Consider the following 57,445-nt stretch of genomic DNA (forward strand, 5'->3'; position numbering starts at 1 on the left):
TCCCGCTCTTCCTCTGTCCCCCGTCACGGTGGGGCCAGGTCCACCGGGAGCCGGGGTGACACGGGTACCCGGAAGCGGGGGAGCGGGCCAGTGCCCGGGAGGGGGCCGCGTCCGTAGGTTCTCCAGGGACATCCCGCGCCGCCTGCGGCCACACGACCCCCTGGACACCCCGTGAACGCTCTCTCCCCAGCCCCGCCCGCCCTCCGTGCGGGCGGTACCGCCCGTCGGATCGCGACGGCGTCGGCGGTCGTGCTCGCCGCCGTCTCGGCGCTGCTGCTGACACCCCGGCCCTACGAACTGTCCGCCGCGACCAGCGGGGACGCGGAGCTCGCCGCGCTGGTGCGGCAGGGGATCGACGACACCACCGGCTTCCACGGGCTGTCCGTGGCCGTCGTCGAACCCGGCCCCGAGGGGGACCTCCGGGTACGCTCCGCCGGGCTCGGAGAACAGGGGGACCGGGGTGAGACGGTGGACGGGCGCACCCCGTTCGGCTCCGCCTCGGTCGCCAAGGTCCTGCCCGGGATGCTGCTGGCCGACATGGTCGACCGCGACGAGGTCGGCCTGGACACCACGGTCGGGGAGCTGCTGCCCGACCTCGGTTTCACGGACCCGGCGGTCGCCGCCCTCACCGTGGAGGAGCTGGCCACCCACACCTCGGGGCTGTCCCGCGAGGACACGACCCCGCCGCAGACTCTCTGGCAGTTCGCCGCCAAACGGCACCCCTCCCCGCCCACGTCGGTCGACGGGTTCCTGCGGACCACGGCGGAGGACGCCGTGGTCGACCCCGCGCTGAGGGGTGCCAACCACTACTCCAACACCGGCTTCTCCCTGCTCGGGCACGCACTGGCGGAACACCTGGAGACCACCTACGCGGACCTCGTCCGGGAGCGGATCCTCGACCCACTGGGCATGGCGGACACCGAGGTGTGGACCCGGGTGGGCGGAGAGGTGCCCGACCCCCGTGTGCACGACGCGGACCGGGGGCGCCCGATCGAGCTGGACCGCTGGTCGGCCCACGGGCCTCAGGGCGGGGTGACCACGACCGCGCACGACCTCGGCCTCCTCCTGGCCGCCATGATGGACGGCTCGGCGCCCGGAGCGTGGTCGGCCGAGCCGATCGCGCCCGGCGACGTCGACCGCCGCGAGCAGGGACTCGGGTGGTACGTGGAGACCCTCGGCGGCCGGGCGATCACCTCCCACGGCGGCAACGCCACCACCAACGGGCACACCGCCTGGATCGGCTGGTCCGGTGACCGGGGCGCCGTCGTCCTGTCCAACACCCACCGGTTCAGCGAGGACGTCGGGATCCGGCTCCTGGGGGTGGACCAACCGAGTCCCGACAACGCGGCGGGGGAGCGGGTGTACTCGGCGGCCACGGTGGCGTTGACCCTGCTCCCGGTGCTGGCATGGCTGGGCTTCGCGGCACGCCGCCGCCCGGGACGCTGGGTGCGCCGTCCCGCGGACCGCCTCGGTGCGGTGTCCCACGGGACCGTGGCGGTCGCCCTGCTCGCCTACGCCCACGCGGCGGGCTTCTGGCACCTGGTCTCGCCGTGGGTGTGGACCACGGGCGCGGGCCTGGCCGTGGCGGCGGTGCTGGTGAGCGTCCACCGGTGGGAGCGGCTGCCGGTCGCACGCGGGCCACGGCCCTGGGCGCGCTGGCTGTCCACGGCCCCGCCCGCGCTGGCCGGGTTGGTCCTGCTGGTGGCCCTGGCCCTCGTGTGAGCGCCCGGGGCCCTCACAGCAGTTCGGCGGGGGAGCCGAACTCCTCGGTGAGCAGGGCGAAGGCCGTGCGCAGGTCAGCCAGGGCGGCGTCCGGGGTGTCCCCCTCGCCGTGGGCGGAGACCCCCGCGCGGAGCACGGCGCGGGCGCACCAGATCCCGTCCTCGTCCTGCTCGATCGTGTACGGAACCAACACGGGGTTCCTCCTCCTTCGCCGACCCGCGTGCACGGAGGGGCCCGGAGGACCACGCCCCCGCGCGGTCCTCCGGGCCCCGTGCCGGGCCGGTCTCGGTCAGTCCTTCTTCTGGTCGTCCTCGCCGGTGGCGGTGGACCAGGGGTCCCCGCCGGAGGGCGGCATCGGTCGGGCCTCCGGTTCCGGCCCGGGGTCGGGCGCGGTCTCCGGTTCGGCCTCGGGCCGGTCAGCGGCCCCGGACCCGTCGGAGGACGCGGGGCCCTCCTCGCGGTCGGGCGGCCCCCAACGGCCCATGTCGCGTCGGATCACCTCGACGGTGTCGTCGAGGATGCGGCGCAGGTCGTTGCTGGCGGACTCGCCCACCTGTCCGGCCCCGCGCACCATGTCACGGACCTTCACGGAGAAGTCCCGCAGGGCGTGCTCGAACTCGGAGCGGTCCGGCCCGCCGGGCTTCGGCCCGTCGTCGGAGTCGGTGCCGGAGCAGGAACGCTCCGAGCCCCCGGACTCTCCGCGGCCTCCCCAGGCCGCGCCGAAGGCCCCGAACCCCTGGGCGAACCGCTCCCACTCACGGGCCCAGACACCGTTGTCGTCCCGGTCCCGGTCCCGGTCCCGGTCCTCGGACTCCGTCCGCCGCTCACCGCCGGAACCCTCACGGCGTCCCTCACCCGAGGCGAACTTGAGTTCGTCGCGCAGCGAGCTGATCGTCTCGCGGACGTCCTGCTTCACGGCGCGGGCGATGTCGCGGACCGAGTCGGTGATCTCCCTCTCCAGGTCGTCCAGGTCGCTCTCGCGGGCCCGCAGCTCCTCGCGCCCCTTGTCGGTGAGGCTGTAGACCTTGCGGCCGCCCTTCTCGGTGTGCGTGACCAGCCCCTCCTCCTCCAGCCGCGCGAGCCGGGGGTAGATGGTGCCGGGAGAGGGCGAGTACACGCCGAGGAAGCGGTCCCGGAGCAGACTGATGATCTCGTAGCCGTGGCGCGGGCTCTCGTCCAGCAGTTTGAGCAGGTAGAGCCGGAGTCTGCCGTGGCCGAAGACGGTGCTCATTCGGAGGCCCCCTCGGGGATCGCGGCCGGGGCCTCGGGCGCGCGCCGCAGCAGCGCGGTCCGCCCGGACACGGTGTTGACACTGATGGAGGCCGGGTCGACGCCCACGCCGATCTTGCCGGTCAGGGCGGTGCGGGCCGGGGCGCTGCGGCGGTCCAGACCGAAGTCCGAGTCCACCTTGCCGGTGACGGTGCGCAGCTCGACGGAGGCCGAGGTCTCCGAGGGCACCCGCAGGGCCACCTCGCCGGAGACCGTGGTCACCCGGACCCGGGCGGAGGCCGCGAGGTCGGTGTCCACGAGTACGTGGCCGGAGGCGGTCTTGGCGCGGAGCTCGGCCAGGCGGCCACCGGCCACGGCCAGCTGTCCGCTGGCACTGTTGAAGGAGAGGGTGCCGCCCGGGGTGCGTACGGAGGCGTTGGCGGAGGCCGTGTTGACCTCGGTCTCCCCGGAGACGCCGTCCAGCGTGACCTCGCCGGTGGCGGTGCGCACACGGGTGCGGGAGGTCAGGCCCGCCACGACCACCGGGGCCCCGGCCGTGGTGACCTCGACCGGGCAGTCACGGGGGACCCGGAGGTCGACCGTGGCCCGTCGCGAGGCGATGTTGCGGTACCGCCCCAGCTGGATGGGCTTGAGCCGGTCCAGCAGCCCCTGACCGGTGAGGTCCTGGTAGTGGATGGTGAGGATGCCCGCCTCCTGGGTGACCTCCAGGGGCTCGCCCTCGATCTCGGAGATCTCGAAGGTGACCGGGTCGTCCGTCGGGATGATGTTGACCTGTCCGCTGACGATGCGCACCTTGAGGGCGACGATGCCGTCCAGGGTGTGGGTCGTCGGACTGTCGATGGACCAACGTGCCATCGTGGATCCCTTCCGCTCGCTCTCGATGACTTCACGATATGTCGCGAGTCGGCCGAACTCAAGATATGTCGCGGATTTCAGGGTCGTGTCAGGGACGGTTCGGGGTCGGACCCCGGGAACGGCCGAGGGGCCCGGGTCGGTGAAGACCCGGGCCCCTCGGCCGGATGACGCCGCTCGGCGCGGCTCCGCGTGACTACTCCTCGTCCTCGTCGTCCAACCGGGCCAACCAGGTGGCCAGGCGTTCGACGGGGGTCTCGAACTCGGGGTTGACGTCGGTGAACACCCGCAGCTGCTCGGCGAGCCAGGCGAAGCTGACCTCCTCCTCGCCGCGGCGGTTCTCCAACTCCTCGATCCCGCGATCGGTGTAGTACATGGAACCGGTCCTATTCCGCGGGCGGGAACACCGTGTCCACCAGGGCACGCTGCTCGGCCTCGTGGCGCTTGGCCGAACCGGCCGCGGGCGCGGAGGAGGCCGGACGCGAGATCCGGGTGAACGGGCGGTCGAGCTGCTCGGAGAAGACCAGCGCGACGAAGGGCCACGGACCCATGTTCGCGGGCTCCTCCTGGACCCACAGGACCTCGCCCGCGTTCGGGTAGGCCTTGAGCTGCTCGCGGATCTCCTCGATCGGCAGCGGGTAGAGCCGCTCCGCCCGGATGATGGCGGTGTGCTTGTCACCGCTCTTGCGGCGGGCCGCGTCCAGGTCGTAGTAGATCTTGCCCGAGCAGATGACCACGCGACGGACCTTGTCCGCCGAGATCGAGTCGTCCCCGATCAGCGGCTGGAAGTGGCCCGACGTGAAGTCGTCGGTGGCCGAGGTCGCGGCCTTCAGGCGCAGCAGCGACTTGGGCGTGAACACCACGAGCGGACGCTCGAACGGCGACTTCGCCTGCCAGCGCAGCAGGTGGAAGTAACTCGCCGGGGTGCTCGGCATCGCGACGGTCATGTTCTCCTGAGCGCACTGCTGCAGGAACCGCTCGATGCGGGCCGAGGAGTGGTCCGGGCCCTGGCCCTCGTAGCCGTGCGGGAGCAGCATGGTGACGCTGGAGCGCTGGCCCCACTTCTGCTCGCCCGCGCTGATGTACTCGTCGATGACGGTCTGCGCGCCGTTGACGAAGTCACCGAACTGCGCCTCCCACATGACCAGCGCGTTCGGCCGGGTCAGCGAGTAGCCGTACTCGAAGCCCAGCGCCGCGTACTCGCTGAGCAGCGAGTCGTGCACGAGGAACTTCGTGGTCCCGTTGTCGAACTGCTTGAGCGGCGTGTACGTCTCGCCGGTCTCGCGGTCCATGAGCGAGGCGTGGCGCTGACCGAAGGTGCCGCGACGGCTGTCCTGGCCGATCAGACGGACCGGGTGGTCGTCCAGCAGCAGGGAGCCGAAGGCCAGCAGCTCACCGGTGGCCCAGTCGATGGCGTCGGTCTCGACCATCGTCGCGCGACGGGTCAGCTGGGGCGCCAGGCGCGGGTGCGGCGTGAAGCCCTCGGGCATCGTCACCTGGGTGTCGATCACCCGCTTGACCGTCTCGGTGCTGATGGCGGTCTCGACCTTGGAGTGGTCCAGACGCGCCTCGGTGAACACCTCGGGCTTGACCACGGCGCCCGGCTCGATCGGCTTCTTCTCGACCTCGCGGGTCTCGGTGAAGGCCCTCTCCAGCTCGGACTGGTAGTCGCGCAGGGCCTGCTCGGCCTCCTCCACCGTGATGTCGCCGCGCCCGATGAGGGACTCGGTGAACAGCTTGCGGGTGGAGCGCTTGGCGTCGATGACGTCGTACATGAGGGGCTGGGTGAACGCGGGGTTGTCGCCCTCGTTGTGCCCACGGCGCCGGTAGCAGACGAGGTCGATGACGACGTCCTTGTTGAACGCCTGACGGTAGGCGAAGGCCAGGTGGGCGACCCGGACCACGGCCTCGGGGTCGTCCCCGTTGACGTGGAAGATCGGCGCCTGGACCATCCGCGCGACGTCGGTGGCGTACACGCTGGAGCGGCTGTCGGTCGGCGAGGTGGTGAAGCCGACCTGGTTGTTCACGATGACGTGGACCGTGCCACCGGTGCGGTAACCCCGCAGCTGGGACAGGTTCAGCGTCTCGGCCACCACGCCCTGACCGGCGAAGGCCGCGTCACCGTGGATGAGGATGGGCAGCACGGTGAAGCCGTGCGGGCCCTTGTCCAGCACGTCCTGCTTGGCGCGGACGATGCCCTCGGCGACCGGGTTGACCGTCTCCAGGTGGGACGGGTTGGCGGCCAGCGAGATCTCGATGGACTCGCCGTCACGGGTCTGGAAGGTGCCCGCGGTGCCCAGGTGGTACTTGACGTCACCGGAGCCGTGCGCGCTGCGCGGGTCGAGGTTGCCCTCGAACTCACCGAAGATCTGCCCGTAGGACTTGCCGCAGATGTTGGCGAGGACGTTCAGGCGACCGCGGTGGGCCATGCCGATGACGGCCTCGTCCAGCTCGGCCTTGGCGGCCTTGGAGATCACGCCGTCCAGCAGCGGGATCAGCGACTCGCCGCCCTCCAGGGAGAAGCGCTTCTGACCGACGTACTTGGTCTGGAGGAAGGTCTCGAACGCCTCGGCGCTGTTGAGGCGGTGCAGGATGTGCAGCTGCTCGTCACGGTCGAGCTTCTCGTGCTCGCGCTCGACGTGCGACTGGATCCACTCCCGCTCCTCCGGGCTCTGGATGTGCATGTACTCGATACCCACCGTGCGGCAGTAGGTGTCGCGCAGCACGCCCAGCACGTCGCGCAGCTTCATGACCTGCTTGCCGCCGAAGCCCCCGGTGGGGAACTCGCGGTCCAGGTCCCAGAGGGTCAGGCCGTGCTCCAGCACGTCCAGGTCCGGGTGCTTGCGCTGCTCGTGGTCGAGCGGGTTGGTGTCGGCCATGAGGTGGCCGCGCACGCGGTAGGCGTGGATCAGCTCCTGGACCCGGGTGGTCTTGTCGAGCTGGGTCGCCTTGTTGACGTGGATGTCCTGGACCCAGCGGACCGGCTCGTACGGGATCCGCAGCGAGTTGAAGATCTCGTCGTAGAAACCGTCCTCGCCCAGCAGCAGCTGGTGGATGCGTCGCAGGAACTCGCCCGACTGGGCGCCCTGGATGATCCGGTGGTCATACGTCGAGGTGAGCGTCATGACCTTGCTGATGCCGAGCTCGCTCAGGGTGTCCTGGGAGGCGCCCTGGAACTCGGCCGGGTACTCCATGGCCCCGACACCGAGGATGGTGCCCTGACCGGGCATCAGGCGCGGCACGGAGTGCACGGTGCCGATCCCGCCCGGGTTGGTCAGGCTGATCGTGGTGCCCTGGAAGTCCGGAACGCCCAGCTTGTTGTTGCGGGCCTTGCGGACCAGGTCCTCGTAGCCGCTCCAGAACTCGTTGAAGTCCATCTCGTCGGACTTCTTGATGGAGGGCACGACCAGCTGACGGGAGCCGTCGGGCTTCTGGAGGTCGATCGCCAGGCCGAAGTTCACGTGTTCGGGCTTGGCGACGCCGGGCTTGCCGTCGATCTCCGTGTAGGAGTGGTTCATCGAGGGCAGGGCCTTGAGGGCCTTGACCATGGCGTAGCCGATGAGGTGGGTGAAGGAGACCTTCCCACCGCGGCCGCGCCGGAGATGGTTGTTGATGACGATGCGGTTGTCGAACAGCAGCTTGACCGGCACCGCGCGAACGCTCGTCGCGGTGGGCAGGGTCAGGCTCGACTCCATGTTGGTCGCGGTGCGGGCGGGTGCGCCACGCAGCCGCTCCTCGTTGACCTGGAGAGCATCGTCGGTGTTCTTGGGTGCAGGGGTCGCGGTGGCCTTCTTCTTCGGCGCGGGTGCGGCGGGGGCCTTCTCGGTCTGCGCCTTTGCGGTCGCAGTGCCCCCACCCTTCCCGTTGGCCGAGTCCGCGGGCTTGTAGTCCGCGAAGAAGTTCCACCAAGCCTTGTCAACCGAATTCGGGTCGGTGAGGTACTTCTGGTAAAGCTCCTCGACCAGCCACTCGTTCGGGCCGAAATCTGTCAGGGGTTGAGACGCCTCAGACGACACGGCGGAGATCGCCCACTTCCGCAGCTCGCTTGTGAATGATTAGGAAAGACGGGTGGCTGCTGGCAAGGCGGGCTCGAAGAAGCACGGAGTCGCTCCCCTTCGCAGGGAAGAATCTGTCCTGGCCAGCACTCGTCGGGTACAAGGCTACTTGTACCGACCTCCCTGACGGGAACATCGGTGTAGTTGAAACTGGGAGATACCTAACAATCTTTCACACGAACCTTGTCTCTACGTGCCGGTTACTTTGCGTTGCGTGGTCAACGTGATGCGTTTACTCCTGTTTGTCGGGGTTCTCGGTGGGCATTCCTGTGACCGCCTCCGGCCAGGGCCCCTGTGGCGCGCACCACGTTTCCCGTCGGCGCCCGTGAGCGCGGCCACCGGACAGCAACCGACGGCGACCGGACGGCGTCCGACGGTGAAACGCCGGTGACCGGCGGCGGGGATGCCCGGATCTGCGCGCTCTTCCCAGTTCTCCCCCATGGCGGAGCCCCCCGAGCCTACGATCGGCCTACGAACGCGACATGTCGGGTGGGAGGACCATGAAGGGACTCGGAGAACTGGAGGCCGCCATCATGGGAGCCCTGTGGAGCTCGGAGGGTCCGCTCTCCGTGCGCGAGGTCCGGGACCACATGGTCTACGACCGCGAGGTCGCCTACACGACCGTCATGACGGTCGCCAACATCCTCTTCCACAAGGGCCTGGTGGACCGTGAGAAGGACGGCCGGGCCTGGGTCTACTGGGCCCGGGAGACCCACGCCGAGTACACGGCCCGCGTGATGGGCGAGGTCCTGGAGACGGGGCCCGACCCCGGAGCCACCCTGCTGCGCTTCGTGGAGCGCTTCAGCGACGAGGAGATGGCCCGGCTGCACCACGTCTTCCGCCAGGTGCGCGACCGGCGCGGCCCCGGTCGCACCCGCACCTCACCGACGGCGTAGCGAACGCACGCTCGGGGTGGCGACCGCCGCGAGCGTCGCCGCCAGGGTCAGCCCCGCCACGATCAACAGGGACCGTTCCGGTCCGATGGCCTCCGCCACCGGACCGATCGCGATCTGTCCCACCGGCATCGCCACGAAGGAGCCCAGGGCGTCGTAGGAGTACACGCGGGAGAGCCGCTCGGGCGGGACGTTCTCCTGCACCGACACCTCCCAGGCCACGGTGAACTGCTCCACGGCGACCCCGCCCGCGAACATCGCCGCGAACAGCAGCGGGACCAGCGGGGACGGCCCGGCCAGTACGAAGAACGGCAGGGTCTGGAGCGTGACCAGCGCCGTTCCGTAGAGCAGCGCCCGCTGCGGCTGCCAGCGAGCCGCGAGCACACCGCCGACCAGCAGCCCCAGGCTGTTGGCGGCCATGAGCAGACCCCACGTGGTCCGCCCGAACGTGTCGTCGGCGATCCCCGGCCCCAACACCGCCGTGACCGACGACCACCCGGCGTTGACCACCATGAACTGCAGCACGATGATCCACACCCACGGCCGGGCCACGAACTCGCCCCACCCGTCCAGGAGGTCGCGGAGCACCCCACGGCTTCGCGCCGCCGTGGACGGGACCCGCAGGAACAGGAAGACCACCCCGGCGGCGGCGAACAGCAGCGCGTCCACACCGATCGCCCAGCCCGGTCCGACCAGGCCCACGAGCACGCCGCCCGCCGACATCCCGGCGAACATGCCGACCTGTTTGGCGACCCCGGCCACCGCGTTGGCCTGGCGCAGAAGCGACCCGGGGACGGTCTGCGGGGTCAGCGCGGCGATCGCGGGCAGGTTGGCGGCGGCAGCGGCCCCGTTGAGCACGCTCAGCGCCACCATCAGTCCGAGGGTGGCCGCTCCGCTGATCAGGGACAGCGCCAGGAGCCCCTGGGAGAGCGCGGCCAGGAGACAGGCGCCCTGGATCACGACGGTGCGCGGGAGCCGGTCCGCGAGGACCCCGCCGAACAGCAGGAGCGCCACGTTGGCGAGGGACCGCGCGCCCACCACCAGGCCCACCTGGGCCAGGGAACCGGTCACGTCCAGGACGGCGAAGGCCAGCGCCACGTGCGCCATGCCGTTGCCGAAGAGCATCAGCACCCGGCCGGTCACCAGGAGGCGGAAGGGCGCGTGCACCAGGGGCGCCGTGAATCCGGGGCCCGACGTGCGCGGCCCGGTCATCCGTGCCTCTGGTTCATCAGGGTCCGCCCTCCGGTTCACCGTGTCGACCGGGGAACCCTCTCCGACGCGCGGGCGCGGGTCAACCGGTTTTTCCGGGCCGACCGCTCAGCGGCCGAGGACCCAGCTGCGGCCCTCGGCGGCCAGCTTCTCCACCAGGGTGGCGCTGTCGTGCTCCTTGGCGAAGAGGTGCTCGGGGCGGGTGATCGGCACGATCCACAGCCACCGCACGGGGTCGCCCTGGAAGGACAGGCCGGAGGTGTCCGGCGGGATCCTGGTGGGATCGGTCACCAGCGGGGTCGGGTCCTCCAGGAGCAGGACCGCGCCCGCGCCGCCGCGCATGGAGCGGTCCTCGGCGTTGTCCAGCCACTTGATGGTGTGCCCGGTCCCGAACCACGTGACCGCACGCCAGGGGAACGCCCCGATCCACCGGAAGATCCGGGCCGCGTGGTGCGCGGGCAGCGTCGTGGCCAGCGCCAGCTCCACTCGCGCGTGGTTGGAGGTGTCGGCCATGTACCGGTCCAGGGTGGGCATCCGCTGCCCGCACATGCCCACGGTGGAGAGCACCGTGAAGGGCCGGTCGTGCGAGGGCGGCCGCTCCGAGACCCGCAGCAGGGGCGGGTGGCCGTCGGACACGTCCCAGTAGTGTCCGGGCTCGCCCACCCGGCGGTTCAGGTGGCTCAGCACGGTCCGCTGGACGCTGCGCCACGCCCCGGAGGCGCGCCGCCAGTCCCAGTAGGCCTCGGCGTGCACCACACGCGGCCACAGCTGGTCGCGCACCGCGTCCAGTTCCCACGCGTAGGCGCTGCGCCCGATCGCCTCACGGGCGTAGCCGGGCAGGCCGCTGTCGGCCTCCGCCCAGCCCGGGATCACCGCGAGCAGACCCTCCTCGTCCACCAGGGCCACCCCGTCGCCCTCCTCGAACCACACCGCGCGCAGTGTGGCCGGGTCGAAGCGCGGACGCCCCTGCGGGTGCTTGGTGTGGGCCTCCGGCATGAGCGGCGCCTGCCCCCGGTGGAGGCCGCCCGACCCGCTCTCGCGGGGGGCCGCCTCGTGGTTGGCCAGCCACACCGGGACCCGGATGCGCTCACGGGCGTCGAGCAGGTAGGCGGCCGTGGTGTGGGAGTCGCACTCGACGACGACGCGGCGGCTCTGGTAGGGGCTGATCTCGTCCAGCAGGACGTCGATCTCGGTCACCGGCCCTCCCACGCGCCGACGGGCTGTCATGTCGTCGTGTCCGCCGGAAGCGGGCGGAGCCGTCCGGCCTGTCCACGAGCTAAGTAGAATCGACGGTAGTGCCCTGACAGTCGGAGCAGCACCGCAGTCGCGTATAGGTCGTATAACGACCCGTGCCGCCACTTCCCTCCCGCACCGGGCGCAGACCACCGACTCCACTCCTTACGGATCCTTATGCCCGCCGAGCTCACATTCGTCGCCCCCCGCCGCGCCAAGCCGCCCCGGCACCTGGCCGACCTCAGCCCCGAAGAGCGGCTGGAGGTCGTCAGGGAGCTGGGGGAGAAGCCCTTCCGGGCCAAGCAGATCGCCAAGCACTACTACGGCGGGCTGGAGTCGGACACCGCGAAGATGACCGACCTCCCCGAGGCCTCCCGGGAACGGCTCGGCGAGGCGCTGCTGCCCACCCTGCTCACCCCCGTCCGGCACATCACCTGTGACAACGGGATGACCCGCAAGACCCTGTGGAAGGCCTTCGACGGGGTGATGTTCGAGTCGGTGCTCATGCGCTACCCGGACCGCGTCACCCTGTGCATCTCCTCCCAGGCCGGGTGCGGGATGAACTGCCCCTTCTGCGCCACCGGCCAGGCGGGTCTCACCCGTAACCTGTCCACCGGCGAGATCGTCGACCAGGTCGTGGCCAGCGCCCGCGACCTGGCGCGCGGCGAGGTCGCCGGCGGCCCGGGGCGGATCAGCAACATCGTGTTCATGGGCATGGGTGAGCCCATGGCCAACTACAAGCGGGTGCTCCAGACCGTCCGCCAGATCACCGACCCGGTCCCCGACGGGCTGGGCATCTCCCAGCGCGGCGTCACCGTCTCCACGGTGGGTCTGGTCCCGGCGATCAACAAGCTCATCGACGAGAGGATGCAGGTCCGCCTGGCGATCTCCCTGCACGCCCCCGACGACGAGCTCCGCGACGAGCTGGTGCCGATCAACACCCGCTGGAAGGTCGACGAGGTCCTGGACGCCGCCTGGCGCTACGCCGGGACCACCGGACGCCGCGTGTCCATCGAGTACGCGCTGATCAAGGACATCAACGACCAGGCGTGGCGGGCCGACCTCCTCGGCAAACTCCTCAAGGGCCACCTGGTGCACGTCAACCTCATCCCGCTCAACCCCACCCCGGGGTCGAAGTGGACCGCCTCGCGCCCCGAGGACGAGCGCGAGTTCGTCCGGCGCCTCCAGTCCCACGGCGTCTCGGTGACCGTCCGCGACACCCGCGGCCAGGAGATCGACGGGGCCTGCGGGCAGCTCGCCGCCGCCGAGAAGTAGACCGACGTGGTCGAGACCGCCCTGGCCTTCGTGGTGGCCACCGCGGCCGGGTTGGTCCCGCTCATCAACATCGAGCTGTACCTGCTGGGCGCCGTCGCCCTCGTGGACGACGGCGCCCTGGTGGCGATGGCCCTGGCCGCCGCGCTGGGCCAGACCCTCGGCAAGATCCCGTACTACTACGTGGGCTACGGGACGCTCTCCACGCCGTGGCTCCGGCGCCGCGCCGCCACGCCCGGCCGGTGGACGGCGCGGATGTCCCGCTGGCGGACCAGGGCGGAGGAGCGCCCGGCCTGGGGCGCGGGCCTGCTCGCCCTGAGCTCCTTCGCCAGCGTCCCGCCGTTCATGGTCGTCTCCGTCCTCGCCGGGGTGCTGCGCATGAACCTCGTGCTCTTCTGCGCGGTCACCCTCGTCACCCGCTTCGCGCGCTTCCTGATCCTGGTCCTGGCCCCCGCCTGGGCGCTGTCCTTCCTGCCCTGACGGCCCCGCCGGGAAATCGGCCCCCTCCGTCCCGGAACCGGACCGCGTCGGTCGGCGTCTCTTCCTGTGCCTGATCACCGAGCACCAAGGAGGCCGCGATGCGGGCCGGACGTAGTGGGATCGCCGTCGGAACGGCGCTGGGAGCGTTGCTCCTGGCCACCGGATGTTCCTTCGAGTGGAGCATCGGGAACACCGAGCCCGTGGGCGGAGGCGACGCCACGGAGGCCTCCGACGCCGGGTCCGGTGAGGAGACCGCCGGGGGCGACGCCGCCGCCGTGGACGTCGCGGAGGTCGAACGCCAGTCGAGCGAGCGGCTCGCCGAGCAGGTCGGGCAGGCGCCGGACGACTTCACCTGCCCCGGCGACCTCCCCGCCGAGGAGGGCGCGGAGATGCGCTGCGAGCTCACCCACGGGGGGCAGTCGCTCGGCGTGACCCTCACCGTGACCTCGGTCGACGGTGGCGACGTCAACTGGGACGTCCTGGTCGACGAGTAGCTCTGGAAGGCCGGAGGCCGGGCGTACACTCGGGGCACGTTCGGGGTCGGCCTCCGGTTCGGCTCCCAGGTCACGAGGGGGAAGTTCGATGGTGCAGGTCGCGGTCGCCCAGTTCGCGCCGGGTCAGGACAAGGCCGAGAACCAGCGGTCGGTCGCGGAGCTGACCGCCAGGGCCGCCGCCCGGGGCGCGCGGGTGGTCCTGTTCCCCGAGTACACGATGTTCACCGCGCCGCGCACCGACCACCGCTTCGTGGAAGCCGCCGAACCCCTGGACGGGCCGTTCCTGGCCGACGCCGCCGACACCGCCCGCCGGGAGGGCGTGTACCTGGTGCTCGGCGTCAACGAGGCCGGTGGGGAGGGCGCCACCCACTTCACGAACACCCTTGTGGCGCTCTCGCCCGAGGGGAAGCGGGTCGCGCTCTACCGCAAGGTCCATCTCTACGACGCCTTCGGCGCGAGGGAGTCGGACGTGGTCGCCCCCGGGCCGATCGACGATCCGGAGACCTTCACCGTCGACGACGTGGTCTTCGGTCTCCAGACCTGCTATGACCTGCGCTTCCCGGAGGTGACCCGAAGGATCGCCGACGCCGGGGCGCACGTGGTGCTGCTGGCCGCGCAGTGGGTTCCGGGACCGCTGAAGGAGGACCACTGGCGCACCCTCGCCCGGGCCCGCGCCATCGAGAACACGGTGTACGTGGCCGCCTCCGGGCAGTCGGCGCCCGGCGGAGCGGGCAACAGCGTGGTGGTCGACCCGATGGGGACCGCGCTGGCGTCCCTGGGGGAGCAGACCTTCGAGGTGACGTCGGCGGAGGTTTCGGCCGCGCGCGTGGAGGCGGTTCGTGTCACGAACCCGGCGCTGTCCCTGCGCCGATTCTCGGTGATTCCGCACGACCGGGACTGAGCCCCAGCCCCGTACGGGGCAGGACATGTCCGGTACTTCCCAGGAAAGACCATCTATGAACTGGGGTCTTCCCAGGGTTCGTCACTTAGGGTTATGATCTCCCTGCACGGAGTGATTTAGATCGGTCCGGACCCTTCCAGGTGCCGAGAGCTTCTGATTCAATTAAGAGCCGGTAACTATCGGCCCGCCAGACTGTCCTAAACCACGGGGGGAGCAAGGACATTGCGCGGAACGAGCATGATGTGCGAACGGGACACGAGGCCTGACACCGCATCCGAGATCCACGTCTACGACCCGAGCTGGCTCAGCGGGGCGCAGTGCATGGGGGATGCCTGCGTCGTCTGCCACGTCAAGTGGCCGCGGCCCCGCCGAGTCCTGGGTGAACTGCCGGACGGCAGCCACGTGTACGGATGCGACGAGTGCGCGGGGATCATCGGTCACCAGCCGGTCTCCGCGGGTGGGTCGCTGATCGCGGCACGCTAGGCGATGGCGGCCGGTGACGACGGTCGCGCTCCGGGTCCAGGGGGAGTCATGAGGACCCGGAGCGCTTCCGTTGACGCACCCGCTTCCATGGGGAGGAGGGGAATTGAGTGCGTCTATCCAGGATGGTCTCTCGTGGCGCGCTCGGCGCGCGGTCGCGCCCGGTGAAGGGCGTCGCTGCACCACGATACTCCGTGTGGCCCGCCCTCGACCGTCAGTGAGAGACATCCGTCCGTTAATTCGACCGGCGCGGAGCTAGCCGTTGGTCGGGAACCCCAGGTCGACGCCGCCCTCGGGGCGCTGTCCCGGGTCGGTCCAGCGGGCCGTGACCGCCTTCGTGCGGGTGTAGAAGTGGACGCCCTCGGTGCCGTGGGCGTGCGAGTCCCCGAACAGCGACTGCTTCCAACCGCCGAAGGAGTAGTACGCCATCGGCACCGGGATGGGCACGTTGATGCCGACCATCCCCACCTCGATCTCGTTCTGGAACCGCCGCGCGGCCCCGCCGTCGTTGGTGAAGATCGCCGTCCCGTTGCCGTACGGGTTGCCGTTGACCAGCCGGACCGCCTCGTCGTAGTCGCGCACGCGGACCACGCTCAGCACCGGGCCGAAGATCTCCTCGCGGTAGCAGGACATCCCGGGGGCGACGTGGTCGAGGACCGAGGGGCCCAGCCAGAAGCCGTCCGCCTTCCCGCCCAGCACCGGGTGGACCCGGCCGTCGATCGCCAGCGTCGCCCCCTCACGGACCCCCGACTCCAGGTAGGAGGCCACCTTGTCCCGGTGCTCCCGGGTGACCAGCGGTCCCATCTCGCTGCGGTCGTCGTCCCCGGGACCGACCCGCAGCCGCGAGACCCGCTCGCGGATCCGTTCCAGCAGGTCGTCGGCGACCGAGTCCACCACCGCCACCGCCGAGATGGCCATGCAGCGCTCGCCCGCCGAACCGAACCCCGCCGAGACCGCCGAGTCCGCCGCCAGGTCGAGGTCGGCGTCGGGCAGCACCACCATGTGGTTCTTGGCGCCGCCCAGTGCCTGGACGCGTTTGCCGTGCTCGGCGGCGTTGCGGTACACGTACCTGGCGATCGGCGTCGAACCCACGAAGCTCACCGCCGCCACGTCGGGGTGCTCCAGGAGCGCGTCCACGGCGACCCTGTCCCCGTGCACCACGTTGAAGACGCCGTCGGGCAGGCCCGCCTCGGCCCACAGCTCGGCCAGGATCAGGGACGCGGACGGGTCCTTCTCGCTGGGCTTGAGCACGAACGTGTTGCCGCAGGCGATCGCCACCGGGAACATCCACATCGGGACCATCGCCGGGAAGTTGAACGGCGTGACACCGCTGACCACGCCCAACGGCTGAAGGATCGAGTAGGCGTCCACCCCGGTGGACACGTTCTCGGAGTACCCGCCCTTGAGCAGGTGGGGGATGCCGCAGGCGAAGTCCACGACCTCCAGGCCACGGGCCACCTCGCCCTGGGCGTCGGAGAACACCTTGCCGTGCTCCGAGCTGACGGCCGCCGCAAGCCGGTCGCTGTTGGCGCGCAGCAGCTCCCGGAACCGGAACAGGACCTGGACCCGCCTGGACAGCGAGGTGTCCCGCCAGCCGGGGAAGGCCGCCTTCGCCGTCGCCACGGCGAGCCCGACCTCCTCGGCCCCGGCGAGGGCCACCGTCCCGGTGACCGTGCCGGACGCCGGATCGTAGATGTCACCGGTCCGTTCGGCGGGCCCCTCGTGGGCACCGCCGCCGATCCAGTGGGTGACGTGCTTGCTCATGCTTCCTCTTCCTGGTGGGGGGCGGGCTCAGGCCTGGTCGGCGACGGCGCGGACGGCGTCCAGCAGGATGTCGCGGCCCTCGGCGGCCTCCTCGGTCGACAGGGTCAGCGGCGGGGCCATGCGCAGCACGTTGCCGTGCACGCCGCCCTTGCCGACCAGCAGCCCGCGCTCACGGGCGGCCTCCAGCACCTGCCCCGCCAGCGGGGAGGACGGCGCTCCCGTGGCGGGGTCGACCATCTCGATCGCGAACATCAGGCCCTTGCCGCGCACGTCCCGCACGCAGGCGAGCTCGCGCAGCGCGCGCAGCCCCTCGACGACGGTGGCTCCCTGACGGAGCGCGTTGCCCTGGAGGTCGTTCTCCAGCACGTGGTCGAGGGTGGCCCCGGCCGCCGCCATGGACACCGGGTTGCCGCCGAAGGTGGCCACGCCGAGCGCGGTCAGGCCGTCCATGAGGTCGCCGCGCGCCACCACGCCGCCCACCGCGAAGCCGTTGCCGAGCCCCTTGGCGAAGGTCATGGCGTCCGGGGTGACCCCGTGGTTGCCGATCCCGAAGAAGCTGGTCCCGGTCCGGCCCCACCCGGTCTGCACCTCGTCGGAGACGAAGAGGATGCCGTGCTCGTCCAGGACCTCCTTGTAGGCGGCGTACAGGCCGTCCGGGGGCATCGCGAAGCCGCCCACGCCCTGGACCGGCTCCGCGATCAGGCAGGCCACGTTGGGCGCCGCGGTGTCCAGGACCTCGCGCAGGTCGGCCACGCAGACGTCGACGTACTCCTGCTCCGTGAGGTTCCGGAACGCGGGGGAGGCGTGGTCGGTGCCGTGCAGGTAGTGCACGTTGAGGGGGGAGAGCGAGGAGTTCTTCCAGGCGCGGTTGCCGGTGACCGCGACGGTGCCGAAGGAGCGCCCGTGGTAGCTGCCGCGCATGGCCAGGACCTCGTCGCTGCCGCGCGCGTGCGTGGCCAGCAGCAGCGCGGTCTCGTTGGCCTCCGTGCCGGAGTTGGTGAAGAAGACCTTGGCGTCGGGGATGCCGGACAGTCCGGCGATCCGCTCCGCCAGCTCCACCTGGGAGCGGATGAGGTAGAGGGTGGAGGTGTGGACGACGCCCTTGGCGAGCTGGCGTTCCACGGCCTCGCGGACCTCCGCGACGTCGTAGCCGAGCATGTTGGTCACGATGCCGGTGAAGAAGTCGAGGTAGGTACGGCCTTCGGCGTCCGTGACACGGGCGCCCTTCCCGCTCACGATCTCCAGCGGGGACTCGTAGTAGAGGGGCAACCAGGAGGGCATGACCGCGCGGTGGCGCGCAAGGAGTTCCGACATGCCCTCAGTCTCCCCAGCGCCGAGGGGCTTATCCAGAATCACCATGTTGACAACATGCTGGGTGGCCTTACAGGTTGTAAAGCACCCGAGGAGGCGTCTCCTCGGAGCTCACGGGAGAGGACGGCTCAGCACGGTGTAAAGCGAAACGCTCTCGAATCTGACAGAGCGTCCTAGACTGTCGCCTGTGCTTCCCACTCTCGCCGAGGTCCTCCAGCTGCCCGCGCTCCAGAAGGCCAGGCCCCGAGTGGTGGCCGGTTCCGAGTACCTGGACGTGGCCGTCCGCTGGGTCCACATCGCCGAGGTCACCGACCTCGCCCACCTGCTGCGCGGCGGTGAGCTGGTGCTCAGCACCGGTATCGCCATGCCCGACGACCCCGACGCCCTTCGCCGCTACATCGAGGACATCGCCGACGCCGGGGTCAGCGGGATCGCCGTCGAGCTCGGCCGCAAGTACCACGCCGAACTCCCCGCGGCCTTCCTCGACGCCGCCCGCGAGGCCCGTGTCCCGGTCATCCTGCTCGACCGCGAGGCCCGCTTCGTCGAGATCACCGAGGCCGTGCACATCCGGGTGGTCAACGAGCAGCTGGAGGAGCTGCGCGAGTCCGAGAAGCTCCACTCGGTCTTCACCCAGCTGTCCGTGGAGGGCGCCGACGTCGCGCAGATCCTGCACGAGGTGGCCCAGCTCTCCGGGTGCCCGGTCGTCCTGGAGAACCTCACCCACCAGGTCCTGGCCTGCGACCTCAACGGCGAGGATCCCGGCACCCTGCTGACCGCGTGGGAGAGCCGTTCGCGCGCGGTCCGCACCGGGACCCGGACGGTGCACGCGCCCGCCTCCGGCTGGCTGGTCACCACGGTCGGTGCCCGGGGCCAGGACTGGGGGAGGCTGATCCTCATCGTCGGGGCCACCCCCACGGCCCGCCAGACCATGCTCATCGAGCGCGCCGCCACCACACTGGCCCTCGGCCGCCTGCTGGAACGCCACCAGGAGAGCCTGGAGCGCCAGACCCACCGCACCATCATCACGGGCATCATCGACCGCGCCTACTCCGATCCGGAGGAGGCGCTGGTCCGGGCGCGCGCCGTGGGGGTTCCCCTGCACAACCGGGAGATGGTCGGCCTGGTCCTGCGCCTGCGGGAGAGCGGGACCGGCCTGGCCGCCCAGGCCCGCCTCTCGGACACCGCCGAGGGCGCCGCCCGCGCCTGCCGCGAACTCCGCCTCCCCGCGCTGGTGGGCTCCCTCGACGACCTGCGCGTGGGGATTCTGCTGGCCCTGCCCGACCGCAGGCGGCTGGACGCCACCCTGCACCTGCTCGCGGACCGGGTCCGGGGCGCGGTGGGGGACGCGGCGGTGCTCGCCGTGGGCTCGACCGCCGACGACGTCCGCGAGGTGCGCCGCTCCTTCCTCGAAGCCCGCCAGGTGGGCGACGTGGCGATCAAGCAGAGCGACCGGCGCCCCTTCTACCGCCTGCCCGACCTCCACCTGCGCGGGCTGCTCCACCTGTTCCGCGACGACGAGCGCCTCCAGACCTACGTGGAGCGCGAGCTCGGCCCGCTCCTGGACCACGACGCCCGGCACGGCGGAGACCTGGCCGACATGCTCCGCCACTACCTGGGCGCGGGGCGCAACAAGGCGCTGGCCGCGAGCCGGGCGCACCTGTCCCGCCCCGCCTTCTACGAGCGGCTGCGCCGGATCGGCAACGTGCTCGACGCCGACCTGGAGTCGGTGGAGACCTGCCTGTCCCTCCACGTGGCCCTGCTGTCCCTGGACTCCCTCCGGGACCAGCACTAGGCGCCCCCAGAGCACGGGAGTGGCCCGTCACGGCCGGTGCAGTACGTTGGATTCCGTCGTGAATCCCGGCGTCGGCAAGGGATTCCTGATTCCGGCGCGTGGAGGCCCCAGTGACCGAGCTCCCCGGCCCCGGACCCGCACGGCGGGTCAACGGGGTGGTGTTGGACGAGACGGGAAGGCGCATCATCGAGCTCCTCCAACAGGACGGCCGACTCTCCTACGCCGCCATCGGCAAGACCGTGGGCCTCTCCGAGGCCGCCGCCCGCCAGCGCGTCCAGCGCCTCCTGGAGTCCGGCGCGGTCCGGGTGGTGGGCGTCACCGACCCCGTGGTCCTGGGATACCGACGCCAGGCGATGATCGGCGTCCGCACCGACGGCGACCCCGCCACCGCCGCCGACGCCGTCTCCGCGCTGGACGGGGTCCGGTACGTGGTCGTCACGGCGGGCTCCTTCGACCTCATGGTCGAGGTCGTCGCGGAGGACGACGCCCGCCTGCTGGACGTCGTCGCCGCGATCCGCGCGGTGGAGACCGTGTGGAGCACCGAGACCTTCCTCCACCTCAGGCCCCGCGAACGGGGCCGCGCCCGGGGTGCGTGGTAGCGGACCTCAGGGTGCCCCGGGGACCCCGGAGACCTCCATGCCCAGCAGCTCCGAGGCCAGGGTCTTGCCATGGGCGTCCAGGTACAGGGACGTGGTCACCGTATCGTCGGAGGCCCGGGCGCACACCAGGACCAGGGCGTACACGTTGTCCATCCGGTGCACGGTGACCGGCCCCCGGAACCGCTCGCCCAGCACGGCGCGCACCCGCTCGGGTGTCAACTCCTCAAGGAGCACCGGATACCAGCGGGGGTCCCGGGCCACGACGGAGATCGTGTTCAGGTTGCCCTTGTCCCCGGCCCTCGCGCTGGCGATCTCGTACAGCGGGACGCTCATCGTCGCTCCTCCCCGAACCAGCTGACCGCCGGTTCCACGGCCTCTCGTGCGATGGTGCTCGACAGGATTCCCACGACCTCCCCGCTCCGGGTCCGCACCCCGCCGCCTCCGGCGGGGCCGCACGTGTAGAGGGCGCCGACCTCCTCCTCCACGGCCTGGGCCCCGGCCCGGTCCGGGCTCAGGGCCGCGACGCGCAGCCGACACTCGAAGGGGTCCCCGCCGTCGGGCCCCGGCCCGGACCCGATCAGGTCGACCCGGCTCCGGACCCGGCCCCCCAGGCGCTCGCGCACCACCTCCCCGGCGAGCCGGGCCCGCGCCACGGCACCCGGCCCCGCGTAGGAGATCTCCCCCTCGCCCCGGTACCCGGCGCGGTAGCCGACGCTGACCTTCAGCGTGTCCGGCCGGGCGAGGCCGCGCGCGCCGTCCACGAGGACGCGGTCCCCGCCCAGCTCCCGCAGGCGCACACCCGTCATGTCCAGGGAGACGTCCGGGGTCAGGTAGGCCCGGGGGTCGGTCACCTCGTAGGTCAGCTGTTCCGTCACGGTCATGCGGTCCACCCTGCCGCCGGTCCCCGGGAGCTTGGTGACCACCGCGCGGCCCTCGTCGTCGACCTCGGCCAGCGGGAACCCCAGGTCGGCCAGGCCGGGCACCTCCTTGCGGCCCGGGTCGGCGAAGTACCCGCCCGTCACCTGGCCCGCGCACTCCAGCAGGTGGCCCACCAGCGTGCCCGCCGCCAACAGCCGGTCGTCCCCCGGGTCCCATCCCAGGTCGTGGAGGAGCGGAGCCAGGAACAGGGAGGGGTCGGCGGCCCGGCCCGCGACGACCACGTCCGCGCCGCCGCGCAGCGCGGGGAGCAGGGCTTCGGCGCCCAGGTAGGCGTTGGCCGAGACGAGCTCCCCATGGGACTCCAGCGGCTCGCCGTCCTCCCAGCACGGCGCGGACGGGTCGACGCGGTCCAGGACGTCGTCTCCGGTCACCGCGGCCACGGTGGTCGGCAGGCCCAGCGAGGCGGCCAGCGCCGCGGCCATCGCCCCGGCCGCCACGGGGTCGGCGGCGCCCGCGTTGGTGACCAGCCGCGTGCCCCGGCGGTGCAGCGGCTCCAGGAGGAGTTCGAGGCGGCGGCGGAGCATCGGGTCGTACCCCGGCCCCGACCCCTCGGAGGCGCGCAGCGAGGCGAGCGAGACCGTCCGCTCTCCCAGGCACTCCAGGACGAGCGTGTCGAGCTCGCCCCGCTCGACCAGGTCCACGGCGGGCTGGAGCCGGTCGGAGGCGAATCCGGCGCCGCAGCCGATCCGGGTGAGGGTCACGTGGTACTCCTTCGGGTTCGTGCGGACCTCGGGTCCGCGACGTGTGCGGCCGGTCGGTCAGGCCGCCCACGGCGTGATGACGCCCATGGCCACGGCCGAGCCGAACACGACCAGGCTGACGAGCCAGGCCCAGGGGAACAGGAACCGGATGTGGGTGCCGATGGGGACCCCGGAGAGGCCGACCAGCAGGTAGAAGGAACCGGTCATCGGGCTGATCGGGAAGCCGACGGTCTCCTGACCGGTGATCGAGGCCTGTGCGACGTCGATCTGCGCGACGCCGAAGCCGTCCCCGACGGCGGCCAGCACGGGCATGACAGCGAAGTAGTAGGCGTCCGGGCCGAAGAGCAGGCTCATGGGGACGGCCAGCACGCCGATCAGCAGCGGCAGCCCGGGTCCGAGGAAGTCCGGCATGGCGCCGGTCATCGACACCGCCATCGCCTCGATCATGCCGCTCTCCTCCATGACGCCGAGGAAGGCACCGGCCGCCAGGAGGGTGCTGGCCATGAGGATCGCCCCGCGGGCGTGGTCGTTGATCCGCTCGGTCTGCGCCGACATCCCGGGGTAGTTGAGCGCCAGCGCGAGGACGAGGGCGATCAGGAACACCAGTTCCGGGGGCATCACCCCCGAGACGAGGGCGGCGACCGTGGCGAGGGTGAGCACGGCGTTCACCCAGTACAGGCGCGGCCGCAGGAGCTCCGGACGCTCCGACTCGTACTCCCCGGGCACCGTTCCGCCGCCCGGGGCTCCGTCACCGGCCGCACCGACCCCGGCACCGGCCGGACGCCCGACGTTCGTCGAGCGCAGCCGGTTCCGCTCGCGGACACCCAGGTAGTACGCGATGAACAGGCAGGTGACCATGCCGATGAGCTGGGCCGGGATGAGCGGGGCCCACAGGTCGTTGGCGGGGATGCCGGTCGCCGTGGCCGCTCGGGCGGTGGGGCCGCCCCAGGGGACGATGTTCATGATGCCCGCGCCGAGGCCGGTGAGCGCGGCGAGCACCACCCGGCGCATCCCGAGCGCGTCGTAGAGCGGGAGCATCGCCGGGATCGTGATGAGGAACGTGGTCGCGCCCGCGCCGTCGAGGTGGGCCACCATCGCCAGGACCACCGTGGCCACCGCGATGGTCACGGGGTTGTCACCGGCGAACCGCAGGACGCGTCGCACGACGGGGTCGAAGAGCCCGGCGTCGCGCATCACCCCGAAGTACAGGATCGCGAAGACGAACATGGCGGTGGTGGTGGCCACCCCGGTGATGCCCGAGGTCACGAACGCGCCGACCTCACCCGGGCCGAACCCCATCAGGAGGGCGGCGGCGACGGGCACACCCGCCAGGGCCACGACCGCGCCCACGCGGTTGGACAGCAGAAGCACGAGCACGACCGTGATCGTGGCGAATCCCATGACGGTCAACATCAGGAGCGCTCCTCGGAGGGGACGAGAGTGACCTACAGCACTCGCGCTCATGTTTCCCTGAAGATTCCTTGAGTGTCCAGCATGAATAAAGCAAGAAGCTATGCTCTCGAAGCATGGATCTGACGCTGCGGGAGTTGTCCGTCTTCGCGACCGTCGCCCGGCACGGGAGTTTCACCGCCGCCGCCGACACGCTGCACGTCGCACAGTCCTCGCTGAGCCGGACCGTGATGACGATGGAGCGGAACCTCGGCGTCCGCCTGCTCGAACGCACGACGCGGCACGTGCGGTGCACTGCGGAGGGCACCGCACTCCTCGCCGTGGCCGAGCGCCTGATCGCGGCGCACCGCGCGGAGATGAACGGGCTCGAACGCTTCCTGCGGGGGACCCGGGGCACGGTCGTCGTGGCGACCCTGCCCTCACTCGCCGCCGCACTGCTCCCGGCCGTGATCGCTCGGTTTCGGGAGACCGCGCCCGAGATCGACGTCCACGTCCTGGACGGCATGGCGGGCAGCGCGATCGAGCGTCTGCGGGCGGGGGAGTGCGACATGGCGCTGGTGGCGGCCCCGGGACCCCAGGAGGGACTGCGGGCCCGGCCGCTGTTCCGGGACCGGTTCCTCGCGGTGGTGCCGTCCCGGCACCCGCTCGCGCGCAACTCCGAGCTCACCTGGGCCGACCTGGCCACGGAACCGTTCATCGTGACCGGAGGGGACTCCAGCGTCCGCCCCGTCACGGACGCGGCCTTCCGGAGCGCGGGGCTCCGACCGGCGCGCACCATCGAGGCGGGCAACATCTCCACCATCGGAGGCCTGCTCTCCGCGGGCCTCGGGGTCGCGGCGCTCCCCGCGCTGTCCCGGATCCTCATGAGCTTCGCCGACCACGCCTGCCGACCGCTCGGTGGGCCCGCCGTCGAACGGCGGGTCGACGTGATCGTCCACGGGGAGCGGCGCATGGCACCGGCGGCCGAGGCCTTCCTGGCCCTCCTCCTGTCGATGCGCGAGGAGGGCCACCCCCTTCCGGAGGGGGTGGCCTGGGTGCGGGACACCCCCTGACCGCCGGTGCGGCGCGAGCCGCTCCCGTCGACCTCCTACAGCCCGGCCAGGGCCTCCTCCAGGATGTCCAGGCCCTCGCGGAGCAGGTCGTCCCCGATGACCAGCGGCGGCAGCATCCGGATCACGTTGCCGTAGGTGCCCGCGCTGAGCAGGACCAGACCCCGGGAGTGGCAGTGCGCCAGCACCTGGGCCACCGCCTCGGGGGCGGGCTCCTTGCCGTCCTTGACCAGCTCGATGGCGACCATCGCGCCCCGGCCGCGCACGTCCCCCACGACGTCGAAACGGTCCGCGAGGCTGTGCAGGCGGTCCAGCATGAGCGCGCCGACCTCGCGGGCGCGGCCGGTGAGGTCCTCCGTCTCGATGACCTCCAGCGAGGCCAGGGCGGCGGCACACGCCGCCGGGTTGCCGCCGTAGGTGCCGCCCAGACCGCCGCCGTGCACGGCGTCCATGAGCTCGGCGCGGCCGGTCACCGCCGCCAGCGGCAGACCGCCCGCGATGCCCTTGGCCGTGGCGATCAGGTCCGGGACGATCCCCTCGTGGTCACAGGCGAACATGTCGCCGGTGCGCGCGAAGCCGGTCTGCACCTCGTCGGCGACGAACACGATCCCGTTGGCGCGGCAGAACTCGACCATCGCGGGCAGGAACCCGGGGGCGGGCTCGATGAAGCCCCCCTCGCCCTGGATGGGCTCGATGACCATCGCGGCCACGTTCTCGGCGCCGACCTGCTTGACGATCTGGTCGATCGCGGCGGCCGCCGCCTCGGGGCCGCAGTTCTCCGGACCGGTCGGCCAGCGGTAGGCGTAGGCCATCGGCACGCGGTGGATCTCTCCCGCGAACGGTCCGAAGCCCTGCTTGTACGGCATGTTCTTCGCGGTCAGGCCCATGGTGAGGTTGGTGCGGCCGTGGTAGGCGTGGTCGAACACCACGACGGCCTGCCGTCCGGTGGCGCTGCGGGCGATCTTGACCGCGTTCTCCACGGCCTCCGCGCCCGAGTTCAGCAGGAGGGACCGCTTCTCGTGGTCGCCCGGGGTGACCCGGTTGAGCGCCTCGCAGACCTCCACGTAGGCCTCGTACGGGTTGACCATGAAACAGGTGTGGGTGAAGCGGCCGAGCTGCTCGGCGGCGCGCGCGACCACGCGCGCGTCGGCGTTGCCGACGTTGGTCACCGCGATCCCGGAGCCGAAGTCGATCAGCGCGTTGCCGTCGACGTCCTCGACGATGCCGCCGCCCGCGCGCTCCACGTACACGGGCAGGACGCTGCCCACGCCCTGGGCGACGGCGGCCGAACGGCGCTTCTGGATCTCGCGGGACCGGGGGCCGGGGATCTCGGTGACGATCCTGCGGGACTGGGCGACCTCGGTCGGTTCCATGCGGCTGCCTCCTTGTGCGGTGCGACGGTGCGGACGAGCACGACACTAGATCGCGTCGAACCGGACACCCATGGACACAGTGGATAATCAGGTGAGCGTCCTGTGCCATTGCGTCAGGGACGGGGCCGCCTGCGGGAGAGCTACGGGGGGAGACCGGATGCCGCCGACACTGGGGGCGCTGTTGCGCACGCCGAGCCTGCGCCTGCGCCTGCTCACCGGCCAGGACCGCACGCACCGCCAGGTGGAGTGGGTCGCGGTCAGCGAGCTGGCCGACCCCACCCCCTACCTCGCCGGAGGAGAGCTCGTGCTCACCACCGGAGTGCGGTGGGTGGACCGGTTCCCCGACCTGCGCGACTACGTGCGCCGCCTGGCCGAACGCGACATCGCGGGGATCGGGTTCGGCGCCGCCGTCAACTTCGACCACACCCCCGAGGAGCTCGTCGCCGCCGCCGAGGAGTTCGGGGTGGCCCTGCTGGAGGTCCACCGCCTGACCCCGTTCATGGCGGTCGGCAAGGAGGTCTCCCGGCTGCTCGCCCAGGAGGAGTACGAGGGACTCAACCGTGCCTTCGCCGCCCAGCGCGCACTCACCCGGGCCGCGCTGACCGGCGCCCCCGCCGTGGTGGAGCGGCTCGCCCGCGAACTCGGCGGCTGGGTGCTGCTGCTGTCCCCGGACGGAGCGGTCCGGCACGCGGCTCCGGCGTCGGCCGCCGCCCGCGCCCCCGGCCTGGCCGACGAGCTCGCCCGGCTGCGCGGAGCGGGGCCCCGGGCCAGCGTCTCGGTGGCCTCGGAGGGCGACCGCGTCTCCGTGCAGCCCCTGGCCACGAGCGGCCGGGCGCGGGGGTTCCTGGCCGTCGGCGGGGTCCGGGTGTCCGGTTCCGACGACCGCACCCTGGTCAACGCGGCGGTCTCCCTGCTCTCCCTCGAACTCGAACGCCCCACGCCCGGGGCGGGCACCGGGGCGGGCGTGCTCACGGCCCTGCTCGGCGGAGCCCTCGACCCCGCCCACCCGGGCGCCGCCGACCTGCGGTCGGTCCTGCCCGCCGCACCCGTGGTGGTGGCCGTCGGGACGGCCGTACCGGGCGGACCCCGCCCTGAGGGCCTCCTCGTGGCCGAGCACGAGGGCCGCACGGCCGTGCTGGCCGCCGCGGGCACCGAGGCGGCCGTGTTCGGCGAGGTCCTGACCGGGCCGGTCGGGGTGAGCGCCCCGGTCGACTACCCGGACCTGGCCGCCGCCCGCTCCCAGGCCGAGCGGGCACTGACCGCCGCCGAGGAGGAGGGACGCGAGCTCCAGCACTTCGACCAGCTCCCGGGCGGACTGCTCGGTCTGCTGGACACCTCCGCCGGGGCCCGGCTGGCCGACGAGCTGCTGGCCCCGATCGACGAGCAGCGGGCCGCGCCCGAACTCCTCGCCTCGCTGCGCGCCTACCTGGCCGCCTCCGGGCGCTGGGACACCGCCGCCGAACAGCTGGGAGTGCACCGGCACACCCTGCGCTACCGGATGCGGCGCATCCGGGAACTGCTCCCCGGCGACCTGGACGACCCCGACCACCGCACCGAACTGTGGATCGCGCTGCGTGTCCGCGAGGGCCGGACGTCCCGCTGAGCCGTGCCGGAGCGGGGCCCGGGGAAAGCGCCACCGGTTCCGGCGTTCGCCGGGTGGGGGCGCGGAAAATGCACCACAATGGCCACGATAGCTGGGGGTAGTCATCTGATCACGTGTGGTCGGGTGGTCAGGAGGGCGTCGTGAGGTCACTACGGGACGACGAGCAGATCGGCGGTCTCGGGTCCTACCCGACCACGGACGGACGGGTCACGGTCCGCGAGCGGAGGGCCGCGGGATCCGGTGCGGGGTCGGTGCGCTGGAAGGCGCCGGTGGACCGGGGCGGGATCCGCTCCTTCCTGGCCTACCTGCGGGCCTGCCTGCGCCGCGAGTCGGTGCTCACCCACGTAGTGCGCGCCGAGCGTCTGGACACCGACACCTGCGCCTGCCTGCCCGCCGGCCCGGAACTGCTGTTCAGCGGAGCCAGGGACACGTTGCCCGCACACCCCGAGAGCGCCCGGGTGACCCGCCTCGCCGTGCGGCACGGTCAGGCGCTGCGCTACGGCTACCCCCTGGTGATCCTCGGGGAGGGCGCCGACCGTGTGGCCCTGCCCCTGCTCACCGTGGACGTCCGGGCCGTGGACGAACCCCGGGCGGTGGGTCCGACCGGCCTCCCGGGCAACGGCCCGGGTCCGCTGGTGCGCGCCGTGGGCAGGCCCGACGTCAACACCGCCCTCCTCGCCCGGCTCGGCGTCACCGACCCCGAGGACCTCTTCGAGCTGCGCGCCCGTCTCCGTTCCGGGGCCCCCGATCCCGCCCACCGGCCCGCCGCCGTCGCGGACCTCGCCACCAAGGTGCGCACCCTGCTCACCCGGCTGGAGATCGAACGGGTCGACGACATCGCCCCGCTCGGCACCCGGGGCAGGCCCCATCCGCTTGTCTCGGGAGCGCACAACACGGCCGTGCTCTTCCGTGCCGGCCCCTCGGCGACGGGCGACGGAGAGGCGTCCGAAGGGGTCTCCGAGGGGGTGGAGGGGGTGCTCGCGGACCTCGACCCCACCGACCACCACGGACTCGACCCGGGCGCCATCGTCGGCACCGCGCTGGAGTCCCTGCTCGGCAGCGCCGCCCACGCGGCCCCCACCGCCCGGGCCACGGACCCCGCCGGGGCCCGAGCGGTTCCCGAGACGCTCCACGGCCCCCGCGCCCACCGCCGGGATCCACGGGACCGTGACCACAACCCCCCGCCGGTCCCGGTCTCGGCCACCGACCTCAGCCAGTCCCAGTACGCGGTCCTGAGCGCCGCCATGCGCGAACAGCTCACCGCCGTGGCCGCCCCTCCCGGCAGCGGCGTCCACGACCTGGTCGACGCTCTGGTGCGCACCGCCGTCGCCTGCGGCCAGCGGGTCCTGGTGTGCGGTCGGACCGAGGCCGACCTCGACGCCGTCCTGACCCGCGCCGACACCGCCCCCGCGCATCCGGTGGTCCGCGTCGGCGGCACCGGTGAACGCACCGCAGAACAGCGCCAGCTCACCCGCCTGCTCGCCCGCCACGCACAGCCGGCACCCGCCGCAGGGCCGCAGCCCGCGGGGGAGGAGGGCGCCAGCCACCGGGACGACCTGGTCGCCTCGTGGAACCGCGTCCGCCGGGTCTGGGCGACCATGGACACGCTGGCCGCGGACGGTCACGTCCTGGCCCGCCTGGCCGAGGAGCGCGGTCGCAGCGTCGCCCGGGGCTGGGCCCCCGACACCCTCTTCACCCCCCGACACGGCGGCCCCGAGTACTGGCTGCACCGGGCCGAACGCGCGGCCGGTCGCGGTCTGGGCGGCTTCCACCACCGTGCCGCCGTCCGCCGCGAACTCGGTGTGGCCACCGACCCCGAGGGGCTCGACCAGCTCCGCGCCGTGGCCCGGCTGGAGAGCCGGTGGCGCGAGGCCGTGGACCGCCGAACCCGCTGCGCGCCCCTGGACGAACTCAGCGAGGAGCTGGCCGACGCCTGGGCCCGGCACCGCCGGGCCAGCGCCGCCTGTCTGTCCGCCGTCACCGGTTCCCGCCTCCGGCGTGGCCGCACCTCCATCGAGAACCGTGTGGAGGCACTCAACTGGAACCACGACGGGAGCTGGCCCGGCCCGGCCGCCCACCTTCTCGACACCCTGCCCGTGTGGGCCTGCCGCACCGACCAGGCCCGTGCCCTGCCCCCGGAGGCCGGGATGTTCGACCTGGTGGTCGTGGTGGGAGCGGAGCGGACCAGGGTCAGCGAACTCCTGCCGGTGCTCTACCGGGCCGGTCGCGCGGTCGTCGCGGGGGACCCGGCCCACCCGGGCCCGGCCAGCGTGCTGGAGCCGGAGGAGGAGCGGCGGGCCCTGGCGACGGCCGGGCTGGTCGCGGACCAGCTGGACGATCGCGCGCTCCGGCACGGAGCGGGCTCGGCGCTGCGGGCGGTGCGCGCGGCGACTCCGACGACGCTCTGGCTGGACGAACACGACGGCGCCCCCGAGGACCTGGCCGCGTCCGCCTCCCGGCACTGCTACGGCGGGCGGCTCGTGGTGGCGGGGCCGCCCCGGGGCGGGTCGGGCCCCGCCTTCGAGTGGCGCGACGTCGCGGGGGAGTGCGAGGCGGCGCCCGGTTCCTCCTACGTCAACCGGGAGGAGGCCTACCGGGTGGCCGTGGTGGTGGCCGAGCTCGACCGGGAGCTGCCCGAGGCCACGGACCTCGCGGTGGTGGCCCCGCTGCAACCACAGGTGGCACTGCTCCGCAGGCTGCTGCGCCAACGCCACCTGCGCCGCCGGGTCCGGGTGGGCGGGGCCGACCTGCTGGACTCCGACGCCGCCCGCGCCGACGTCACCGTGCTCTCCCCGATGCTCGCCGCGGACGCCCCGGCCATCGCGGAGCGGCGGGTGCGCACGATGACCCACCTGTGGTCGTCGCTGCTCACCCGGACCCGCGAACGCCTCGTGGTGGTGGGCGACCGGGACCACTGGTCCGGCGGGGACGGCCCGCTCGGCGACCTCCTCGGAGGAGGCCCCGGGCCCGCCGCCACCCCGGCCCGCCTCGCCCTGGTCGACGCCCTGCGCACGGCCGGGACCGGCGTGGAGGTGGACCGCCGTGTCGACGGGTGGACGGCCGACCTCGTGGTCGGCTACGGCGCCCGGCGCGTGCTCCTGCTGCTCGACGGAGAGCCCGACGGCCCCGCCCTGCGCCGCCTGCTCGCCCGGGGGAACGCGCTCAACGGGGCCACGGACGACCTCGTGGTGGTGGTGCCCGCCTGGCGCTGCCTGACCGACCCCCGGACGCTGGTGGAGGAGATCCTGTCCGCCTGCTGATGCCGCCGCCCCGGTCGGGGGCGCGGGCCCGCGCCCTATCCTGGAGCGAAGGACACATGCTCACAGAAGGGGACACGGGTGCCTGAGGGTCACACGCTGCACCGGCTGGCCGCACACTTCGAGAAGGCCTTCGGCGGTGGGACGGTGAGGGCCAGCAGCCCCCAGGGGCGCTTCGTCGAGGGCGCGGCGCGGATCGACGGCCGGGTCCTCACCGAGAGCGAGGCGCACGGAAAGCACCTGTTCCTGGGCTTCGACTCCGGAGAGTGGCTCCGTGTCCACCTGGGCCTCTACGGTGCCTGGTCCTTCGGCGACGCCGACGGCGAGCGCCACCTGGGCGCGCCCCGCGCCGAGGGAACCGCCCGCCTCGACCTGCGGCGCGATCCGGACGGCCACGTGGTCCCGCCGGAGCCGGTGGGCGCCGTCCGCGCGCGCCTGGTCAACTCCTCGGGCTGGGCGGACCTGCGCGGCGCCTCGGCGTGTGAGGTCATCACGGTGGAGGAGAAGCACGCCGTCCAGGACCGGCTCGGTCCGGACCCGCTGCGCCCCGACGCCGACCCCGAACGGGCCTGGCGCGTGGTGAGCCGGTCCCGCAGCAGCCTCGCGGTGCTCCTCATGCGCCAGGACGTCATCGCGGGCATCGGCAACATCTACCGGGCCGAGTCCCTCTTCCGCGCGGGGCTCGACCCCCTCACCCCCGGTCGTGAGCTCACCAGGGAGCGGTGGGAGGCCCTGTGGGCCGACCTCGCCGCGCTCCTGCGGGACGGCGTCCGGGACGGGTACATCATCACCACGCGGCCGGAGGACCGGCCCGACCCCGAGGCGCTCCCGGTGCCCCGGCCCGACACGCTCTACGTCTGCTACCGGACCGGGGACCCCTGCCGCGTGTGCGCGTCGCCGGTCTCCGCCACCGAGCTGTCCGGGCGCACCCTGTACTGGTGCCCCGGCTGCCAGAGGTAGCCGCGGCCCCGGCCTTCCCGCTCCCGCACGTCCCGCCCCGGGCCGCGCACCCGCGCCGCGGCTCCGAAAACTCCTGGGGTGCCCGGTACCCCGGTGGGTACAATCCCGTGTCGATCGCTTAACCGGTTCAGCGAACCCGGTGCTCGGCACCCCCGGTCAACGACCGGGGTCGGGAGGAGAGAGGACGTGAGGGAGGCACTGTGGGTGCTCTGATGCGGAGACCGACGATCATGGACATCGCCCGCGCGGCGGGGGTGTCCAAGGGGGCGGTCTCGTACGCGCTCAACGGACGCCCCGGAGTCTCGGAGGAGACCCGGAGGCGCATCCTGGACATCGCCCACGACCTGGGGTGGGCGCCCAGCAAGGCGGCCCGGGCACTGGCCCCGGGTGGCCGGGTCGGCGCCGTCGGACTGGTGGTGGACCGGCCCGCCCGCTCGCTCGGCATCGAACCGTTCTTCATGCAACTGGTCTCGGGCGTCGAGACGGAGCTGGCCTCGGCCGGGGTGGACCTCCTGCTCCAGGTCACCGACGACGCCGGGGCGGAACTGGACGTGTACCGGCGCTGGGCCTCGGAGCGCCGGGTGGACGGCGTGGTCATGGTCGACCTGCGCGCGGACGACCCCCGCCCGGAGGCGGTGCGTTCCCTGGGCCTGCCCGCCGTGGTCCTCGGCGGGCCGGACGGCGTGGGCGGGCTGCCCTGCGTGTACAGCGACGACGGCGCCTCGGTCCGCGAGGTGGTCCACTACCTCGCGGCCCTGGGGCACCGGCGCGTCGCCCGGATCGCCGGCCCGGAGGTGTTCCTGCACACCCGGGTGCGCGGCGCGGCCTTCCAGGAGGCCGCAGCCGGGGCCGGGCTGGCCTCGGCGTACTCGGTGAACGCGGACTACACGGGGGAGGCGGGGACCCGGACCACGCGGCGCCTCCTGGCCTCCGCGGACCGGCCCACCGCCCTGGTCTACGACAACGACCTGATGGCGGTGGCCGGGCTCGGGGTGGCCGCCGAGATGGGTGTGGACGTGCCGGGTCAGCTGTCGATCGTGGCGTGGGACGACTCGGCGCTCTGCCGTCTGGTGCGTCCCTCACTGACCGCGATCAGCCGGGACGTGGTGGGTCACGGTCGCCAGGTCGCCGGGATGCTCGGCCGGGTCCTGGACGGCGAGCGGGTGGAGAGCGAGGAGTCCCCGGTGGGGGAGCTGCACCCTCGCGGGAGCACGGGCCCGCTGGTGGGAGAGCCCGAATCCGCTGTTACAAGCGGATAACACCGAAGTGTCGGGGATTGACGGGGTTCGCCGGTCCATGTTGTTGTTAACGTCACTTACCCGGTTCAGCAACGGTCCTTCGCTCCCTCTATTGGGAGCGCTCCCAGCCCTCCGCGACAGGATCGGCTTCCCCCCATACGAAGGGCCGACCGGGTGGAAGGAGGAGTCGAGATGAGATCTCTGAGGCTTCCCGCCGCTCTGGCGGCGCTGGTGCTGGTCGCCAGCGCGTGCTCGGGCGAGGGCGCAGGGGGCGACTCCGGGGGCTACCCCCGGAACGAGACGTTGTACACCGTGGGCACCCTGTGGGGTCCACCGGTCAACTGGAACCCGATCATGCGGGGGTCGTACACCATCGGCACCGTCGGGCTGGCCTACGAGCCGCTCTTCCACTACGACGCGGAGGAGGGCGAGTACGTCCCCTGGCTCGCGGAAAGCGACGAGTGGCCGGACCAGGAGACCCACGTCATCACCCTCCGCGACGGGATGACCTGGTCCGACGGGGAGCCGATCGTCGCCCAGGACGTGGTCACCACCCTGGAGATCGGCCAGATGGACGTCTCCTACAGCCACGTCTGGGACTACGTGGAGAGCGTCGAGGCCACCGGTGAACTGGAGGTCACGGTCAGCTTCTCGGACAGTCGGCCTCAGCAGTGGATGAACTGGGCCTACAGCCACGTCATCGTCCCGGACCACATCTGGGCCGACAAGAGCCAGGAAGAGATCACCGACAACCCCAACAGCGATCCGGTGGGCAGCGGTGCCTACACCTACGAGACGCACGGCGACGACCGGATGGTGTGGAAGCGCAACGACGACTGGTGGGGCACCGAGGTCCTCGGGCTGGAGATGAAGCCGACGTACATCGTCGACATCGTCGTCGAGTCCAACGAGGCGTCGATGAACCTGGTGCGCAGCGGGGACGTCGACATGTCGAACAACTTCCTGCCCGGGATCGACCAGGTCATCGACGGCGAGAACATCACCAGCTACTACGACGGCCCGCCCTACATGCAGTCCGCGAACACGGCGTGGCTGGTGCTCAACCACGAGCACGAGGCGCTGGGCGACGTCGAGTTCCGCAGGGCCCTGGCGCACTCCATCAACATGGACCAGATCATCGAGGGCCCCTACTCCAACCTGGTGGAGGGGGCCAACCCGACCGGCCTGCTGCCGCAGTGGGACGAGTACATCGACCACGACCTGGTGGATGAGAAGGGCTACACCTACAACCCCGACGAGGCGGTGGCCCTCCTCGAAGAAGCCGGATACCTGGACGAGGACGGCGACGGTTTCGTCGAAACCCCCGACGGCGAACCGATCTCCCTCACCCTGGAGGTCCCCTCGGGCTGGACCGACTGGATGGAGTCGGCCAGCGTCATCGCCGCCAACGCCCAGGAGGTGGGCATCAACGTCGAAGCCGCGTACCCGGACTTCGACCTGCTCGTCAACAACCGCAACGAAGGCGACTTCGACATGGTGGTCAACAACGAGCGGCAGCTGAGCAACACGCCATGGACCTACTACGACTACCTCTTCCAGCTCCCGCTGCGTGAGCAGCAGACGACCGTCAACTTCGGGCGCTACGAGAACGAGGAGGTCTGGTCCCTGGTCCAGGAGCTCGCCGCTGTTCCCGCCGACGACACCGAAGGCGCCGCCGAGGTCTCCTCGCGGATCCAGGAGATCCAGCTGGACGAACTCCCCGCGATCCCGCTCTGGTACAACGGCCTCTGGTCACAGCAGAACAACTCCGTCTGGACCAACTGGCCCAGCGAGCAGGGCTACCACGGCTATGCCGCCATGTGGGACGGATGGTTCGAGATCGGCGCCATCCACACCCTCGCCGAGATCGAACTGGCCGAATAGCGCACCGGTGGAGCGCTCCCGCCACGGGAGCGCTCCACCCCCGCGCTCCATCCTTGGAGGACACCCGTGTGGCGTTACATGGGTCGCAAGCTGGGCTTCTACGGCCTCACCTTCGTGATCGCGGTCACCATCAACTGGATGATCCCGCGGTTCATGCCGGGTGACCCCGTACGCAGCATGCTCAACAGGGCGTCGATCTCCGACCCGGAGGCCCTGGAGCGAATGACCACCTACTACAACGAGGTCTTCGGTCTCGACACCCCGCTCCACCAGCAGTACTTCGCCTTCTGGTCAGGGCTCTTCCGGGGTGACCTGGGCGTCAGTGTGTGGCTCTACCCCGAGCCGGTCACCGACATCATCCTGCGTCACATCCCCTACACCCTGGGATTGTTGATCCCCGCCATCGTGCTGAGCTGGATCGTCGGGAACCACTTCGGCGCCTTCGCGGCGCGCGGCAAGGTCCTCGACAACACCCTGCTGCCGGTCGGCTACATCCTGACCGCCACGCCGTACATGTGGATGGCCCTGCTGCTGCTCTGGGCACTGGGTGTCGTGGGCGGCTTCTTCCCGACCGCCGGCGGATACGGCTTCGCGCTCACTCCCTCATGGTCGTGGCCGTTCTTCGTGAACCTGGTCAGCCACTGGTTCCTGCCGTTCCTGTCCATGTTCGTCGTGGGTCTGGGCGGCTGGGCGATCGGCATGCGCAACCTGATCATCTACGAACTGGAGGCGGAGTACTCCAACTACCTCCAGGCCCTGGGCGCGCCCCGCCGACTGATCCGCCGCTACGCGTTCCGCAACGCGATGCTGCCGCAGATCACCGGGCTGGCGGTCCAGCTGGGCACCATCATCGCCGGAGCGCTGCTCACCGAGATCGTGTTCACCTATCCGGGCCTGGGCACCCTGATCCTGCGCTCACTGAACAACAACGACCTGTTCCTCCTGCAAGGAATCTTCCTGTTCGTGGTCGTCGGTGTGCTGATCGCCAACTTCATCATCGACATCATCTACGTCCTGGTCGACCCGCGCACCCGCGTGCAGATGACAGGAGGCGCGTCATGAGCGCGATCCCCGGGGCTCCCGGAGCGGCCGACTCCGCTACCGCGCCCGAACCAGCAGCCGAGCGCAAGGTCTCCGAGACCCTGCACTTCGCCCGCCGCAACCCCAAGCTGCTCATCGGATCGAGCATCGTCCTCGCCCTCCTGCTGCTCGGCCTCATCGGCCCGCTCTTCGTCAGCGAGGGACCCAACGTCTACATCGGCCCGCAGAACCAGCCCCCCAACTCCGAGTACTGGATGGGCACCACCTCGTTCGGCCAGGACATCTGGGCGCAGTTCGTCCACGGCCTGCGCTCCACGTTCGTCACCGGACTCCTCGGCGGCGGCATCGCCTTCGTCCTCGGCACGGCGATCGGTTTCGTCGCCGGGTACAAGGGCGGCATCGTCGACGAGATCCTCAACGTGCTCACCAACGTGGTGCTGGTGCTGCCGGCGCTCGTCGTGCTCATCGTCGCCGTCGCGTACCTGGACGTCCGAGGCCTGGTCGTACAGGCCCTGTTCATCGGTCTGACGTCCTGGCCCTGGGCTGCCCGGGCGGTCCGCTCACAGGCCCTGTCCCTGGCCACCCGCGACTACGTGGATCTGGCCCGGCTCAGCGGGCGCCGGACCTGGAAGATCATCACCACCGAGATCGCCCCCAACATGAGCTCCTACCTGGTCATGTCGTTCATCCTGCTCTTCGGCGGGGCCGTGCTCATCGCGGCCGGGCTCGACTTCATCGGTCTGGGGCCCACCGGTGGCGTCTCGCTGGGGCTCATGCTGGAGAGTTCGGTCCAGTGGAGCGCCCTCCAGCTCGGCATGTGGTGGTGGTTCGTCCCGCCCGGCGCGGGGATCACCCTGCTCGTCGGTTCGATGTACATCCTCAACGTCGGGTTGGACGAGGTCTTCAACCCCAAGCTGCGGGAGCTGTGATGACCCTGCGCGTCCAGGACCTGAAGGTCCACTACCAGACCCTGCGCGGGGACGTCCACGCCCTCGACGGGGTGAGCTTCGACCTCGCTGACGGGGAGATCATGGGCCTGGCCGGGGAGTCCGGCTGCGGCAAGACCACCCTCGGCAAGAGCCTGATCCGGCTGGACGGCCGGATGCGGCACGTGGACGGCACGATCGAGCTCGACGGGCGGGACGTGCCGGTCGCGGACGACCGCGCGATGAACCCGTTCCGGTACCACGAGATCTCGCTCATCCCGCAGTACGCGATGAGCGCGCTCAACCCGACCCGCAGGATCGGTCGGATGATCAACGAGCTGCTGCGCGCACGCGGCGTCCGCCCGGCGACGGTCGCGGAGGAGCTGAACCGCCGCCTGGAGCTCGTGGGCCTCGACCCCGACGTGCTCCAGCGGTTCCCCATCGAGCTGTCCGGCGGCATGAAGCAGCGCGTGGTCATGGTCATGGCCACCCTGCTCAACCCGTCCCTGCTCATCGCGGACGAGGCGACGTCGGCCCTGGACGTGTCCACCCAGCGCTCGGTGGTCGAGTCCATGGTGGAGTTCCGCGACCGCGGCTACGTCAAGAGCATGATCTTCGTGACCCACGACATCTCGCTCGTCTACCAGATGGCGGACACGGTCATGGTCATGTACGCGGGCCGGATCGCCGAGAAGGCTCCGGCGAGCACGATCATCAACGACCCTCGGCACCCCTACACCAAGATGCTCATCGGGGCGCTGCCCGAGGTCGGCACGACCACCGAGGACACCCGGCTGGAGGGCATCCCCGGCACCCCGCCCGGGCTGCTCAGGCCGCCCACGGGCTGCCGGTTCAAGGACCGTTGCCCCCTCGCCTCGGAGGAGTGCTCCGAGACTCCGCCGTTGGTGGAGATCGACCCCGGCCACTGGGCCGCCTGCTGGAAGACGGGGAGGTAGTGCCGTGCTGGAACTGAGCCACGTGCACAAGGTGTACCGGGTGGGCGCGTTCGGCGGCGCGCGGCTGCGCGCGGTGCGCGACGTCAGTCTGACCGTGGAACCCGGCAAGGTGGTCTCGCTGATCGGGGAGAGCGGCAGCGGCAAGAGCACGATCGGCAAGATGGTGCTGGGCCTGACCGGGGTGAGCGCCGGAAGCATCGTCTTCGACGGTCAGGACGTCTCGCGCATTCGCGGGTTCTCCGCCAGGAAGGAGTACTACCGCAGGGTGCAGGGCGTCTTCCAGGACCCGTTCAGCTCCTTCAACCCGATCTTCAAAGCCGACCGCGTCTTCGCGATGATCCGCTCCTCCTACTTCCCCGGGATGTCGGACGCGGACTGGAAACAGAGGGTGCTGGACGTGATCGGCACGGTCCGGCTCGATCCGGACAACGTGCTGAACAAGTACCCGCACCAGCTCAGCGGAGGGCAGTTGCAGAGGTTGCTCATCGCGCGGGCACTCCTGCTGGACATCAGGTTGTTGGTGGCGGACGAGATCATCAGCATGCTGGACGCCTCCACACGCATCGACGTGCTCAACCTGCTCGTCGATCTCAAGGAGCGCGGCCTGGGCATCCTGTTCGTCACCCACGACCTGTCCCTGGGCAACTACGTCAGCGACCGGTCGGTGATCCTGCGCAAGGGCGCGATCGCGGAGATGGGACCCACCCGCAGGGTGTTCGAGAACCCCCTGCACCCCTACAGCCGCCACCTGCTCTCGTGCGTTCCCCAGATGCACCGCACGTGGGCCGAGGTGGACGCGGAGCTGGCCGCGAATCCGCCCGAGGACGTGGATCTGCCCACCGTCGCCGAGGGCGACGACTCCGCACCGCTGGTCGAGATCGAGGAGAACCACTTCGTCGGCATCGACCAGGGCTGACCCCGGGGCGGGTCCGCACCGGGTCAGTACAGGGCCCGCCCCGGCCACCAGTACCGGCAGTGACGAGTACCGAGCAGTACCCGAGCAGTAGTGAGAGAGAGCGCGTATGACCTCCTGGTTCGACCTGGGCGAGGGCTGGACCCTGACGGCGGTGCCACACGAGGGCGTGCTGCCGGACCCGGCCGCCGCGCTGGGAGAGATCCCGGCCACCGTGCCCGGCTGTGTCCACACGGACCTGCTCGACCGGGGCCTGATCGAGGACCCCTACCTCGACGACAACGAGGACCGGCTGGGCTGGATCGGCCGGACCGACTGGAGGTACACGCGCACCCTGGAGGGCCTCCTCCCCGCCGTGGGCGCGGCCGAACGCGTGGACCTGGTCTGCGAGGGCCTGGACACCGTCGCCGCGCTCCGGGTGGGCGGCCGGGAGGTCGGGCGGACCGCCAACATGCACCGCTCGTACCGCTTCGACGTCACCCGGGCGCTGGCCGAGGGCGGGCCGGCCCCCGCCCTGGAGGTGGAGTTCGCCTCCCCCTACCGGTACGCGGAGGCCAACCGGCAGCGCATGGGACCCCTCCCCGGCGCCTATGACGAGCCCTACCAGTACATCCGGAAGATGGCCTGCAACTTCGGGTGGGACTGGGGCCCGACCGTGGTCACCTCCGGTGTCTGGCGGCCGATCCGGCTGCACGCGTGGTCCACGGCACGGCTGGCCACGGTGCGGCCCCTCGTGTCGGTCTCCGAGGACGGCTCGCTGGGCCGGGTCAGCGCGCACGTGGAGGTGGAACGGACCGGGCCCGGCACGGACCTTCCCCTCACGCTCACGGCGACGGTCGCGGGAGCCACCGCGGCCGTCACCCTCGCCCCCGGGCAGACGGAGGTCGTACTGGACCTCGTGGTGGCCGAACCCGCGCTCTGGTGGCCGCGGGGCCACGGCGCCCAGCCCCTGCACGACCTGGTGGTGGAGCTCGCCGGAGCCGGGCCGGACACCCCCCGGCTCGACACATGGGAACGGCGGATCGGGTTCCGGAACGTGGCGGTGCGCAGCGAACCCGACCGCGCGGGAGCGGGCTTCGCCGTCCGGGTCAACGGCCGCGACGTCCTGGTGCGGGGCGCCAACTGGATCCCCGACGACGCCTTCCCCAGCCGGATCGGCCGGGACCGGTACCGGGAACGGATCGACCAGGCCCGCGACGCCGGGATCAACCTGCTACGGGTGTGGGGTGGCGGCGCGTACGAGTCCGAGGTCTTCTACGAACTCTGCTCCGAGCGCGGGATCCTCGTCTGGCAGGACTTCCTCTTCGCCTGCGCGGCCTACCCCGAGGACGAGCCGCTGGCCTCCGAGGTCGAGGCGGAGGCGCGCGAGGCGGTCGTACGGCTGTCCCCGCACGCCAGCCTGGCGGTGTGGTGCGGCAACAACGAGAACATCTGGGGCCACGAGGACTGGGGGTGGAAGGACCGGTTGGGTGACCGCGCCTGGGGCGCCGGGTACTACCTGGACCTGCTCCCGCGCGTGGTCGCCGAACTCGACCCCACCCGCCCCTACTGGCCGGGTAGCCCCTACTCCGAGGGCGAGGGGGTCCACCCCAACGCCGCCGCGCACGGCACCATGCACCTCTGGGACGTGTGGAACCAGGAGGACTACACCGTCTACCGCGACCACCGGCCCCGGTTCGCCGCCGAGTTCGGGTACCAGGCGCCGCCCGCCCACGCCACCCTGCGGTCCGCTGTGACGGACGACCCGCTCACCCCGACCTCACCGGGGGTGCTGCACCACCAGAAGGCCGACGACGGCAACGGCAAGCTCGCCCGCGGGCTGGCCGCGCACTTCGGCGACCGCGAGTGGGGGTTCGACGACTGGCACTACCTCACCCAGGTCAACCAGGCGCGTGCCCTCACGGTGGGGATCGAGCACTTCCGGTCGACCTGGCCGTACTGCACCGGCACGGTGATGTGGCAGCTCAACGACTGCTGGCCGGTCACGTCGTGGGCGGCGGTGGACGGCGCGGGGCGCCGCAAGCCCCTGTGGTACGCGCTGCGGCGCGTGTACGCGGACCGGGTGGCCACCGTCCAGCCCACCGCCGCCGGTCTGGCGGTGGTCCTGGGCAACGACACCGACGAGGAGTGGGTCACCGAGGTGACCCTCGCCCGCCGGGACACCGGGACCGGGCGGGCGGTGGCCGCCTCCGCGCACGAGGTCCGGGTGGCGCCGCGCGGGGCGCTGCGCGTTCCGGTGCCCGCCGGGGTCGCGGAGCCGGGGGACCCCGCCCGCGAGGTGCTCACCGTCGACGGGGCGGGGGAGCGGGCGTGGTGGTTCTTCTCCCGTGATCTCGACCTGGAGTACCGAAAGCCGGAATTCGAGGCGGAAACGCGGGTGGACGGTTCCGATTTGCGGGTGACGGTGCGCGCCCGCGTGCTCCTGAGGGATCTGGTCCTGAACGTCGACCGACTCGACCCCGGAGCGAGCGCGGACAGCGCTCTGGTGACGCTGCTGCCCGGCGAGTCGCACACCTTCACGGTGTCGGGCGGTGCGGCCCTGGACCCGGCGGCGGTGACGGCGCCACCCGTTCTGAGGTGCGTCAACGACGCGCTGGTGAACCCCGGGTGACGCTCTCGTGACACTCCGGTGTCCACCTCAGGGATCACACGCGTTCCCCGCCCGGCCCGTCGGTATTCCTCGGCGGGCCGTGCGGGTTGCCACACCGAAAACCCTCGCGAGCTGGCGAGGCTGTGGTACGTTCATTGGAGATTGTTAGTCGTTGAATTTCGCAGTTGGTGTCTTGCCCGCGGAGTTTGTGACCGGCGGGCGGTTTCTCATGGAGTCGGCTCGCGGCAATTTTCGGGCGTGTGAGTATGCGTCCGTGTACACCGAGCTGAAGGAGAAAACATGGCTCAGGGAACTGTGAAGTGGTTCAACGGCGAGAAGGGCTTCGGCTTCATCTCCCCCGACGACGGTGGCCCCGACGCCTTCGTTCACTACAGCGCCATCCAGGGCACGGGCTTCCGTAACCTGGAGGAGAACCAGCGCGTGGAGTTCGAGATCGTCGCTGGCACCCGCGGCCCGCAGGCCGAGAACGTCGTCGCGATCTAAGACCGCATAGACGTAGCGATGTCGCCCCTCGCGGGCGTGAACGTCGCTGAACGCCCCCGGAGTGAGTCCATCACTCCGGGGGCGTTCGCATGTCCGGGGTCCGTGTGACCACCCGTGGTCCGGCGGTGATCCGGAACCGCACGTGAGGGAGCCCGGGACCGTCACCGACGGTCCCGGGCTCCCGGTGTGCGCGCGGAGGCCTCCTCGTGGGGTTCAGGGCCTCCGGCGGGCGCTCAGGCCTCCAGGACGGCGCGGGTGCGCTCGCGGACGTCCGGGGTGTCCAGGCCCCGCACGGTGACCGTGGTCCGGCGGCGCAGGGCGTCGTCGACGGTCACCGCCCACTCGCGGTCGCGGGCGAAGACCACCTGCGCCCACACGTCCGGGCCGTCCGGGTGGATGCGCTCGCCCAGTTCGGGCTGGTCGCGCACCAGCCCGGCGATGTCCAGGGCCAGGCTCCCGTAGTGCGACGCCAGGTGGCGGGCGACCAGGGGGTCCAGGCGGGTGCCGGGGTCCCGGTCGATGATCAGGCGCTGGGCGACCGCGTCCGGGCTGGCCAGACCGGGCAGCGGCACGGTTCGCAGCGGGTCGGCCATGTCCTCGGCCAGCGGTACCGCCGACACCCTGCGCAGCTCCTCCAGGACGGTCCGGCCGATGTGCCGGTAGGTCGTCCACTTGCCCCCGGCCACCGAGAGCATGCCGCCGCGCCCCTGGGTGACGACGGTCTCGCGCTTGGCGGAGCTGGTGCCCCCGGGGCCTCCCGGCAGCACGCGCAGACCCGCGAACGAGTAGGTCATGCGGTCCCGGTCGAGGTAGGAGGAGTCGATGCCCAGCGCCGCCTCGCCGAGGATCTGGTCGACGTCGGAGGGGACCACGCCCACCTCGGCGGGATCGCCCTCGTAGGCCTCGTCCGTGGTGCCCAGGAGCAGGTGGTCCTCCCACGGGATCGCGAACGACACCCGGTACTTGTCCACCGGGATGGTGAGCGCGGCCCGCCACGGATCCGGGGTGCGCAGCACCAGGTGGGCGCCCTTGGACAGGCGCACGCTGGGCGAGGCGGCGGCGTCCTCCATGCGACGCAGGTGGTCGACCCAGGGGCCGGTGGCGTTGAGGACCAGCCGCGCGTCGATGCCGAAGTCGTCGCCGTCCACGCGGTCGTGCAGGTCCGCGCCGGTGACACGGCCGCGCGTGGTCCGCAGCCCGCGGACCTCGGCGTGGTTGAGCACCACGGCGCCGGCGTCCACGGCGGCGCGCACGGTCATCACAGCCATGCGGCTGTCGTTCATCTGGTGGTCGCTGTAGGCGGCCACCGACTTGAGCCCCTCGGTGCGCAGACCGGGCGCCAGGCGCTTGGCCTGGAGCGGGGAGAGCAGGCGGCCCACGCCGTCACCGAAGGCGGACAGCGCGGAGTAGAGGAAGACGCCCGCGCCCATCTTGGCGGCGCCGTGCGGTCCCCCGGAGTAGACGGGGACGAGGAAGGGGCGGTGGTTGACCAGGTGCGGGGCCACGTCGGAGGCGAGCGAACGCCGTTCCTTGTGGTTCTCCGCGACCAGGCGCACGTTGCCGGTCTGGAGGTAGCGCAGACCGCCGTGCACGAGCTTGGACGAGGCGCTGGAGGTGGCCCCGGCGAAGTCCCCCGCGTCGACCATGGCCACGCGCAGGCCCGCCTGGGTGGCGGTCCAGGCGACGGAGGTGCCGAGGATCCCACCGCCGATGACGAGGAGGTCGAAGGTGCCCCGTGTGAGTTCGTCGCGCGTACGACCTCGGTGGGTGCTGGCGTCGCTGCGGTGGGCGCTGGCGGTCATGGCTGGTGCTCCGTCCGTTGGGGAGGGGGGCGTTACCGCACGTACCTGAACGGGCTCCACGTTTCAGGTGGGTGTCGTACGCATAATACGACAATGCCGAACGATGCCGTCGATCGGCGTCACGGTTGCCGGGATCCGTCGGGGAAGTGTGGGCCCGTGGGCGTGTCGCATGTGCCTGGTGTGACTCTGGGGGATCGGGTGGTCGCTTGTTGTCCGCTGGGGTTCGGCATTGTCGAACTCTGATAGGGGTGTCGGGGTGGACGCCCGGCACGGGCGGCGCCGGGGGCGGAGGGGTGCCGGGCATGTCGCCCCAAGGTGGGACAGGAGCGGTTTCCTCGCCCAGGAAGCTGGAATCCAGAGTTGGAGAAGTCGATATCCCGATTCCTCAATCAAGATGGATGTCTGGACTTCGAGTTCCCCGGATTGTCCAGCTTGGGAGGCATCTCCGGTCCTACGATGAACCCCATCATGGCCACTAGGTACTCACCCACGATCCGGCGGCGCCGGCTCTCCGCCGAACTGCGGCGGGTACGGCTCGCCGCCCGCAAGACCAGCGAAGAGGCCGCGGCGGCGGCCGGCCTGTCCAAGTCCACCTACTCCAACATCGAGTCCGGGGTCAAGAAACGGCCCAGCGTCCCGGAGATCAGGGCGATCCTGGACGCCTGCCAGGTACCCCGGGGCAGAGAGTTCGACGAGATCCTCGACCTGTGCCGCCAGTCCCTCGAACGCGGCTGGTGGTCCCGGTACCGCGACGTGCTCGCGGCCAGGTTCGTCGGCTTCGAGACCGAGGCGACGCGCATCACCTCCTGGCAGCCCGTCGTGATCCCGGGCCTGCTCCAGGTCCCGGAGTACATGAGGGTCGCCGCCCAGGCGTGTCTGGCCAACCCCCAGGAGATCCGCCGGGACATCGACGCCCGGATGACCCGCCAACGCATCCTGGAGGACCAGGACCCTCCCGAGCTGTACGCGATCTTCGACGAGGGCGCCCTGCTGCGCCTGCACGACCACCCCGAGGTCCGTCGATCCCAGGTCAAACACATCCTGGAGATGGCCCAGCGGCCCAACGTAACCGTGCAGATGACCCGGGCGGCCAAGCTCAACCCCGGGGCCGGGGGCTCCTGCGTGATCCTGGAGTTCCCGCACGCCATCGATCCCACGGTGGTCTACCTGGAGACGGCCACGGACGGCATCTACCTGGAGGAGCCCGACGAGGTCGCCCGCTACCAGCAGCTGGTCAACCACCTCAGACTGGTGGCGCTGCGGCCCGGGGAGACCCTCGACTACCTGGAGGAGGTCCACCTGAGCACGTGAGACACCCCGCGAACGCCGGAGGGCGCCCGGCCGCGCCGGGCGCCCCCAACGAGCGCGGGTCCCGCCTCCGGTTCAGGTTCCGAAGCCGGTCAGGTGCCAGATCCAGGCACCGATCACACCGCCGACGAGCGGACCGACCACCGGGATCCAGGCGTACCCCCAGTCGGACGAGCCCTTGCCCGGGATGGGCAGCAGCGCGTGCGCGATGCGGGGGCCCAGGTCACGGGCCGGGTTGATGGCGTACCCGGTCGGGCCACCGAGCGACAGGCCGATCGCGAACACCAGCAGACCCACCAGCAGCGGGGCCAGGCCGTGCGCGAACAGGGCGGACAGGTCGGCGTCGCCCTTGGTGACCGAACCCTCGTTGCCGCCGATCCCGAGGATGCCCAGCACCAGCATCGCGGTACCGATGACCTCGGTGGTGAGGTTGGCGACCGGGTTGCGCACCCCGGGCGCGGTGCTGAAGACGCCCAGTTTGGCCTCGGGGTCGTCGGTGATCCTCCAGTGCGCGAAGTACGCGAGGAAGACCAGGCAGGCACCGGCGATGGCGCCGAGCATCTGGGACACGATGTAGCCGGGCACCAGCGCCCAGCCGAACTCACCGATGCTGGCCAGGCCGAGCGTGACCGCGGGGTTGATGTGGGCGCCGGAGACGGTGCCGACGACGTAGACGGCCATGGCGACCGCCATGCCCCAGCCGAACGTCACCACGATCCAGCCCGCGGCGAGGGCCTTGGAGCGGGCGAGTGAGACACCGGCGACGACACCGCCGCCGAGCAGGATCAGGATGGCCGTACCGACGAACTCCGCCAGGTACACCGACATGTTTTCCATGGAGACCTCCGCCCCGTGCGGGGCTGCCGAGATGGATGAGCGGGACACCTCCCGGTGCCCCGGGTCCGCGCTCCGGGGCACCGGGAGGAGCCGCGGGGGCGCGTTCGTCACGCGGGCCGGGAGCGGCCGTGTGCCCGGCCCGCCCCCGTCGGCCCGGTGCTACCTGGCGTCCTCGTGTTCCACCCAGTCCAGGGTGCGCCGCACGGCCTTGTTCCAGTTGTGGTACTCGCGTTCACGGACCGCGGGCTCCATCCGCGGGTTCCACTCGGCGGCCTTGTGCCAGTTGGCGCGCAGGGTCTCGATGTCGGGCCAGTAGCCCACGGCGAGCCCGGCGGCGTAGGCGGCGCCCAGACACGTGGTCTCCGCGACCATCGGGCGCACGACCTCGGCGTCGAGCACGTCGGACAGGATCTGCATGAGCAGGTTGTCCGCGGTCATGCCGCCGTCGACCTTCAGGGTGGTGAGGTCGATCTGGGAGTCGGCGTTCATGGCGTCGACGACCTCGCGGGTCTGCCAGGCCGAGGCCTCCAGGACCGCGCGGGCGATGTGCCCCTTGTTGACGTAGCCGGTCAGACCGGCGATCACGCCCCGGGCGTCGCTGCGCCAGTGCGGGGCGAACAGGCCGGAGAAGGCCGGGACGACGTAGCAGCCGCCGTTGTCGTCCACGGTGCGCGCGAGCGTCTCGATCTCCGGGGCGGAGGAGATCAGGCCCAGGTTGTCACGGAGCCACTGCACCAGGGAGCCGGTGACCGCGATGGAACCTTCGAGGGCGTAGACGGCGGGAGCGTCGCCGATCTTGTAGCCCAGCGTGGTGAGCAGGCCGTTGTTCGAGGTCACGGGCTCGGTTCCGGTGTTCATCACCAGGAACGTGCCGGTGCCGTAGGTGCCCTTGACGTCGCCCGGGTCGAAGCAGGTCTGACCGAACAGCGCGGCGTGCTGGTCGCCCAGCGACGAGGCCACGGGGGTGCCCGCGAGGTAGCCGGTGGACTCGCCGTAGACCTCCGAGGAGGACCGGATCTCGGGCAGCAGGCTGGCGGGGATCCGCATGGCCTCCAGGACGTCGGTGTCCCAGTCCAGGGTGGCCAGGTTCATCAGCATGGTGCGGCTGGCGTTGGTCACGTCCGTGACGTGGCGTCCGGTCAGCTTCCAGATGAGCCAGGTGTCCATCGTGCCGAAGAGCAGTTCGCCGCGCTCGGCCCGCTCGCGGACACCGTCCACGTTGTCCAGCAGCCAGCGGATCTTGGGCCCGGAGAAGTAGGTGGCGAGCGGGAGTCCGCACTTGGGGCGGAACCGGTCCTGGCCCTCGTCGGCGGCGAGCTCGCGCACGATGTCGTCGGTGCGGGTGTCCTGCCAGACGATGGCGTTGTAGACCGGCTCGCCGGTCGCCCGGTCCCAGATCAGGGTGGTCTCACGCTGGTTGGTGATGCCGATGGCGGCGATCTGGTCCGGCGTGATGTCGCTCTTGCGCAGCGACTCCTGGACCACGGCCTCGACGTTGGTCCAGATCTCCAGGGCGTCGTGCTCCACCCAACCCGGTCTCGGGAAGATCTGCCGGTGCTCTCTCTGGTCGACCGAGACGATGCGTCCGTCCCGGTCGAAGAGGATGCAGCGACTCGACGTGGTGCCCTGGTCGATCGCGGCGACGTACTGCTGACTCATCGGTGCTCGCCTTCAGGTGGACGGCTCTGGAACGGGGTGGGAAACGGTGTGATCGGCGGTGCTCACCGAACGATGTACGACATTGACGTATGAATAGGCGTTAGTTTCAACCGTCTTTCCTTCCCATGTCAAGGCCGTGTGACGCAATCGTGTTGCGTGGATCACGCGGTCGGGCGGACACTGTCTCAGGACGGACACGGACACGGAAAGCACCACTCCGGGGCCTGACCCGAAGTGGGGCGAAGCGGTGACCGCCTTTGGTCCGGCCGTTGCCCGGCGGGGTATGGGAAGGCGTGTGAAGGGACCCGGCTGACCGGGGGCCGAGCGCCGGGGAAGGACGCGCGGGGCGGGGAACTCAGGGAGTGAGCCCCGGCTCAGTAGGGTGTGACACCCAACTCACGGGAGATGGCGCGGGCGGCGTCGCGCACGTAGGAGACCTGCTCCATGTCGGGTTTGCCGTCCTCGCCGCGCAGGCGCTCGACGGCGCCGCGCACCCCGATCGCCCCGACGGTGACCCCGCGCCGGTCGCGGATGGGTGCGGCGATGGACACCTCGCCGTCCACCAGCTCCTCGGCCTCCCAGCCCCAGACGTTGTCGCGGATCTCCGACAGCTGGGCCTCCAGCGCGGCCATCGACGACACGGTGTGGCGGGTGAAGGAGGTGAGTTCCACCGGGGAGTCGGTCTCCACGGCGGAGACCTCCTCCGGTACGGCCAGGGGGTCGAAGGCCATCAGGACCTTGCCGAGGGCGCTCGCGTGCAGCGGCAGCAGGGTGCCCACGTCCAGGGTCTGTCGGGAGGAGTCCGGGCGGAAGACGTGGTGCACCACCAGGACCTGGTGCTTGTGGAGGGTGCCGATGCGCACGCTCTCACCGCTGCGCGATGCCAGGGTGTCGGCCCAGTTCAGCGCGCGGGTGCGGAGTTCGTTGCCGTCCAGGTAGCGGGTGCCGAGGCTGAGCATCCCGCCGCCCAGGCGGTAGCGGCCCGACTCGGGGTCCTGCTCCACGAAGCCCACGTGCTGGAGGGTGCGCAGGATGCCCAGAGCCGTGCCCTTGGGCAGTTCCAGGGATCGCGAGACCTCCGCCAGGCTCAGTCCGCGGGCGCCACTGGCCAGGAGCCGGAGGATCGCGGCGGCGCGTTCGATGGACTGGATTCTTCCCGGCATTGCGGTGCTACCACTCTCTAGTACGACAATGTCATACGCCCGATGCTACTACGCGATGTGATGCGCAACACCTGTCGGCGCCCCGGGTTCGCGCGCGATCGGCCAAGTCTACCGACGCGCCACCTCGCTGACCTGCGGTCGGTTCACCTCAGACGGTCGCGACCGCGCGGACGATCGCCTGTGCCGCTTCCTCGACGTCGCTGTCGGTGATCTCCTGGCGCAGCACCAGCCGTACCCGGGACCCTCCGCCGAGCGCCCGGACCCCCTCGGCGGCGAGGGCCTCCAGGTACCGTCCGGCGCTGCCTTCGGGGGTGGTGACCAGCACCATGTTGGTCCGGGCGTCCACCGTCAGCTCCGGCAGGTCCGCCAGCAGCTCGGCCAGCCGGGCCGCGCGCGCGTGGTCCTCGACCAGCCGCTCCCGGTGGTGGCGCAGCGCGTGCAGGGCACCCGCCGCGATGATCCCCGCCTGGCGCATGCCCGCGCCCAGGAGCTTACGGCCGCGCCTGGCCCGCCGGACCGTGTCGGCGTCACCGACCAGCGCCGAGCCCACCGGCGCACCCAGACCCTTGGAGAAGCAGACCGAGACCGTGTCGAAGCCCGCGGCCACGTCGGCGGGGGAGATCCCGAGATGGGCGGCGGCGTTCCACAGCCGGGCGCCGTCCAGGTGGGCCCGCAGCCCGTGCGCGTGCGCGAAGTCCGTCACCCGGCGCTGTTCGGCCAGGGGGACCACCTGACCCGAGAAGGTGTTCTCCAGCCACACCAGGGCGGGGTCGGCCCGGTGCACGTCACCGACGCCCGCGCTCCACGACTCCAGCAGCTCCCGGGAGGGGAACGGGTCGCCCGAGTACAGTCGCGGCAGCGCGCGGGCCAGCACCACCGTGGCGCCCTGCTCGTCGCCGATGAGGTGGTGGTGCTCGTGCGCCCACACCTCCTCGCCGCTGCGGGTGGACACGTACAGGCCGAGCTGGTTGGCCATGTGCCCGGAGGGGACGTACAGCGCCGCCTCCCGGCCCAGCAGGGCGGCGGTCTCCTCCTCCAGCGCGCGCACGGTGGGGTCCTCGCCGAACACGTCGTCACCCACCTCGGCCTCGGCCATGGCCCGACGCATCGCGGGGGTCGGGCTGGTCAGGGTGTCGGAACGCAGGTCGATCACGGGTACTCCTCGGCGTGGGGTGCCCCACGACGATACTGCGCGGCCCCTCCGGAATCCGGGCCGCCCCGGACGGGGGCTTGCGTCTCAAGTGGCTTGAGGCGCCACAGTGATCCCCATGAACGACGAAGAGCTCTACACCATCGGAGACGCCGCACGGCGCAGCGGCCTGAGCGTCAGCGCCGTCCGGTACTACGCGGAGGCCGGGATCGTCCGGCCCACGGCCCTGAACGAGGCGGGGCACCGGATGTACGACGTCGACGCCATCGCCGCGCTGGAACTGGTCCGCACGCTGCGCGAGCTGGACACCGACCTCAGGGAGATCCGGAGGCTCCTCTCCGGTGACACGACCCTGCACGGCGTGCTCGTGACCCACCTGGAGGTCGTCGAGCGGCAGGAGCGCACCCTCCGGTCCAGGAGGGCGGTGCTCAGGGCCCTGATCAGGGAGGGAGGAGAGGCTGAGCGGGTCGACCTGATGCACCAGCTGGTGACGATGACCGACGAGGAGCGGGAGCGGACCATCGACGACTTCTGGAACGACGTCGCGGAGGGGCTCGACGTGCCCGACGGGTTCGTCGACCGGTTGCGCGCGATGCGTCCGGTCCTGCCCGAGGAGCCCACCGCCGCGCAGCTGGAGGCCTGGATCACCCTGGCCGACCTGGTGTCGGACCAGGAGTTCCGCGACGCGGTCCGCGTCCACCTCCGGGAGACCTACGCCGCGCCGGAGGCGCGGACGATAGCCACCGAGCCGTTCCAGGACTTCATCCACGACAGCGGGACGCCCCTCATGGAGGACCTCCTCGCCGCCCACCGTGCGGGGGAGTCCCCCCGGTCGGCGCGTGCGGAGGCCACCGTCACACGGTTCATGGAGGCGGCGGTCGCCCTCTCCGGGGAGAGGCTCACCCCGGAGGTCCGCGACCGGATGGCCGACGGGTTCCGCCGGATCCCCGACCTCGTGCGCCGGATGGCGGAGGAGGACGCGGTCTCCGAGGAGCCCGGCTACGACGGCACCCACGGCCGGTACCTGTCCCTGGTGGCCGTGATCAACGGTGTCCCCGAGGACCACGACGACGACCCGGCCGTCTACGTCTGGATCGCGGACGCCATGAGCGCGGCGGCTGTCGGCTCCTGAGTCCGGAACCCCGCCGGGGTGTGTGCGTGGGGGGCTGGAGGGGGCCTGCCTCAGGCCTCCTCGAGCAGCGTCAGGTAGGCGTCCGCGTCGTGCAGGGCGTGCAGCCGGTACCAGGCGTCGAGGGCGCGCGGGCTGAGCAGGTCGAGCCGGGCCAGGACCGCCCGGGCGAACTCGACCGGGGCGGTTCCCCCCGCGGTGACCAGGTCCACGTCGGTGACGGCCAGCTGCTCGCGGTAGCGTCCGGCGCCCGCGTACCCGGTGCCCAGGAGGTAGTCGGGGGCCGAGCTGGTGTGGTCGCGGTGGTCGAGCACGCCCTCCCGGGCCAGTCCGGCCGTCGCGCCGCCGATCGCCGCCACGGGGACGCCGGCGTCGAGGAGGATGCCCGCCGCCGAGGCCATGGGCGCCAGGGACTCCGGCTCGGTGTCCCAGTCGGGTGAGCCCGACAGGAGGAACATCGCGCTGGTCGAGGGTTTGAGCTGGGGGAGTGTGACGTCGGGGAGCACGGTGAGCCCGCCCGCCGTGGTCACCGGGGCCCCGGTGAGCCCCACGGTGACGACCGGGAGGCTGCCGGTCCGGTGGGGACCGATGCCCTCCCGCGCCTGCGCGACGGTGTGGCCGTAGTGCCAGTCGGCCATGCGGTCGTAAACGGCGAGGTGCAGAGAGGGGGTGGGCTCAGCGCTCATGGCATGAGGTTGGGGTCTGGGTGGCCGGGTGTCAATTCACGCACACCGTGGACGTCGCATCGGCCGCACGGATCACCTGGTTTGTCCGTCGGTGCCGTGAAGATTCCGGTCCGGTTCCGCCCGGGTCACGCCGCTCGCGGGGGCTCCGATCCAGTGTGTGTGGCCTGGGTCACAGTCACAAAATCTCAAGCCGGTGTTCACAGATGCTCACAAATGGTATTACCATTCTCGGAGCCTGGTCCAAGAGCAGGTCAAGGGCGTGTCCCCACACGGCCAAGCCCCACCGTCCCGTCCACCGGAAGGCTCCGTCATGGAGAGCTTCGTACCCGTCTACGGCACGGGTCCCCTCCTCGGGATCGCGGCGGGCGCCATCGCGCTCCTGCTGTTCCTGATCATCCGCTTCAAGATGCACGCGTTCGTCGCCCTGGTCCTGGTCAGCGTGGTCACCGCACTGGCCGCGGGCATCCCGGTCGACGGAGTGGTCCCCACCCTCCTCGACGGCTTCGGCGGCACGCTCGCCAACGTCGCGCTCCTCGTGGGCCTGGGCGTGATGATCGGCCGCATGCTGGAGGTGACCGGCGGCGCCGCCGTCCTGGCCAGCGCCCTCATCAAGCTGTTCGGTGAGAAGCGCGCCCCGATGGCCCTCGGCGTGGCCTCCCTGCTCTTCGGCTTCCCGATCTTCTTCGACGTCGGCCTCATCGTCATGCTGCCGATCGTCTTCAGCGTGGCCCGCCGCGTGGGCGGTTCGGTGCTGATCTACGCCCTGCCCACGGCCGGTGCCTTCGCGGTCATGCACGCCTTCGTACCGCCGCACCCCGGCCCCGTCACGGCCGCCGTGGAGATCGGCGCGGACATGGGCCTGACCCTCCTCGTCGGCGTGGTCCTGGCCATCCCCACCTGGTACCTGGCCAGCTACCTGTTCGGCCTGTGGGCGGGCAAGCGCTTCGAGATCCCGGTCCCCGACGACATCATGTCCAACGGCGACGTCACCCACGAGAACCCGCCGCGCCTGGGCACGGTGCTCAGCATCCTCCTGCTGCCGATGCTGCTCATCTTCGGCAACACCGGCACCGCCACCCTCGCCGCTACCGGAGCCGTCCCGGCGGACTCCTTCTGGGTGCAGGCGCTCCGGCTGCTCGGGGAGACGCCCATCGCCCTGCTCATCACCGTGCTCTACGCAATGGTGGTCCTCAGCCAGGGGCGCTTCACCCGCCAGAGGGTCGAGGAGATCGTCGGCGGCGCGCTCGGTCCGGTCTGCGGGATCATCCTCATCACCGGCGCGGGCGGCATGTTCGGCGGCGTCCTGCGCACCAGCGGCATCGGTGACGCCCTCGCCGGAAGCCTGGAGTCCACGGGGATGCCGGTCATCGTCGCGGCCTTCGTCATCGCCCTCGCCCTGCGCGTCGCCCAGGGTTCGGCCACCGTCGCCATCACCACGGCCGCCGGGCTGATCGCCCCGGCCGTGCAGGCGACCTCCGGGCTCAGCTCCATCGACCTGGCCCTGATCGTCATCGCGATCGCCTCCGGCGCGACCGCGCTGTCCCACGTCAACGACTCCGGGTTCTGGCTGGTCGGCCGTTTCCTGGGGATGGACGTGAAGACGACGCTCAGGACCTGGACGGTCATGGAGACCCTGATCGGGTTCATCGGCTTCGGTTTCGCCTTCGCCCTGTACCTGGTCCTGTAGGACCTCAGCAGCCGGGGGCGTCGTCCCTGAGGGCGTCCGCGACCTCGGTGACGATCGCCCTCATGGCGGCCTCGGCCACGTCGGGCAGACCGTCCCGGACGGCCCTCGCCACGGTCATGTGCAGGCGCAGGGCCTCCGGGCGGGGGTTGTGCGGCATCAGGTCGTAGGAGGTCCGGGCGACCAGCACCTCCGTCACCACCTCGGCCAGACCGGAGAGCATCTCGTTGCCGGACAGTTCCAGGATGCGGCGGTGGAAGGCGATGTCGAGTTCCATGAAGGTGGTGAGCTCGCCCGCCTGTCCGGTGAGGGTCATCCGCTCGGCCACCGCCTCCAGCTGGGCCCGCTCGTCGGCGGGCCCGCGCTCGGCGGCCAGGGCGGCCGCACCGGGTTCCACGGCGGCCCGGAGCTCGTTGAGGGACCGCAGCTGCTCCATCCGGCCGGAACCGGCCAGGCGCCAGCGGATCAGCTGGGGGTCGAAGACGCTCCAGTCCCGTTGGGGGCGGACCCGGATACCCGTCCGGGGTCGGCTCACGACGAGTCCCATGGACTCCAGGACCCGGACCGCCTCGCGGGCGACCGTCCGGGACACGCCGAAGTCGCCCTCCAGACCCTGGAGGGTGAAGGCGTGGCCGGGGGCGTACTCGCCGGCGGCGATCGCCGGACCGAGCACCGCCAGCACCCGGTTGTGCAGCGTTCGGTGCTCGGTGGTCATCTCGGCCCTCGGAATCTCCTGTGACGCGTTCAGTGTCAGGGAGCAGCCTAGCCGGATTGATTGATATCACTATTGGTGGCGGCGTCGCGCACGGGCGGCGGGCCAAGACTCGGAGAGAGCATGCATTTCGTGTTCATGGGAGTGTCCGGCAGCGGCAAGACCAGTGTCGCGGAGCGGATCGCCGCGCGCCTGGAGTTGCCCTTCGCGGAGGCCGACGCCTTCCACCCGCAGGCCAACATCAGCAAGATGTCGGCCGGTGTGCCGCTGACCGACGAGGACCGGTGGCCCTGGCTCGCCGAGCTCGCCGACTGGATCGCCGCGCACGAGGTGCTGGGCGAGTCCACCGTGATGGCCTGCTCCGCGCTCCGGCGTTCCTACCGGGACGTCCTCCGCGCCGGTGCGCCCGGCGTGCGCTTCGTCCACATGCACGGAACGGAGGAGGTCATCTGGGAGCGGATCGAGGCGCGTGAGGACCACTTCATGCCGCCCGCGCTCCTGCGCTCCCAGCTGGAGACCCTGGAACGCCTGGGCCCGGACGAGGAGGGGCTGGAGCTCGACGTGCGCGGGAACCTCGACGAGCTCAGTCGACAGGCCCTGGACTACGTGGCGGAACAGACACGCCTCTCCCGACAGTAGAGGGACACTCCGTCACGGAGTGGGCACCGGGTGTGCGGGGATTTCGCTCCACTTGTGTAGTACGCCCCGGCGCGCGACCCTGGTCGTCATGCACGACACCCAGACGTCCCCCGTATCCTCCGACCCCCGGCCCTTCAGCGTGCTTCCGGCCCCCCGGCGGAGCCTGCTCGCCCCGGGTCGCCCCGGTGTGCGGCCCCCGCAGGACGTTCGGCAGACCTGTGTCCTGATGTTCGTCACGGCCGCCGTGTTCGTGGGGCTGGCCTACCAGTCCTGGGCGACCCTGGACGCGGGCGCGCCCGCCCCGGTCGTCCGCGAACTGTGGGTGCAGGTGGTCCTGGCGTCCCTGGTCACCCTGGGGCTGGTCGCGCTGGCGTTGCCGGTGCGCCGCGCCGGTCACGTCCTGTGGCGTGCCGCCCAGTTCGGCGCGCTGGTCGCCCTCGGCGTGGCCGTCTCCGCGCTCAACTCGGCGGCCCGGCTCGCGGACACGCCCCTGCTGCTGGTCGCCCTGCTGGTGGCCCTCTTCGCCATCGTCACCAACATCGCCCTGTGGAGTACCAGCGTCCGCCGCTGGTGCTCCTCCTAGCACCCGTTGGCGCGGTGGTCCGGTGCCCCGGCCGTTCGACCGGGGCACGCCCCTCCGTCCGCGTCGGAAATCTACGCCGTAAAGCCGTGCGTTCCTCTCCGCGCTTGGGGAATCGTTCACGGAGAACACCAGGGGCCCGGCGGCGCGTGACTCGTGTGGTCACGCGCCGCCGGGCCCCAGCCGTCCCGCGGGTCCCGTCTCAGGCGTCGCCGCTCAGTCCTCCTCCTCGCCGTCGGCCAGGACGTGCAGGCGGGCCAGGTGCTCGCTGCCGTCCTCCCCGTGGCGGTTGACGTAGATCTCGCGAGCCTCGTCCGCGATGTCTCCCACCTCGTCCTCGAAGCCGTAGTCGAGGAGGTCGTCCAGCAGGTCCAGCGACCGGTGCAGCGGGTCCCCGTCGTCGGGGTCGGCCGCGGCCTCCTGCGGTGAGTGCGCGGTGACCCGCGTCAGAACGACGCCTCGGGCCTCCTCCACCGCGCTCTCCGCTCCGGCCGCCGCGCTCAGGCGGATGCGGGTGATGGGGTCCTCGTCGGCGACGAGCATCAACTGCTCGGCCAGCCAGGTGGTGTCCTGGCCTTCGAGGAACGCGGTGAGTTCCGCGTCGTCAAGGGGAGTGTCCATCCGCAGATCATAGGACGAACCGCACACCTCCGGCGCCTCGGGTCCGGCGCGGGGAGGGGAAACGAAAAACGGACATTCGGCAAGGAAGTTCATTCATCCTATGATCGGATAAAGGAAAGGAAATTGTGCTCGCGCGAATACCCATTGTCACGATGCCGGGGCGTCAGGGGCTCCCGTGAAGACGGCGCTCAGTTAAACACATGCGGATCGAAATCCGATCTATGGATCACGGCACAGATCTGAAACGGTTGTATTAATACCCAGCCGTCTACCTTCCCAGGTGGTCATGGCGAGGTTTAGGGTCCACTCATCGTTACGGGCCCCCACACCCCCGTCCCCCATCACTGAGGTGGACCATGTTCACGAAGTCTTCCCGTAAACCGCTCGGCCTCGTGGCCGTCGCGGCGTCGCTCACGCTTGTGGCGACCGCCTGCGCGGAGAGTGACCGTGCCGGAGGAGGAGGCGACGACTCACAGCCGTTCGTCTTCGCCTCCGCCGGTGACATCACCGCGCTCGACCCCTTCCTCGCCAGCGACGGTGAGACCTTCCGTTACAGCCGACAGGTCTTCCAGACCCTTCTCGAACACGAATCCGGCGGTTCTGAGATCGTCGGCGGACTGGCCGAATCCTGGGACCAGTCCGAGGACGGCACGCTCTGGACCTTCAACCTCCACGAGGGCGTGAAGTTCCACGACGGCGACGACCTGAACGCCGAGGCGGTCTGCGCCAATTTCGACCGCTGGTACAACCTCACCGGTGCCTACCAGAGCTCGAACAACTCGTACTACTGGCAGAAGATCTTCGGCGGATTCGCGGAGAACGACGAGGCGTACGCGGCGCCCGACCCGCGTTTCGTCTCCTGTGAGGCCGAGGACGAGTTCACCGCGGTCATCGAGGTCAGCGAGTTCTCCTCCCTCTACCCCGGCGGTTTCAGCCTCGCGGCGTTCGGCATCATGAGCCCCACCAGCCTGGAGGCCATGGAGGGCCAGGAGATCACGGGCGAGGAGGGCAACCCCAACCTGCCCGAGTACACCCAGGTCCCGGGGACGGTCGCCGGTACCGGCCCGTTCACCCTGGAGGAGTGGAACCAGGACCAGGGGGAGATCACCCTCAAGCGGTTCGACGACTACTGGGGCGACCCGGCGGGCTTCGAGAACATGATCATCCGGGCCATCCCGGACGAGAACGCCCGTCGTCAGGCCCTGGAAGCGGGCGACATCCACGGCTACGACCTGGTGGCCCCGGCCGACGTCGGCCCGCTCCAGGAGGCCGGGTTCGAGGTCCCCACCCGTGACGTGTTCAACGTCCTCTACCTGGCCTACCACCAGGAGAACGAGGCCCTGGCCGACCTCGAGGTGCGTGAGGCCCTCTCGCACGCGGTCAACCGCCAGCGCATCGTCGACACCATCCTCCCCGAGGGCGGCGAGGTCGCCTCGCAGTTCCACCCGGACACCCTCGACGGCTGGTCCCCGGACGTGCGTGAGTTCGAGTACGACCCGGAGCTGGCAGCCGAGATGCTGGCCGACGCGGGCCAGGAGGACCTCACCCTCGAGTTCTGCTACCCGACCGAGGTCACCCGCCCCTACATGCCCGCCCCCAAGGACATCTTCGACGTCATCTCGGAGGACCTCCAGGAGGCCGGCGTGACGGTGGAGGCCAAGAGCTACGAGTGGGCCGAGTACATCAACCAGACCGACAGCGGCAACTGCCCGCTGTACCTGCTGGGCTGGACCGGTGACTACAACGACGCCTACAACTTCATCGGCACCTGGTTCTCCACCCCCAACAACGCCTGGGGCATGGACGACGAGGAGCTCTTCGACAAGATGGAGGAAGTGAGCACC

General features: G+C 71.2%; 48 protein-coding genes (1 of these 48 cut by a window edge). 27 read left to right on the forward strand and 21 right to left on the reverse strand.

The annotated features are described in order from the left end of the window. The first annotated feature begins 171 nt into the window (after positions 1-171). Complete coding sequence (locus ACRWK8_RS21480; RefSeq protein ID WP_378743203.1) at positions 172-1,722, forward strand: serine hydrolase domain-containing protein; 1,551 nt, start codon at positions 172-174, stop codon at positions 1,720-1,722. 13 nt (positions 1,723-1,735) lie between these two features. On the opposite strand, the gene ACRWK8_RS21485 is transcribed toward ACRWK8_RS21480, so the two are convergent. The 5 genes from ACRWK8_RS21485 to ACRWK8_RS21505 form a co-directional block, all read right to left on the reverse strand. Beyond that, positions 1,736-1,915 (reverse strand): hypothetical protein, encoded by a 180-nt coding sequence (locus ACRWK8_RS21485; protein ID WP_431872482.1) that lies wholly within the window; start codon positions 1,913-1,915, stop codon positions 1,736-1,738. A gap of 96 nt (positions 1,916-2,011) precedes the next feature. Continuing rightward, positions 2,012-2,953, reverse strand: a complete 942-nt coding sequence (locus ACRWK8_RS21490; RefSeq protein ID WP_431872484.1) for a PadR family transcriptional regulator — start codon at positions 2,951-2,953, stop codon at positions 2,012-2,014. After that, positions 2,950-3,807 (reverse strand): DUF4097 family beta strand repeat-containing protein, encoded by an 858-nt coding sequence (locus ACRWK8_RS21495; RefSeq protein ID WP_378743197.1) that lies wholly within the window; start codon positions 3,805-3,807, stop codon positions 2,950-2,952. The genes ACRWK8_RS21490 and ACRWK8_RS21495 overlap by 4 nt, the downstream gene beginning before the upstream one ends. 193 nt (positions 3,808-4,000) lie before the next feature. Beyond that, positions 4,001-4,180: a DUF6104 family protein gene (locus ACRWK8_RS21500; protein WP_378743195.1), complete on the reverse strand. Its 180-nt coding sequence runs from the start codon at positions 4,178-4,180 to the stop codon at positions 4,001-4,003. A gap of 10 nt (positions 4,181-4,190) precedes the next feature. After that, a complete protein-coding gene (locus ACRWK8_RS21505; protein WP_431872487.1) occupies positions 4,191-7,820 on the reverse strand; it encodes a multifunctional oxoglutarate decarboxylase/oxoglutarate dehydrogenase thiamine pyrophosphate-binding subunit/dihydrolipoyllysine-residue succinyltransferase subunit in 3,630 nt (1,209 codons plus the stop codon). A 539-nt stretch (positions 7,821-8,359) separates the two neighbouring features. Here ACRWK8_RS21505 and ACRWK8_RS21510 point away from each other — a divergent pair. Beyond that, the gene (locus tag ACRWK8_RS21510) at positions 8,360-8,755 is read left to right on the forward strand and encodes a BlaI/MecI/CopY family transcriptional regulator (protein WP_378743191.1); all 396 of its coding nucleotides are present in this window, start codon (positions 8,360-8,362) and stop codon (positions 8,753-8,755) included. Here the strand turns inward: ACRWK8_RS21510 and ACRWK8_RS21515 are convergent. Continuing rightward, on the reverse strand, positions 8,741-9,964 hold the full coding sequence (locus tag ACRWK8_RS21515; RefSeq protein WP_431872489.1) for an MFS transporter: 1,224 nt from the start codon (positions 9,962-9,964) through the stop codon (positions 8,741-8,743). The genes ACRWK8_RS21510 and ACRWK8_RS21515 overlap by 15 nt on opposite strands. Positions 9,965-10,069: 105 nt before the next feature. Then, positions 10,070-11,158, reverse strand: a complete 1,089-nt coding sequence (locus tag ACRWK8_RS21520; RefSeq protein ID WP_378743187.1) for a suppressor of fused domain protein — start codon at positions 11,156-11,158, stop codon at positions 10,070-10,072. 213 nt (positions 11,159-11,371) lie between these two features. Here ACRWK8_RS21520 and rlmN point away from each other — a divergent pair, with 213 nt between their 5' ends. The 5 genes from rlmN (at position 11,372) to ACRWK8_RS21545 (ending at position 14,824) form a co-directional block, all read left to right on the forward strand. After that, positions 11,372-12,469: a dual-specificity RNA methyltransferase RlmN gene (gene rlmN, locus ACRWK8_RS21525; protein ID WP_378743185.1), complete on the forward strand. Its 1,098-nt coding sequence runs from the start codon at positions 11,372-11,374 to the stop codon at positions 12,467-12,469. Positions 12,470-12,475: 6 nt separating this feature from the next. Then, positions 12,476-12,946 (forward strand): YqaA family protein, encoded by a 471-nt coding sequence (locus ACRWK8_RS21530; protein WP_378743183.1) that lies wholly within the window; start codon positions 12,476-12,478, stop codon positions 12,944-12,946. A 98-nt stretch (positions 12,947-13,044) separates the two neighbouring features. Next, a complete protein-coding gene (locus ACRWK8_RS21535) occupies positions 13,045-13,440 on the forward strand; it encodes a DUF4333 domain-containing protein (protein WP_378743181.1) in 396 nt (131 codons plus the stop codon). 88 nt (positions 13,441-13,528) lie between these two features. After that, complete coding sequence (locus tag ACRWK8_RS21540; protein WP_431872492.1) at positions 13,529-14,341, forward strand: carbon-nitrogen hydrolase family protein; 813 nt, start codon at positions 13,529-13,531, stop codon at positions 14,339-14,341. Between the two features lie 240 nt (positions 14,342-14,581). Then, positions 14,582-14,824: a hypothetical protein gene (locus ACRWK8_RS21545; RefSeq protein ID WP_378743291.1), complete on the forward strand. Its 243-nt coding sequence runs from the start codon at positions 14,582-14,584 to the stop codon at positions 14,822-14,824. A gap of 252 nt (positions 14,825-15,076) precedes the next feature. On the opposite strand, the gene ACRWK8_RS21550 is transcribed toward ACRWK8_RS21545, so the two are convergent. Together ACRWK8_RS21550 and ACRWK8_RS21555 are read right to left on the reverse strand one after the other, a co-directional pair. Beyond that, the gene (locus ACRWK8_RS21550; RefSeq protein WP_431872494.1) at positions 15,077-16,585 is read right to left on the reverse strand and encodes a CoA-acylating methylmalonate-semialdehyde dehydrogenase; all 1,509 of its coding nucleotides are present in this window, start codon (positions 16,583-16,585) and stop codon (positions 15,077-15,079) included. A 27-nt stretch (positions 16,586-16,612) separates the two neighbouring features. After that, positions 16,613-17,899: an aspartate aminotransferase family protein gene (locus tag ACRWK8_RS21555; RefSeq protein WP_378743175.1), complete on the reverse strand. Its 1,287-nt coding sequence runs from the start codon at positions 17,897-17,899 to the stop codon at positions 16,613-16,615. A 184-nt stretch (positions 17,900-18,083) separates the two neighbouring features. Between ACRWK8_RS21555 and ACRWK8_RS21560 the strand changes: the two genes are divergently transcribed. Beyond that, entirely contained in the window at positions 18,084-19,688 is a 1,605-nt protein-coding gene (locus ACRWK8_RS21560; protein WP_378743173.1) for a PucR family transcriptional regulator, read from the forward strand. A 110-nt stretch (positions 19,689-19,798) separates the two neighbouring features. Further along, positions 19,799-20,287, forward strand: a complete 489-nt coding sequence (locus tag ACRWK8_RS21565; protein ID WP_431872497.1) for an Lrp/AsnC family transcriptional regulator — start codon at positions 19,799-19,801, stop codon at positions 20,285-20,287. A 6-nt stretch (positions 20,288-20,293) separates the two neighbouring features. Here ACRWK8_RS21565 and ACRWK8_RS21570 read toward each other — a convergent pair whose 3' ends face one another. Genes ACRWK8_RS21570 through ACRWK8_RS21580 form a run of 3 tightly spaced genes read right to left on the reverse strand, consistent with a single transcriptional unit; the run spans position 20,294 to position 23,340 of the window. Beyond that, positions 20,294-20,620 carry an AtuA-related protein gene (locus ACRWK8_RS21570; RefSeq protein ID WP_378743169.1) on the reverse strand — a complete coding sequence of 109 codons (327 nt, stop codon included), beginning with the start codon at positions 20,618-20,620 and terminating at the stop codon, positions 20,294-20,296. Beyond that, positions 20,617-21,927, reverse strand: a complete 1,311-nt coding sequence (locus ACRWK8_RS21575; protein WP_378743167.1) for an acyclic terpene utilization AtuA family protein — start codon at positions 21,925-21,927, stop codon at positions 20,617-20,619. The genes ACRWK8_RS21570 and ACRWK8_RS21575 overlap by 4 nt, the downstream gene beginning before the upstream one ends. A gap of 57 nt (positions 21,928-21,984) precedes the next feature. Further along, a complete protein-coding gene (locus ACRWK8_RS21580; protein WP_431872500.1) occupies positions 21,985-23,340 on the reverse strand; it encodes a CitMHS family transporter in 1,356 nt (451 codons plus the stop codon). 113 nt (positions 23,341-23,453) lie between these two features. On the opposite strand from ACRWK8_RS21580, the gene ACRWK8_RS21585 reads away from it, so the two are divergent. Beyond that, positions 23,454-24,389, forward strand: a complete 936-nt coding sequence (locus ACRWK8_RS21585) for a LysR family transcriptional regulator (protein ID WP_378743163.1) — start codon at positions 23,454-23,456, stop codon at positions 24,387-24,389. A gap of 35 nt (positions 24,390-24,424) precedes the next feature. On the opposite strand, the gene gabT is transcribed toward ACRWK8_RS21585, so the two are convergent. Beyond that, a complete protein-coding gene (gene gabT / locus ACRWK8_RS21590) occupies positions 24,425-25,759 on the reverse strand; it encodes a 4-aminobutyrate--2-oxoglutarate transaminase (RefSeq protein WP_378743161.1) in 1,335 nt (444 codons plus the stop codon). A 157-nt stretch (positions 25,760-25,916) separates the two neighbouring features. Between gabT and ACRWK8_RS21595 the strand changes: the two genes are divergently transcribed. From ACRWK8_RS21595 to ACRWK8_RS21645, 11 genes are all read left to right on the forward strand, one after another. Beyond that, entirely contained in the window at positions 25,917-27,362 is a 1,446-nt protein-coding gene (locus ACRWK8_RS21595) for a PucR family transcriptional regulator (RefSeq protein ID WP_431872503.1), read from the forward strand. 140 nt (positions 27,363-27,502) lie between these two features. Continuing rightward, positions 27,503-30,622, forward strand: coding sequence for an AAA domain-containing protein (locus ACRWK8_RS21600; protein ID WP_431872505.1), 3,120 nt, complete (start codon positions 27,503-27,505; stop codon positions 30,620-30,622). A 78-nt stretch (positions 30,623-30,700) separates the two neighbouring features. Beyond that, positions 30,701-31,579 (forward strand): Fpg/Nei family DNA glycosylase, encoded by an 879-nt coding sequence (locus ACRWK8_RS21605; protein ID WP_431872507.1) that lies wholly within the window; start codon positions 30,701-30,703, stop codon positions 31,577-31,579. A 212-nt stretch (positions 31,580-31,791) separates the two neighbouring features. Further along, complete coding sequence (locus ACRWK8_RS21610) at positions 31,792-32,838, forward strand: LacI family DNA-binding transcriptional regulator (protein ID WP_378743153.1); 1,047 nt, start codon at positions 31,792-31,794, stop codon at positions 32,836-32,838. Between the two features lie 171 nt (positions 32,839-33,009). Next, positions 33,010-34,701: an ABC transporter substrate-binding protein gene (locus ACRWK8_RS21615; RefSeq protein WP_431872509.1), complete on the forward strand. Its 1,692-nt coding sequence runs from the start codon at positions 33,010-33,012 to the stop codon at positions 34,699-34,701. 66 nt (positions 34,702-34,767) lie between these two features. Continuing rightward, a complete protein-coding gene (locus ACRWK8_RS21620; RefSeq protein WP_378743149.1) occupies positions 34,768-35,763 on the forward strand; it encodes an ABC transporter permease in 996 nt (331 codons plus the stop codon). Further along, entirely contained in the window at positions 35,760-36,671 is a 912-nt protein-coding gene (locus tag ACRWK8_RS21625; RefSeq protein ID WP_378743146.1) for an ABC transporter permease, read from the forward strand. The genes ACRWK8_RS21620 and ACRWK8_RS21625 overlap by 4 nt, the downstream gene beginning before the upstream one ends. Further along, a complete protein-coding gene (locus tag ACRWK8_RS21630) occupies positions 36,671-37,624 on the forward strand; it encodes an ABC transporter ATP-binding protein (protein ID WP_378743144.1) in 954 nt (317 codons plus the stop codon). The genes ACRWK8_RS21625 and ACRWK8_RS21630 overlap by 1 nt, the downstream gene beginning before the upstream one ends. A gap of 4 nt (positions 37,625-37,628) precedes the next feature. Continuing rightward, positions 37,629-38,540, forward strand: a complete 912-nt coding sequence (locus ACRWK8_RS21635) for an ATP-binding cassette domain-containing protein (protein WP_352388517.1) — start codon at positions 37,629-37,631, stop codon at positions 38,538-38,540. Between the two features lie 106 nt (positions 38,541-38,646). Then, the gene (locus tag ACRWK8_RS21640) at positions 38,647-41,148 is read left to right on the forward strand and encodes a glycoside hydrolase family 2 protein (RefSeq protein WP_431872513.1); all 2,502 of its coding nucleotides are present in this window, start codon (positions 38,647-38,649) and stop codon (positions 41,146-41,148) included. Positions 41,149-41,427: 279 nt separating this feature from the next. Continuing rightward, positions 41,428-41,631 carry a cold-shock protein gene (locus ACRWK8_RS21645; RefSeq protein ID WP_014912876.1) on the forward strand — a complete coding sequence of 68 codons (204 nt, stop codon included), beginning with the start codon at positions 41,428-41,430 and terminating at the stop codon, positions 41,629-41,631. Positions 41,632-41,864: 233 nt separating this feature from the next. Here ACRWK8_RS21645 and ACRWK8_RS21650 read toward each other — a convergent pair whose 3' ends face one another. Then, complete coding sequence (locus tag ACRWK8_RS21650) at positions 41,865-43,433, reverse strand: glycerol-3-phosphate dehydrogenase/oxidase (RefSeq protein WP_378743140.1); 1,569 nt, start codon at positions 43,431-43,433, stop codon at positions 41,865-41,867. A gap of 456 nt (positions 43,434-43,889) precedes the next feature. Between ACRWK8_RS21650 and ACRWK8_RS21655 the strand changes: the two genes are divergently transcribed. Next, positions 43,890-44,744, forward strand: a complete 855-nt coding sequence (locus ACRWK8_RS21655) for a helix-turn-helix domain-containing protein (RefSeq protein WP_431872516.1) — start codon at positions 43,890-43,892, stop codon at positions 44,742-44,744. Between the two features lie 72 nt (positions 44,745-44,816). On the opposite strand, the gene ACRWK8_RS21660 is transcribed toward ACRWK8_RS21655, so the two are convergent. From ACRWK8_RS21660 to ACRWK8_RS21675, 4 genes are all read right to left on the reverse strand, one after another. After that, a complete protein-coding gene (locus ACRWK8_RS21660) occupies positions 44,817-45,578 on the reverse strand; it encodes an MIP/aquaporin family protein (RefSeq protein WP_378743136.1) in 762 nt (253 codons plus the stop codon). Positions 45,579-45,737: 159 nt separating this feature from the next. Further along, positions 45,738-47,237, reverse strand: coding sequence for a glycerol kinase GlpK (gene glpK, locus ACRWK8_RS21665; RefSeq protein ID WP_378743134.1), 1,500 nt, complete (start codon positions 47,235-47,237; stop codon positions 45,738-45,740). Positions 47,238-47,611: 374 nt separating this feature from the next. Next, positions 47,612-48,400, reverse strand: coding sequence for an IclR family transcriptional regulator (locus ACRWK8_RS21670; protein WP_378743132.1), 789 nt, complete (start codon positions 48,398-48,400; stop codon positions 47,612-47,614). 148 nt (positions 48,401-48,548) lie between these two features. Further along, entirely contained in the window at positions 48,549-49,553 is a 1,005-nt protein-coding gene (locus tag ACRWK8_RS21675) for a threonine aldolase family protein (RefSeq protein ID WP_431872519.1), read from the reverse strand. A gap of 115 nt (positions 49,554-49,668) precedes the next feature. Here ACRWK8_RS21675 and ACRWK8_RS21680 point away from each other — a divergent pair, with 115 nt between their 5' ends. After that, complete coding sequence (locus tag ACRWK8_RS21680) at positions 49,669-50,682, forward strand: MerR family transcriptional regulator (protein ID WP_431872521.1); 1,014 nt, start codon at positions 49,669-49,671, stop codon at positions 50,680-50,682. A gap of 50 nt (positions 50,683-50,732) precedes the next feature. On the opposite strand, the gene ACRWK8_RS21685 is transcribed toward ACRWK8_RS21680, so the two are convergent. Next, positions 50,733-51,365, reverse strand: a complete 633-nt coding sequence (locus ACRWK8_RS21685) for a DJ-1/PfpI family protein (protein ID WP_378743126.1) — start codon at positions 51,363-51,365, stop codon at positions 50,733-50,735. Positions 51,366-51,675: 310 nt separating this feature from the next. Here ACRWK8_RS21685 and ACRWK8_RS21690 point away from each other — a divergent pair, with 310 nt between their 5' ends. Beyond that, a complete protein-coding gene (locus ACRWK8_RS21690; protein WP_378743124.1) occupies positions 51,676-53,052 on the forward strand; it encodes a GntP family permease in 1,377 nt (458 codons plus the stop codon). A gap of 4 nt (positions 53,053-53,056) precedes the next feature. On the opposite strand, the gene ACRWK8_RS21695 is transcribed toward ACRWK8_RS21690, so the two are convergent. Next, positions 53,057-53,764, reverse strand: a complete 708-nt coding sequence (locus ACRWK8_RS21695) for a FadR/GntR family transcriptional regulator (RefSeq protein ID WP_378743122.1) — start codon at positions 53,762-53,764, stop codon at positions 53,057-53,059. Positions 53,765-53,884: 120 nt separating this feature from the next. Between ACRWK8_RS21695 and ACRWK8_RS21700 the strand changes: the two genes are divergently transcribed. Then, positions 53,885-54,400 carry a gluconokinase gene (locus ACRWK8_RS21700; RefSeq protein ID WP_378743120.1) on the forward strand — a complete coding sequence of 172 codons (516 nt, stop codon included), beginning with the start codon at positions 53,885-53,887 and terminating at the stop codon, positions 54,398-54,400. A gap of 88 nt (positions 54,401-54,488) precedes the next feature. Then, on the forward strand, positions 54,489-54,983 hold the full coding sequence (locus tag ACRWK8_RS21705) for a hypothetical protein (RefSeq protein WP_431872525.1): 495 nt from the start codon (positions 54,489-54,491) through the stop codon (positions 54,981-54,983). A gap of 213 nt (positions 54,984-55,196) precedes the next feature. Here the strand turns inward: ACRWK8_RS21705 and ACRWK8_RS21710 are convergent, their stop codons facing one another. After that, positions 55,197-55,601, reverse strand: coding sequence for a hypothetical protein (locus ACRWK8_RS21710; protein WP_378743116.1), 405 nt, complete (start codon positions 55,599-55,601; stop codon positions 55,197-55,199). A 356-nt stretch (positions 55,602-55,957) separates the two neighbouring features. Between ACRWK8_RS21710 and ACRWK8_RS21715 the strand changes: the two genes are divergently transcribed. Then, positions 55,958-57,445, forward strand: partial view of an ABC transporter substrate-binding protein gene (locus ACRWK8_RS21715; RefSeq protein ID WP_378743114.1) — the 5' portion only. The gene runs 180 nt beyond the window's last position; the window shows 1,488 of its 1,668 coding nt (coding positions 1-1,488); it begins with the start codon at positions 55,958-55,960; its stop codon lies beyond the right edge, outside the window.

It is taken from the genome of Nocardiopsis eucommiae (assembly GCF_965344335.1).
GTDB lineage: Bacteria > Actinomycetota > Actinomycetes > Streptosporangiales > Streptosporangiaceae > Nocardiopsis > Nocardiopsis eucommiae.

Bases quoted from the DNA above. Each gene is read 5' to 3' on its own strand.
- ACRWK8_RS21490 (WP_431872484.1), bottom strand. From the start codon at position 2,953: ATGAGCACCGTCTTCGGCCACGGCAGACTCCGGCTCTACCTGCTCAAA.
- ACRWK8_RS21495 (WP_378743197.1), bottom strand. From the start codon at position 3,807: ATGGCACGTTGGTCCATCGACAGTCCGACGACCCACACCCTGGACGGC.
- ACRWK8_RS21500 (WP_378743195.1), bottom strand. From the start codon at position 4,180: ATGTACTACACCGATCGCGGGATCGAGGAGTTGGAGAACCGCCGCGGC.
- ACRWK8_RS21510 (WP_378743191.1), top strand. From the start codon at position 8,360: ATGAAGGGACTCGGAGAACTGGAGGCCGCCATCATGGGAGCCCTGTGG.
- ACRWK8_RS21515 (WP_431872489.1), bottom strand. From the start codon at position 9,964: ATGACCGGGCCGCGCACGTCGGGCCCCGGATTCACGGCGCCCCTGGTG.
- rlmN (WP_378743185.1), top strand. From the start codon at position 11,372: ATGCCCGCCGAGCTCACATTCGTCGCCCCCCGCCGCGCCAAGCCGCCC.
- ACRWK8_RS21535 (WP_378743181.1), top strand. From the start codon at position 13,045: ATGCGGGCCGGACGTAGTGGGATCGCCGTCGGAACGGCGCTGGGAGCG.
- ACRWK8_RS21540 (WP_431872492.1), top strand. From the start codon at position 13,529: ATGGTGCAGGTCGCGGTCGCCCAGTTCGCGCCGGGTCAGGACAAGGCC.
- ACRWK8_RS21545 (WP_378743291.1), top strand. From the start codon at position 14,582: ATGTGCGAACGGGACACGAGGCCTGACACCGCATCCGAGATCCACGTC.
- ACRWK8_RS21550 (WP_431872494.1), bottom strand. From the start codon at position 16,585: ATGAGCAAGCACGTCACCCACTGGATCGGCGGCGGTGCCCACGAGGGG.
- ACRWK8_RS21555 (WP_378743175.1), bottom strand. From the start codon at position 17,899: ATGTCGGAACTCCTTGCGCGCCACCGCGCGGTCATGCCCTCCTGGTTG.
- ACRWK8_RS21570 (WP_378743169.1), bottom strand. From the start codon at position 20,620: ATGAGCGTCCCGCTGTACGAGATCGCCAGCGCGAGGGCCGGGGACAAG.
- ACRWK8_RS21580 (WP_431872500.1), bottom strand. From the start codon at position 23,340: ATGTTGACCGTCATGGGATTCGCCACGATCACGGTCGTGCTCGTGCTT.
- ACRWK8_RS21585 (WP_378743163.1), top strand. From the start codon at position 23,454: ATGGATCTGACGCTGCGGGAGTTGTCCGTCTTCGCGACCGTCGCCCGG.
- gabT (WP_378743161.1), bottom strand. From the start codon at position 25,759: ATGGAACCGACCGAGGTCGCCCAGTCCCGCAGGATCGTCACCGAGATC.
- ACRWK8_RS21595 (WP_431872503.1), top strand. From the start codon at position 25,917: ATGCCGCCGACACTGGGGGCGCTGTTGCGCACGCCGAGCCTGCGCCTG.
- ACRWK8_RS21610 (WP_378743153.1), top strand. From the start codon at position 31,792: ATGCGGAGACCGACGATCATGGACATCGCCCGCGCGGCGGGGGTGTCC.
- ACRWK8_RS21615 (WP_431872509.1), top strand. From the start codon at position 33,010: ATGAGATCTCTGAGGCTTCCCGCCGCTCTGGCGGCGCTGGTGCTGGTC.
- ACRWK8_RS21625 (WP_378743146.1), top strand. From the start codon at position 35,760: ATGAGCGCGATCCCCGGGGCTCCCGGAGCGGCCGACTCCGCTACCGCG.
- ACRWK8_RS21630 (WP_378743144.1), top strand. From the start codon at position 36,671: ATGACCCTGCGCGTCCAGGACCTGAAGGTCCACTACCAGACCCTGCGC.
- ACRWK8_RS21640 (WP_431872513.1), top strand. From the start codon at position 38,647: ATGACCTCCTGGTTCGACCTGGGCGAGGGCTGGACCCTGACGGCGGTG.
- ACRWK8_RS21645 (WP_014912876.1), top strand. From the start codon at position 41,428: ATGGCTCAGGGAACTGTGAAGTGGTTCAACGGCGAGAAGGGCTTCGGC.
- ACRWK8_RS21650 (WP_378743140.1), bottom strand. From the start codon at position 43,433: ATGACCGCCAGCGCCCACCGCAGCGACGCCAGCACCCACCGAGGTCGT.
- ACRWK8_RS21655 (WP_431872516.1), top strand. From the start codon at position 43,890: ATGAACCCCATCATGGCCACTAGGTACTCACCCACGATCCGGCGGCGC.
- ACRWK8_RS21660 (WP_378743136.1), bottom strand. From the start codon at position 45,578: ATGGAAAACATGTCGGTGTACCTGGCGGAGTTCGTCGGTACGGCCATC.
- glpK (WP_378743134.1), bottom strand. From the start codon at position 47,237: ATGAGTCAGCAGTACGTCGCCGCGATCGACCAGGGCACCACGTCGAGT.
- ACRWK8_RS21670 (WP_378743132.1), bottom strand. From the start codon at position 48,400: ATGCCGGGAAGAATCCAGTCCATCGAACGCGCCGCCGCGATCCTCCGG.
- ACRWK8_RS21680 (WP_431872521.1), top strand. From the start codon at position 49,669: ATGAACGACGAAGAGCTCTACACCATCGGAGACGCCGCACGGCGCAGC.
- ACRWK8_RS21685 (WP_378743126.1), bottom strand. From the start codon at position 51,365: ATGAGCGCTGAGCCCACCCCCTCTCTGCACCTCGCCGTTTACGACCGC.
- ACRWK8_RS21690 (WP_378743124.1), top strand. From the start codon at position 51,676: ATGGAGAGCTTCGTACCCGTCTACGGCACGGGTCCCCTCCTCGGGATC.
- ACRWK8_RS21695 (WP_378743122.1), bottom strand. From the start codon at position 53,764: ATGACCACCGAGCACCGAACGCTGCACAACCGGGTGCTGGCGGTGCTC.
- ACRWK8_RS21700 (WP_378743120.1), top strand. From the start codon at position 53,885: ATGCATTTCGTGTTCATGGGAGTGTCCGGCAGCGGCAAGACCAGTGTC.
- ACRWK8_RS21705 (WP_431872525.1), top strand. From the start codon at position 54,489: ATGCACGACACCCAGACGTCCCCCGTATCCTCCGACCCCCGGCCCTTC.
- ACRWK8_RS21710 (WP_378743116.1), bottom strand. From the start codon at position 55,601: ATGGACACTCCCCTTGACGACGCGGAACTCACCGCGTTCCTCGAAGGC.